This window comes from Streptomyces globisporus C-1027 (assembly GCF_000261345.2).
GTDB lineage: Bacteria > Actinomycetota > Actinomycetes > Streptomycetales > Streptomycetaceae > Streptomyces > Streptomyces pakalii.
In genome coordinates, this window is sequence record NZ_CP013738.1 from 288,358 (window position 1) to 346,028 (window position 57,671).

The window sequence follows — 57,671 nt, forward strand, 5'->3', positions numbered from 1 at the left end:
TGTCCTCGTCCGGCCGGTCAGCGGCTCTGCAGCCGCAGCCGGACCTCCTGCTCCTGGTCCCCGGCGGCCGTGCCGACCACGCTCACCGCGAAGGCGCCGGTGAGATGGGTACGCAGCCGGTCGACGGCCCAGTAGCCGCCCTGGGCGTCCACCGTGACCGGTGCGCCGAGGTGGGCGGGGGTGGCGTCGGCCTTCGGTTCGGACACGTCGACGGTGGTGACCCAGACGGTCGGACGGGGGCCGGAGGTCTGCTCGGGGGTCTCGCCCATCGGGTGGTCGGAGGCGAAGCCGGTGGCGAGCACGTCGAACACGGTCCGGGCGTCCTCGGTGTCGCAGCGGCTGAGCGAGACCACCACCTCCCGGCCTGCCGGGTGCTCCTCGCCGCTCTGCTCGGGAGTGCTGTTCACCGTGGTTCCTTCCGAGGTGCCTGAATTTTCGGAGTGCGGGCAGGAGGGGTGTCCTGACCCGCGGTGGTGAAACCGGTTTCCCCTGAGATACCCATAAAACATGAATTGCTGTGAATAGCTGACTGATGCCCTTCTCTCGGGGTATGCCGATGACATGGATGTTCTGATGGCAGTCAATGCGGCCGATGGGCCCGACGGGATCACGCTCGCGGACGGCACGGGGGCTCTGGGGATTTTCATGGGCGTCGTGGCACTGGCCGTCGTGGCCCTGCTGATCGGCGGCTTCCTCCTCAGCAAGCGCAAGCACGACGCCGAGCCGCCGCCGCCCCAGCCCCATGAGCAGCCGGAGAAGCCCGAGCGGCGTACGCACATCGAGCAGACCGACCCGCATTCCTCCGACCGCTTCCCCGAGGACGGCCACGCCCTGTCGCCGTACGAGCTGAAGGACCACGGCAACCACCCGATGCCGCCCGACGAAGAACAGCCTCGCAACTGACCCGCCCGTCCCCCAGGGGGGGCGCGTCACGCCGGCCCCTCTGTCCAGGAGGTCCGATGAATCCCCCGAGGGCTACACGGCGGGGCTGATCGTCCTCGGTGTCGCCTTCGTCGCCGAGGCCACCTCCCTCACGCGGGCCCTGCACCAGGCGCGCGGTGAGAAGCGCGGCTCGCTGGACCCGGCGCTGCGTACCGTCATCGCCGAGGACAGCACGGCGGTGCTCGGCGTGACCCTCGCGATGGCGGGCATGTCCCTGCGTCTCGCCACCGGAAGTGTGGTGTGGGAGGCGGCCGCCTCGCTGGGGATCGGACTGCTGCTCGTCTACGTGGCCTTCCGGCTCGGACGGGACGCCCGCGACCAGCTGATCGGCGAGGCCGTCGATCCGGAGCTGCGCCGCGATCTGGTGGGCTTCCTGATGCGCCAGAGCGAGATCGACAACGTCGCCGAGCTGCTCACGATGCGCCTCGGCATGGACTCGGTCCTGGTGGCCGCCCGTATCGACCTCGCCCCGGGTATCGACAGCGAGCGCATCGAGGAGGTGTCGATGCGCATCCGCGAGGCGATGGCCGACCGGTGGCCGCAGGCCGACCAGGTCTTCCTCGACGTCACGAACGCCCCGCCGCGCGCCGGACTGTGACCGGGTCCGGCGTACGGCCCGCGTTGCGGGACCGGGCGGGCCGGTCGAGGCTGGTTCCTGGACCGCAGCGGCCGGGCAGGACGCCGCTCCCCGACGAAGGCAGTGGACCATGACCGGAAGCGATGCCCGTACGGCCTCCTCGGCAGCGCCCCTGACGGGGCCGGCCGCACCGTGCTGGGTCACCCTCATGACGCGGCACCGGGAGACCGCCGAGCGGTTCTACTCCCAGGTGCTGGGCTGGTCGTTCCGCCCCGGGCGGCTCGGGTCCGACTTCTCGGTCGCCTACCGCGGTCAGGTCCCGGTGGCCGGCCTCTTCGCCGTCTCCTCGGCGTTCCAGGTCGCGGTGGCCTGGACGCCGTACTTCTCGGTCGAGGACGCGAACGTGGCCGCCGCCCGGATCCGCGAGCGCAGCGGGACGGTCGCGGTGGGCCCGCTGACGCTCGGCAAGGGGCGCGGGGTGCTGGCCTCGGACCGGGACGGGGCGTCCTTCGGCCTGTGGCAGCGCACCGAACCCTCCACGTCGCCGCCGGCCCCCGCCGATCACGCCCACTCCTGGCTGCGGCTGCGGACCCGGAACGCCTTCGACGCGGCGATCTTCTACGGCGAGGTGCTCGACTGGGCGAGCGGGCGGCCGGGGGGCTGCGATGTCGCGTACGAGGGCGAGGAGGTGATCGTGCGGTGCGAGGGCCATCCGCTGGCCCGGATCAGCTCCGGGGCCGTGGAGGCCGCGGCCGACCCGCTGGTGCGCCCGCACTGGCAGGTCCAGTTCCCGGTGGCGGACCTCGCGGAGACGGTCGCCGCGGCCGAGCGGCACGGCGGCACCCTCGTCGAGGACCGCACCGGTTTCGAGGGCACCGAGGTCACGCTGCGCGATCCGGACGGCGCTCTGTTCGCGGTGACCGATGTGCGCAGCCCCGCCTGACCGGCCCTCAGGCCTGGTCGCTCCCCCGGTCGGACGGGTCGCCCACGCGCGGGCCGGAGCGCCCCTTGGCGACGGCCCACAGCGGGAAGCCGAACCAGCAGAGCAGGAACCACAGCGCCATCCCGCCGACCAGCCAGAGGGCCAGTTGGTTGTGCAGGGCGACGCGCATGATCAGCAGCAGCGTCGAGCACATGGTGCAGAACAGCAGGACCAGGCCGAGAACGGTCATGCGCGAGGCCCAGATCACCGTCTGGGGCTTCATCCGGCGGCCCGTGAGGAGCCGGTGGTACGAGACGGGGCCGATGAGCGTCGCCGCGGTCGCCGCACCCAGCATCACGGTCACCACATAGATGTTCCGGTCGACGTCCGCCAGGTCCTCGAACCGCTCCTGGAAGACCACCGCGAGCATGAAGCCGAAGAGGATCTGCACCCCGGTCTGCGCGACGCGCAGTTCCTGGAGGAGTTCGGACCACTGCCGGTCCGCCCGCTCCTCCTGGGTCTCCTCGCGGCCTCTGCCATGGGTCTCCGTCATCGGTGTTCTCCTCGTCTCGACCCGACCGGGGCGCTTAGACAGACGTTCGATTCGGGACTACAGGTGCCCCGGCGGCGCGGGGCCATTCCCGAACGCGCTCGACCTGACTGTGCGGCGCGTCTAAGATCGCCGCAGGGCATCGCGCGTCGGTCACCGGCAGGGTGAGGCGTGGAGGTAGCCCGTGAGATGCCCGTTGGAGGCATTCCACCGTGTCAGTCGAGTTGAACCACACCATCGTCCACTGCAAGGACAACCGCGAGTCCGCCGAATTCTTCGCCGATCTGCTGGATCTGACGGTCGGCGAGGAGTGGGGTCCGTTCATTCCGGTCGTTCTCGCGAACAGCGTCACGCTGGATTTCGCGACGGTTCCCGCCGCTTCGATCACCCCGCAGCACTACGCGTTCCTCATTTCGGAGGCGGAGTTCGACTCCGCGTTCGCGAAGATCCAGGCGCTGGGAATCGAGTTCTACGCCGATCCCCACCGGAAGCACCCCGGCGAGATCAACCGCAATGACGGCGGGCGGGGCGTGTACTTCCCCGATCCCGGCGGTCATTGGCTGGAGCTGATCACCCGACCGTACGGCGGCTGACCGGCACCGGGGGAAGTGACGTCCCGGACCGGGGGCCTCAGCCGGTCCTGAGCAGGAGTTCGGGGCGGTCCCACATCACCGCCGGCGGGCGCGCCGGGACCGTGCCGACCGGTTCGGCGCCGATGCTCCGGTAGAAGCCCTCGGCGGGCGGGTGGGAGACGATCCGGACGCCCGTGAGGCCGGCGCCACTGGCCTCCTCGCGCAGATGGTCGGTGAGCAGCCGGCCGATGCCGAGCCCCTGGGCGGCGTCGGCGACGAACATCAGGTCCAGTTCGGGCGGGTCGAGGAGCAGCGCATAGAAGCCGAGCACCTGGCCCGTGGCACCGTCCGCGGCGACGAAGACCCTGTGCACCTCGATGTAGTCCGGTCCGACCCGGTAGCCCGCGACCATCGGGGCGTACGGGCCCTCGTAGGCGCGTGAGGTGCGGACCAGCCGGGTCAGCCGGGCAGCGTCGCGCGCCACGGCCCGGCGGATCACCACGTCGGCACGCCGTGGGGCGCGCCCGCGTCGTCGTCCTGCACCGCCCGGTTCCATACGTCGATTATCAGGCACCGCCCGATGGCGGCGGCACTCAGGCCGGGCGGTGCTCCTCGCGCCAGCGGTGGACGTTCGCCTCGACGTCGAAGGGCTTGAGGTGCAGCGGCGGGCCCTCGGGGGGCATCGTGAAGGCGCGCTCGATCTTCTCGTTCACCTCGGTCAGGATGCGCCGCACCTCGGACTCGGTGCGGGCCGCGGCCACCGCGGCGGGGACGTCCTCCGCTTCTTTGCGCAGGGCCAGCGCGGGCGGCAGCATCGACACGCCCTCCTGCTGCATCTTCTGCTTGATCCACCAGGCCTCGTCGTACGGGCGTTCCAGGCCGGCGATCGGTTTGCCGAAGCCCGGGAGCCGGGAGAAGTCGCCGCGCTCCTGCGCCTCGTGGATCTGCCGGTCGACCCAGGACTCGAAACTGACCCCCGGTGGTTTGCGCTCCGTCATCGCGTGCCCCTCCGACCTGCCGTCGATCCGACGTTTTCACCCTACACAGGGACTCGCGCGAAGCCTTCCGTCGCAGACGGCTGCCTCGAACGGAAATCCGGGGGTACACGAACTCCAGCACGCCGTCCGGCGATTGCCGCCGGGCCCGGACCGAGAGGGGTTGACCACTGTGCGACAGCAGAGCTATGTACCGGGCGATGAACGGTGGGGGCGGTAGCCGTGACGACAGCCATCATCATCATCGCCGTGGTCGCCGTGGTGGCCGTCGCCGCGTTCTTCCTGCTCCGTGGGCGCCTCGCCGGCGGCGGCCGGGGTCTGCGCAGCCGCTTCGGGCCGGAGTACGACCGGGTGGTCGCGCGGCACGGCGGCGACACCGAGGCGGCCGAGCGGGAGCTCGACGACCGGGTGAAGCGACACGGGGCGATCGAGGAGCACCCGCTGACCGAGGAGGCCCGCGCGCGCTACGCCGCCCGCTGGGCCGGCGCCCAGGAACTGTTCGTCGAATCGCCGAAGCGCTCCCTCACCGAGGCCGACGCGCTGCTGGCCGATCTGTCCCGCGAGCGTGGTTTCCCGGACGGCGAGAACTTCGAGGACCGCACGGACGCCATCTCCGTGCACCACGCCGCGCATGTCGACGGATACCGCCGGGTGCACACCGCCCGAAACGGAGATGCGAGCACCGAGGACAGGCGCGAGGCCCTCATCGAGGCCCGCAAGCTCTTCGACGCCCTGCTCGCGGGCGGCGCCTCCGGGCGTGAACACAGCAACCGGAATCTGGTGAAGGGACGGGGTACGTCATGACGCGCACACCGAACGACGGGACGGACGCCACCGCCGGGACCGGGCTCCCCAAGGGCGCCGGGCCCATCGACACGGGTACGCCTGTCAGGCGCCCGGGCACGCCCGACCCGGCCACGAGGACGGTCACGGGCAAGGAGACCGAACCGGTCCGGCCGCCCACGCAGGCCCCGGGCTCCGCAGGGCACGCCGAGGGGGCCCAGGAGACCTCCGTCGGCGGCACCCCGGACCCCACGGCCGTCAGGCCCCCGGATCCGCGCACGGCGCCCGGCGAAACGGGCCACGAGGCCGGTTCCGACTCCGTGGCGCGGCCCTCCGAGGACGCCCCCGGACTGGGCAAGCCCTTGTTCGCCCCCGCCGAGCAGGAGGCCTTCTCCGCCCGGATCCAGCAGGCGGTGACCGGATTCGTGGAGGACCCGCACCGGGCGGTGCGGGACGCCGACGCCACGTTCGAGGAGGTCGTCGCGGACCTCGGAGCCGCCCTGGCGGAACGCGGGCGGCGGCTGCGGTCCGGGAAGGACGGGAGCGGCGCGGACTTTGGGGCGGACACCGAGGATCTGCGGATCGCCCTGCAGCACTACCGCGATCTGACGGAGCGCCTCGTACGCCTGTGACGGGGTTCGTACGACCGTGTGAAGGGGCCGGTCCGGCCGAGAGAGCTCTCTCGGCCGGACCGGCCCCTTCACCTGTGGCGACGCCTCGGCCGTCCGCTTCAGCCGCGGACCACCAGGCCCTCGCGCAGCCGTTCCAGTACGGCGTCGGGCACGCGCAGGCCGTTGCGGACGTAGCCGTCGAGGCCGCCCCACCGCTCGTCCATGGCGTCGAGCGCCACGTCGAGGTAGCGGGGGCGGACCTCGATGATCGCCGCGGCGACGGCGGGGTCGCCGCCGCCGTCGAGGAACTTCGTCACCTGGGGGGCGAAGGCGGCCCGTACGGCGGGGTTGACCGCGAGGAAGTCGGAGCGCACGGTCGCGCGGGGCGCTCCCAGGATCATCAGCAGGACGGCCGCCGCCCAGCCGGTACGGTCCTTGCCCGCCGTGCAGTGGAAGAGCACCGGGCGCGCGGCAGGGTCGGCCGCCGTCTCCAGGAAGGCCCGGTAGGCGGCCGCGGCGCCCGGTGAGAGGACCATCTTGCGGTAGGTCTCGGCGAAGAGTTCCTCGGCCCGGCCGCCCCCGAGTGTCCGCTCGGCCTCGGCCGGGTCGGCGAGCAGGGAGCGCAGCCGGGCGGGCGCCACGCCCGGGTGGTCGCCCAGCACGTCGGCGACGAAGAGCCGGGCCCGGTCCGGCAGCCGGTCCGGGGCCCACTGGCGCTCGTCGGCGGTGCGCAGGTCCACGACGGTGCGGATGCCGAGCGCGGCCACCGCGCGGTCGCGTGCCGGGTCGAGTTCGCTCAGCTGACCCGAGCGGAACAGGACGCCCTGCCGAACCCGGCGGTCACGCCCGAGGGCGATGCCTCCCAGGTCGCGCAGATTGACGACGGTGGCGGCCGGAACGGTCCGGGCGGTCTGCACGATGAACTGCCTCTTTCCCCGATGAGTTCCAGGAATTCCCCATACCAGGATCAACGTCGTACGCGTCAGGACGTACGCGTCAGTCCGACAGAAGCCTGGTCTTCTGCTCCACGAACTCGGCGTCGGTGAGGATCTCGCGCTTCCACAGTTCGGCGAGCCGCTCCAGCCGGTTGATGATGTCGTCGCCCGCGCTCTCGTCCGTCCCGGTCCCGTCGGCGCCGAGGCGCTCGTGCGCGACGAAGGTGCCGCCCGCCTCACGGGCCGTCCGGGCGAGCTCGGTGGTCCACAGGTCCTCCCGGACGACGATCGCGACGACATCGCCCGCCGGTACGCCCTGGTCGAGCCGGTCGATGTCCTGCGCGCTCAGCACCGCCGCCGCCCCGCCCTCCGCGGTATCGGCGGGAACGACTCCCTCGGGGTCCAGCTCCCGCAGGTCCACGGGGGCCGGCGCACCGCCTTCGGTCCGCCGGAGGAAGGCCAGGTCACCGGCGCGTACGGCGCCGGACGACACGGCGTCGGCGAGGGCGGGGGCGACCGCCCCGGTGAAGCGACTGCCGGGGAAGGCGATGACGAGGTATTCCACAGGTCCGACGGCCACGGTCGCGTCCTCTCCGTGTCCCGGCGGCCGCAACGGGCACCGGGGTGGATACGGCATTCCAGGGATGACATAAGAAATCAGAAACTTCGCACATAATATGCATCAGTGTCCCGATTCATCCCGATGTCGAGGATCGTCGTGTTGCCCCGAACATCCGTCCGCCGTGCCGGTTACGTGACCGTATGTAAAGGATCAAGTGCATACCCGAGAGGGCAAGGTCACAGCACGTGCCCCTGCTGCTCGTTCCGCGCGCTGGCCTAGCATCTGACCATGACGGTCCAGCCTGCTGACGGGCTCTCTCCAACCGCCGCGTTCCCCGACCCTTCCCATGACCAGTGGCAGAGCCTCGTCGAAGGCGTACTGCGCAAGTCGGGCAAGGAAGTCACGGGATCGGCCGCCGAGGAAGCGCTGTCCACCACACTGGAGGACGGGCTCACCACCCGCCCCCTCTACACCGCGAACGACGAGTCGCCGGACACCGGCTTCCCCGGCTTCGCCCCCTTCACCCGGGGCAGCAGGGCCGAGGGGAACGCGGCGGGCGGCTGGGACGTGCGCCAGCGCCACGCCCTGACCGATCCCGCCCGGCTCAACGAGGCGCTGCTCGGCGATCTGGAGAACGGGGTCACCTCGCTCTGGCTCACGGTGGGCGGCCCGGCGGGCGTCCCCGTCGAGGGGCTCGCGCGGGCACTGGAGGGTGTGTACCTCGATCTCGCGCCCGTCGCCCTCGACGCCCCGGCCGACCTGGACGCCGCCGCGACGGAGCTGCTGCGCCTGTACGAGGAGCGCGGCGTCGCCAGGAGCGAGGCACGCGGCACGCTGGGCGCCGATCCGCTCGGCCATGAGGCGCGGACGGGCGTCGAGGCGGATCTCGCCCCCGCCGTGCGCTGGGCCCGGCGGTGCGACGCGGAGTACCCGGGGCTGCGCGCGATCGTGGTGGACGGGTTGCCGTACCACGAGGCGGGCGGTTCGGCCGGCGAGGAACTGGGGCTCTCCCTGGCCACCGGCGTCGCCTATCTGCGGGCCCTGACCGCTGCCGGGATGAGCGTGGAGGCGGCCTGCGGGCAGCTGGAGTTCCGGTACGCGGCCACCGCCGACCAGTTCCTGACCATCGCCAAGCTGCGCGCGGCACGCCGGCTGTGGGCGCGGGTCGCCGAGGCGTCGGGGGCTCCCGCCGCCGGGCCGCAGCGGCAGCACGCCGTCACCTCGCCGGTGATGATGACGCGCCGCGACCCGTGGGTGAACATGCTGCGCACGACGCTCGCCACGCTGGGCGCGGGGGTGGGCGGCGCGGACTCCGTGACGGTGCTGCCGTTCGATCACGCGCTGGGCCTGCCCGACGCGTTCGCGCGGCGGATCGCCCGCAACACCTCGACGATCCTGATGGAGGAGTCGCATCTGGCGCGGGTCATCGACCCGGCGGGCGGCTCCTGGTACGTGGAGCGGCTGACCGACGAACTCGCCGCGGCCGCCTGGGCGTTCTTCCAGGAGACCGAGCGGGCGGGCGGTCTGCCCGCGGCCCTGCGTTCGGGGACGGTCGCGGAGCGGCTGGCCGCGACCTGGGCGGCGCGGAGTGCGAAGCTGGCGCGTCGCAAGGAGCCGATCACCGGGGTCAGCGAGTTCCCGATGCCCGGTGAGCGCCCGGTGGAGCGCGAGCCCGCACCCGACCCGTACGCCGGTGCTCCGGGCGGTCTGCCCCGGGTCCGGCGCGACGAGGCGTTCGAGGCGCTGCGCGCCCGGTCGGACGCGCACCTCGCGGCGACCGGAAGCCGCCCGAAGGTGTTCGTCGCGGCGCTCGGCCCGGCCGCAGCGCACACGGCACGGGCCTCCTTCGCCGTCAACCTCTTCGGGGCGGGCGGGATCGAGGCGGTGCACGACCCGGTCTCCGTGGACGCGGACACCGCCGCCGGTGCGCTGGCCGCCTCTGGGGCGTCGGTCGCCGTGCTGTGCTCGTCGGACGCGCTCTACGCCGAGCACGCGGAGCAGGTGGCCGGTGCGCTGAAGTCGGCGGGTGCGGCGCAGGTGTTCCTCGCGGGGCGCCCCGGCGAGTACGCCGATGTCGACGCCTATGTCTTCGCGGGCTGCGACGCGGTCTCCGCTCTCACCTCCGTTCTCGACCGCATGGGAGTGGCGTGATGCCGACCTCGCCCACGGACCGTAAAGCCTCCGTTCCCGACTTCTCCGAGGTGCCGCTCACGCCTCCCGCGTCCGCCGGCTCCCCCGCTTCCGCCGCTTCGGCCGGGGAGTGGCAGGCGGCTGTGACCAAGGCCGCCGGCGGCGCCGAGGCCCCGCTCTGGGAGACGCCCGAGGGAATCACGGTCAAGCCGCTCTACACCGGTGAGGACCTGGAGGGCCTGGACGCGCTGCACAGCTACCCGGGCATCGCCCCGTATCTGCGCGGCCCCTACCCGACGATGTACGTCAACCAGCCCTGGACGATCCGGCAGTACGCCGGGTTCTCCACGGCCGAGGAGTCCAACGCCTTCTACCGGCGTAACCTCGCGGCCGGGCAGAAGGGTCTGTCGGTCGCCTTCGACCTGCCGACCCACCGGGGTTACGACAGCGACCATCCCCGGGTGACGGGTGACGTCGGCATGGCCGGGGTGGCGATCGACTCCATCTACGACATGCGCCAGTTGTTCGACGGCATTCCGCTGGACCGGATGTCGGTGTCGATGACGATGAACGGCGCGGTGCTTCCCGTGCTGGCGCTGTACATCGTGGCCGCCGAGGAACAGGGCGTACCGCCCGAGAAGCTGACCGGGACCATTCAGAACGACATTCTGAAGGAGTTCATGGTCCGCAACACCTACATCTATCCGCCGTCGCCCTCGATGCGGATCATCTCCGACATCTTCGCGTTCACCTCGCAGAAGATGCCGCGCTACAACTCCATCTCGATCTCCGGCTATCACATCCAGGAGGCCGGAGCGACGGCCGATCTGGAGCTGGCGTACACGCTCGCCGACGGCGTGGAGTATCTGCGCGCCGGACAGGAAGCGGGCCTGGACGTCGACGCGTTCGCGCCGCGCCTGTCGTTCTTCTGGGCGATCGGGATGAATTTCTTCATGGAGGTCGCCAAGTTGCGGGCGGCCCGGCTCCTGTGGGCCCGTCTGGTCAAGCAGTTCGACCCGAAGAACCCCAAGTCGCTTTCGCTGCGCACCCATTCGCAGACCTCGGGGTGGTCGCTCACCGCGCAGGACGTGTTCAACAATGTGACACGTACGTGCGTGGAGGCGATGGCCGCGACGCAGGGGCACACCCAGTCGCTGCACACCAACGCGCTCGACGAGGCGCTGGCACTGCCCACCGACTTCTCGGCGCGGATCGCCCGTAACACCCAGCTCCTGCTCCAGCAGGAGTCCGGCACCTGCCGGGTCATCGACCCGTGGGGCGGCAGCGCGTACGTGGAGAAGCTGACGCGGGACCTCGCGGAGCGGGCCTGGCAGCACATCGAGGAGGTCGAGGCGGCCGGCGGGATGGCGAAGGCCATAGACGCGGGCATCCCCAAACTCCGGGTGGAGGAGGCGGCCGCGCGGACGCAGGCGCGGATCGACTCCGGGCGGCAGCCGGTGATCGGCGTGAACAAGTACCGGGTGGAGACCGACGAGCAGATCGACGTGCTCAAGGTCGACAACTCCTCGGTGCGCACCCAGCAGATCGAGAAGCTGCGCCGGCTGCGCGAGGAGCGCGACGAGGTGGAGTGCCAGGAGGCGCTGCGGGCCCTGACGGCCGCCGCCGAGAGCGACCCCGGTCCGGGTCTCGAGGGCAATCTGCTGGCGCTGGCGGTCGACGCGGCGCGCGCGATGGCCACGGTCGGCGAGATCTCGGACGCGCTGGAGAAGGTGTACGGCAGGCACGCCGGGCAGATCCGTACGATCTCCGGTGTGTACCGCAAAGAGGCAGGAGAGTCCCCTTCCGTGGACCGGACCCGTGCGCTGGTCGACGCGTTCGAGTTGGCGGAGGGCCGCAGGCCGCGCATCCTGGTCGCCAAGATGGGCCAGGACGGCCACGACCGGGGCCAGAAGGTGATCGCCACCGCCTTCGCCGACCTGGGCTTCGACGTGGACGTCGGCCCGCTCTTCCAGACGCCGGGCGAGGTGGCGCGGCAGGCCGTCGAGGCCGACGTGCACATCGTCGGCGTCTCCTCGCTGGCGGCGGGACACCTGACGCTGGTGCCCGCACTGCGCGAGGAGCTGGCCGCCGAGGGCCGCGAGGACATCATGATCGTGGTGGGCGGGGTCATTCCGCCGCAGGACATCGAGGCCCTGCACGAGGCGGGCGCGGCCTCGGTCTTCCCGCCGGGGACGGTGATCCCGGACGCGGCCCACGACCTGGTGACGCGGCTCGGCGCCGCGCTCGGCCACGAGCTGTGAGCCGCTGACCGGATGGCTGCGAAGATCGACATCGACGGTTATGTGCAGGGAGTGCTCGACGGCAAGCGCGCGTTCGTGGCGCGCGCGATCACGCTCGTCGAGTCGACACGGGCCGAACACCGGGTGCTGGCCCAGCAGTTGCTGAGCCGGCTGCTGCCGCACGCTGGGGCGGCCCGGCGGATCGGGATCAGCGGGGTGCCGGGCGTGGGCAAGTCCACGTTCATCGACGCGCTCGGCACGATGCTCACCGGGCTCGGCCATCGGGTGGCGGTGCTGGCGGTCGACCCGTCCTCCAGCCGTACGGGCGGTTCCATCCTGGGTGACAAGACCCGGATGGAGCGCCTGGCGGTGGACCCGGCCGCGTTCGTGCGCCCCTCCCCCACGGCGGGCACGCTGGGCGGGGTGGCCAAGGCGACCCGGGAGTCCATCGTGGTGATGGAGGCGGCGGGTTACGACGTGGTGCTGGTGGAGACGGTGGGGGTCGGGCAGTCGGAGACGGCGGTGGCCAACATGGTCGACACGTTCCTGCTGCTGACCCTGGCCCGTACCGGCGACCAGCTGCAGGGCATCAAGAAGGGCGTCCTGGAGCTGGCGGACGCCATCGCGGTGAACAAGGCGGACGGCCCGCACGAGCGCGACGCCCGCTCGGCGGCGCGCGAACTGGCGGGCGCGCTCCGGCTGATGCATCCGGCGGACGCGGCCTGGACTCCCCCGGTGCTCACGTGCAGCGCCCGCGAGTCGACCGGGCTCGACACGCTGTGGGACCGGCTGGAGCAGCACCGTAGGGTCCTGGAGTCCACCGGCCGGCTGGCGGCCAAGCGTCGCGACCAGCAGGTGGACTGGACCTGGGCCATGGTCCGGGACGAGCTGCTGGACAGCCTGTACAGCCATCCGTCGGTGCGGAAGCTCGTGCCGGAGCTGGAACAGCGGGTCCGGGAGGGCACGTTGACGGCGACGCTGGCGGCGGAGGAGATCCTCGGGGCGTTCCACGGCGGCGGGCCGTCGCCTCGCGAGGGCGGCACGGGAACGTCCGCCTGAGCGCGTCGGCGCAGGACGCGGACACAGACCGAGGGGCCCCCGGACGGAGGGGCCCCTCGGTGTTTTCGGGTGCCCGTGAGGAGCGCGGGGCCGGCGTCAGACGCCGGCCGTGGGCACGCTCACCCTGGGTACGACGACGGGCGCCCCGTCGGAGGCCGCGGTGAGGATCTCCGCCTCGATGCCGTAGAGCTCCTTCACGAGCGCGGCGTCCACGGTCTCGCGGGGCGGCCCCGAGGCGACGATCCTGCCGTCGCGCATGGCGACCAGGGTGTCGGCGTAGCGCGCGGCCGCGGCCAGGTCGTGGACTACCATGACGATGGTGCGGCCCTCGGCGGCGACTTCGCGGACCAGATCCAGGACCTCCACGGCGTGCCCGATGTCGAGGGCGCTGGTGGGCTCGTCGAGCAGGACGACGGGGGTCTCCTGGGCGAGGGCCATGGCGAGCCAGCAGCGCTGGCGCTGGCCGCCGGAGAGCTGGTCGAGGCGGCGTCCGGCCAGGGCGGCGGTGCCGGTGGCCTCCAGGGCGCGGGTGACGGCCTCCTCGTCCTGTTGCGACCACTGGCGGAACAGCCCCTGGTGCGGATGGCGTCCGTACCGTACGAGTCCGGCGACGGTGACCGCTTCGGGAGCCTGCGGGGCCTGGGGCAGCAGGGCGATGCGGTGGGCGGCGTCGCGCTGGCGCAGCTTCCAGACGTCGGCGTCGCCGACGAACACCGTGCCGGTGCGGGGCTGGTGGAGTCGGGCCATGGAGCGCAGGAGGGTCGATTTGCCGCAGCCGTTGGGCCCGACGATCGCCACGACCTGACCGGAGGGAACCGTCAGGTCGACCTGATCCACGGCGGTATGACCGGCGTATCCAGCGGTGAGCTGTTCGACACGGATTTCCACGGAGACCGGCCTTTCCGAAGGACTTGGACAGCATTTTGCCCGATGGGGCTAAAGTAAGGCTAACCTTAGCTCGCTCACGAGCCGACGGCCGCACACGCGTGACCGTACGGCCGTCGACGCTTCATGTCCCGTTGAACCCGGAGCCCTTGATGAACCTGCACAGCCGTCCCGCCCGCACCGCCGTCCGAAGAGCGGCGCAAGCCGTCGCCGCGCTCGGCGCCGCCACCCTCCTCCTGACGGCCTGCGGGACGGACTCCGACTCGGGCAAGTCCTCCGGGGACAAGGCCGGCAAGGCGGACACCGCCTCCTCCGCGACCCGTACGGTCAAGGACGCCACGGGCAAGGCCGTGGAGATACCGGCGGAGCCCAAGCGCATCGTCACGCTGACCCAGGAGGACCTGGACGCGGTGCTGGCGCTGGACATCAAGCCGGTCGGCATCACCAACGGGCAGGGTCTGGACAAGCCGCCGGCCTACCTGGCGGACAAGGTCGAGGGCATCAACGTCGTCGGCAACCTCCTCCAGCCGGTCATGGACAAGGTCGTCGCCGCGAAGCCCGACCTGATCCTCGCCGGCGACATGCAGGACGAGCAGGTGCTCAAGCAGCTCCGCGAGATCACTCCGGCCACGCTGGTGACGATGGCGCCGACCGACGACTGGAAGCTGTTCTTCCGGGGTGTCGGCAACGCCGTCAACAAGCTCGACGCGGCCAACAAGTTCATCACCGACCACGAGGCCGCCGCCAAGACCGCCGGGGAGAATCTCGGAAAGAACAAGGGCGCCGAGGTCTCCATCGTCCGCTGGAACCCGGACGGCCCCAGCTGGATGGAGAACAAGCAGTTCGCCAGTGGCGTCGCCCTGGAGATGGGGCTGAAGCGGCCCAAGTCCCAGGACAAGGACGGCAACGCGCACACACCGTCGCTGAGCCTGGAGAAGATCAACGAGATCGACGGCGACTGGCTGTTCCTCTCGACGCTGACCTCGGACGGCGAGAAGGCGCTCAAGGACGTCCAGTCCAAGCCCGCCTACAAGGAGCTGGGCGCGGTGAAGAACGGCCAGGCCGTGACCGTCGACGGCTCCGTGTGGTCCACGCGCGGCGGCCCGCTCGCGGCGGACGTCGTCCTGGGTGACTACGTCAAGGCGCTCTCCGCCAAGTGACCTCCGGGTGACGGCGACGCCGTGCGGCCCGTACCGGGAGCTCCCGGTACGGGCCGCACGGCGTCGGCCCTGGGCTCAGATCCTGGCGGCGGCGAAGTCGGCCGCCGTCCACGCCATGCCCACCGCCCCGTCCAGCAGGGCCTGTTCGGCAGCCGGGGAGACGGCCGCCTCGGCGAACGCGGCCTCGTGCGGGCCACAGGCTCCCCCGCTGATGTCGAGCACCGGGTGGATGGACGGCACCGCGTGCGAGACGTTGCCCATGTCGGTGCAGGCGAACGGCGGGCGCTCGACCGGTTCGGCCCGGCCCAGCTCCCGGGCGTTGGCGGTCCAGAGGCGGATCAGCTCCGGGTCACCCCGGAAGTCCAGGTAGTCGGGCTCGGGGCACTCCAGGGTCACTTCGCAGCCGGTGGCGAGCGCCCCGGCGCGGAAGCAGTCCTCGACCCGCTGCCGCAGCTCCCGCAGGTCCTCGGCGGCCAGCGCCCGTATCTCGTAGGTGGCGGTGGCCCGGTCGGGTATGGCGTTGGGCGCGGTCCCGGCGGCGGTGGTGATGCCGTGCACCCGCCACTGCGGGGGAAGTTGCTGGCGCAGAAGGCCCAGGGCGACCTGGGCGACGGTCAGGGCGTCGGCGGCGTTGCGGCCCTCGTGCGGGTTGAGACTGGGGTGCGCGGCGCGGCCGGTGTAGGTGACGTCGAGGGTGCCGAGCGCGAAGGAGCGGAAGTCGGCCATCTCGAAGGGGCAGGGGTGCACCATCATCGCGGCGTCGACCCCGTCGAACGCCCCGGCGTCCAGCAGCAGCGCCTTGCCGGCTCCGCGCTCCTCGGCGGGGGTGCCGATGACCCGTACGGTCAGGCCGAGTTCGTCCGCGTGGGGGGCGAGGCCGAGGGCCGCGCCGACTCCGGCGGCGGCGATGAGGTTGTGCCCGCAGGCGTGGCCGAGGCCGGGCAGGGCGTCGTACTCGCAGGCGATGGCCACGGTGACCGGTCCGGAGCCGATCGTGGCGCGGAACGCCGTGTCCAGGCCGTGGGCGGGTGCGGTGACCTCGAAGCCGTGCGCGGCGAGGAGTTCGGCGCAGAGCGCGGCGGACCTGTGCTCCTCGAAGGCGGTCTCGGGCTCGGCGTGCAGGCGCCTGCTGAGGTCGATCAGGGCCGGGGCGTGCTCGCCGACCGCCTCCCGCACGGCGGCCCTGAGAGCGCGGGCCCGCTCGTCGAGCCCCTGGTCGGCCCTCTCGTCGGCCCGTATATCGGGGCGTGGGGCTGCGGGGACGGTCATGGGCTCTCCTGGCGTTCCGGACCGCCCCGGGGCGGTCGCCTGCACTGTCGGAAATAGGTTAACTTAGCCTTACCTAAGTATGCGCCGTGTGCCCGTTGGCCCGGTGTCCGTTGTCTTCAGGGGAGTCGTCACCCACATGCATGAGCGTCCGAACCGCCCGACCAGCACTTCGGCAGCGCACTCCGGCGGCGCACCCTCCCCCGGACTCCCCCTTCTGACAGCCCAGTCGGGTATCTACTACGCGCACCAGCTGGCGCCCCTCGGCACCGAGTTCAACACGGCGGACTGCGTGGAGATCGACGGCCCGCTGGAACCCGATCTGTTCGTGGCGGCGCTGAGACAGGCGGTGGGCGAGGCCGAGACGCTCGCCCTGCGTGTGACGGAGACCGACGGGCTGCCGGTGCAGCGGATCGTGCCCGCCGCCGAACCCGCGGTGCACCGGCTGGAGATGACCGAGGCCGAAGCCGAGGCGTGGATGCGGGAGGACCTGGACCGGCCGGTGGACCTCGCCGCCGACGGTTCGCTGATGACGCAGGCGTTGATCCGGATCGGCGAGGGGCGCCACCGGTGGTACCAGCGGGTGCACCACATAGCCGTCGACGCCTACGCCCTCTCCCTCATCGGGCAGCGCGTCGCCGAGCTCTACCGGGCGCTGGTGGCCGAAGAGCCGCTGCACGAAAGCCGGTTCGCCCCGCTGAGCGAGCTGACCGAGCAGGAGGGCTCCTATCTGGCCGGTGAGGAGTACGCGGCGGACCGGGCGTTCTGGTCGGCGCGCATGGCGGGCTCCGCCGTGGCGGTGCCCCGCCGCTCCCCTGCCGCCGCAATCGCCGGGGAGGCGGCGGACGGTGGTGGCCCGCACCGCACCACCGATCTTTCCGCCGAGGCCCTGGAGCGGCTGTCCTCGGCGGCGCAAGCGGCGAAGGCGACCTGGGCGGAGCTGGTGGTGGCCGCGACCGCGGGCCACCTGCACCGGCTCACGGGCGCCGAGGACGTGGTGCTGGGCCTGCCGCTGAGCAACCGGCGGGGGCCCTCGGCCCTGCGCACCCCGGCCATGACCGTGAACGTGCTGCCGCTGCGGATCACCCTGCGCCCGGGCGACACCGGGGCCGAGCTGCTGCGCCGGGTGGTGCTGGAGATCCGTGAGGTCCGCCGCCACCAGCGCTATCCGCAGGCGGACCTGCGCCGCGATCTCGCCCTGGAGTCGGCCGAGACCCCGCTGACCGGCCCGCTGGTCAACGTCAAGCCGTTCGACGTCGCCCTGGACTTCGCCGGGGCCACCGGCACCGTGCGCAATCTCGCCGCCGGGCCCGTGGAAGGGCTCGCGGTCGGCGCGGCCCCCGGCCCGGACGGAGGCCTGCGGCTCACCCTGGACGCCGACCCCGCCGCGTACGGGCCCGAGGACCTCGCCGCCCACGAGGCCACCTGGCTGCACTATCTGGACGGGCTGGCCGAGCTGCTGCTCACCGACCCGGCGCGGCCGATCGGCTCCCTGGACCTGCTCACCGGCGACCAGGTGCGGGAAGCCACGTCCGGCCGCACCGAACCCGCCGCCGCGCTCCCCCTGCCGCAGTCGTTCAGCGCGCAGGCGGCCCGGACGCCCGACGCCGTGGCGGTGCGATCGACGGTGGCAGGCACGTTCCGGGGGACCAGCGCGGAGGCGGCCTCGACGGCGGATGCCGGAGCAGGCGCGCCTACCAGACCGGGAGCGGGTGCCACGGAAGCCGCCGCGCCCGGGGCCCGGCTCACCTTCGCCGAACTGGACGCCTCCTCCGACCGCCTGGCCCACCTGCTCACCGGACTCGGCGCCTCCGGTCGGACGGGAACCGCCGAAGGCGCGGGCGGCACGGTCGCACTGGCGCTGCCCCGGACCGCCGACATGGTCGTCGCGCTGCTGGCCGTGCTCAAGGCGGGCCTGGTCTGCCAGCCGCTCGACCTCGGCCACCCCGCCGCCCGCACGCTGGCCGTTCTGGAGGACGCGCGCCCGCTGTGTGTGATCGGCACGGCGGAGACGCTCGCCGCGCTGCCCCGCCACGGGCTGCCGAAGGTCGCGCTCGACGCACCCGCCACGGCGGACGCCCTGGCCGCCTGCCCCGACGGGCCGCCGCCCGCCGGGCCCGCGCTCGGTGACCCCGCCTATCTCATCCACACCTCCGGTTCCACGGGCCGTCCCAAGGGCGTCCTCGTCAGCCACGCCTCGCTCGCCAACCTCTGCGCCGGGCACGGCACGGACCACATCGCCCCGGCCGTGGCACGGACCGGCCGGGAGCGTCTGCGGGTCGCGCACAGCGCCTCGTTCGCCTTCGACGCGTCGTGGGACCCGCTGCTGTGGATGGTCCACGGGCACGAACTGCATCTGCTGGACGACGCCGCCTACCGGGACCCGGCGGCCCTCACCGCGTACGTCGACGCGCACCTGGTCGACTATCTCGATGTCACCCCCTCCTACGCCGAAGCGCTGCTCGCCGAAGGCCTGCTGGACGAGGGCCGCCACCACCCGGCCCGCATCGTGGTCGGCGGGGAGACCGTCCCCCCGGCCCTGTGGGAGCGGCTGACCGAGGCGGCGGCCGTCCACCCGGTCAACCTCTACGGGCCGACCGAGACGACGGTCGACGCCTACTACTGGGTGCCGGGCGAGACCGCCGCCCGACCCGACGGCCGCCCCGTACGCGGCTCACGCGTCTATGTCCTGGACTCCTCACTCCGTCCCGTGCCCGCCGGGGTGACGGGTGAGTTGTATGTCGCGGGTGCCTGCCTGGCCCTCGGCTATCTGGGCCGCCCCGACCTGAGCGCCGAGCGCTTCGTCGCGGACCCGTTCGGCGCGCTGCACGGCGAGCCCGGGGGGCGCATGTACCGCACGGGCGACCTGGTGCGCCGCCGCGCCGACCACACGCTGGAGTTCCTGGGCCGCAGCGACGACCAGGTGAAGATCCGCGGCTTCCGCATCGAACTCGGTGAGATCCAGGCCCGGCTGGCCGCCCACCCCCAGGTCGCGGCAGCCGCCGTCATCGCCCGCGACACCGGCCACGGCAAGCGGCTGCTGGCCTACGCCGTACCGACGAAGGACGCCGCCACGCCGCCCGCACCGGGCGAGCTGCGCGACCACCTGGCAGCCGCACTGCCCGAGCACATGGTCCCCGCGACCGTGACGCTGCTGGAGGCGCTCCCCCGTACCGCCAACGACAAGCTGGACCACCGGGCGCTGCCCGACCCCGAACCCCTCTCCCCCGCCGCCGGGGCGGAGGCCGCCGGCGAGAGCAACCCGCACACCGAGATCGTGCGAGGCCTCTACGCCGACGTGCTCGGTATCGCGGAGCCCCCGGCCGCCGATGCGGGCTTCCTGGACCTCGGCGGGCACTCCCTGTTCGCCGCCCGGCTCGCCGCCCGCGTCCGCGAGCACTTCGCCGTCCCGTTCTCCATCGCCGACGTCTTCCGCCACTCCAGTCCGGCGGCGCTCGCCGCGCAGGTCCGCGCCCGCAGCGGAGCGGCCATCGCTGCCGTACCGCTCTCCCCCGTGCCCCGCACCGGTCCCCTCCCGCTCTCTCCGGCCCAGCAGCGGCTGTGGTTCCTCCACCGCCTCGAAGGCCCCAGCCCGACCTACAACATCCCGCTCGTGCTCAGCGTCAACGGCCCCCTGGACCGGGACGCGCTCCAGCTCGCCCTGCGCGATCTGGTGGACCGTCACGAGACACTGAGAACGGTATATCCGCCCACTGACAACGGGCCCGGAGCCGACGGGGAAGGCACCCCTCACCAGCTGATTCTTCCTCCGGGCCAGGAGGCGGCCCGGCCGGTGCTGCATCTCGCGGAGCCGGGCAGCGATCTCACCGAGGCCGTCCGCCACTGCTTCGACCTCGCCACCGAGCCGCCGCTGCGCACGGTCCTCTTCAGCGACGGGCCCGACCACCACACCCTGCTCCTGCTGCTCCACCACATCGCGGGCGACGGAGCCTCCACCACTCCCCTGGCCCGCGACCTGGCCACCGCCTACACCGCGCGCCTGGCGGACCGCGCCCCGGAGTTCGCGCCCCTGGCCGGCCAGTACGTGGACCACGCGGCCCGGCTCCAGCTGCTCCTGGGCTCCCCTGCCGAGCCGACCGCGCTCGCCGAGGCCCAGCTCGCCCACTGGCGCGAGGCGCTCGCCGGGCTGCCGGACCAGCTGGAGCTGCCCTCCGACCGGCCCCGGCCCCCGGTGGCAACCTCGGCGGGCGACACCGTGCCCTTCGCCCTGGACGCCACGGCGCACGAGGCACTGCGCCGGCTCGCGCGGGCGCACGGGGCGACCGTGTTCATGACCGTGCAGGCGGGGCTCGCCGCTCTGCTGACCCGGCACGGCTGCGGCAGCGACATCCCCCTCGGCACCCCCGTGGCGGGCCGCGACGACGACGCATCGGCCGGGCTCGTCGGCTTCTTCACCAACACCGTGGTCCTGCGCACCGACACCTCCGGCGACCCGGCCTTCGGTGACCTCCTGGACCGGGTGCGGGCGACCACGCTCGCCGCGTACGAGCACGACGCGCTGCCGTTCGACCACCTCGTCGAGGCGCTGAACCCGCCGCGCTCGCTGTCCCGGCACCCGCTGTTCCAGGTGATGCTGGCCTGGCAGTCGATCGCGGACGGGCCCGTCGCCCTCGGCCCGGACGCCACCGCGCGGCTGACCGCCGTGCCGTCGGGCACCGCGAAGTTCGACCTGACCCTGAACGCGGGCGAGCTGCCCGGCGGCGGGATCGGCGGTTTCCTGGAGTTCCGCACCGACCTCTTCGACCGGTCGACCGCCCAGGCCCTGGCGGACCGGCTGGCCCGGCTGCTGACGGCGGCCGCCGAGCGGCCGGAGACGCCGGTCGGTCTGCTGCCCGTGCTCGGTGAGGACGAGATGCACCGCGCCCTCGTCGAGGCCAACGGCGTACCGTCCGGCGACCGGCCCGCTCCGCTCACCCTCGCCGAGGTGTACGGGGCCGCCGCGCGTCGCCACCCGGAACGGGTCGCGGTCAGCTGCGAGGGCGACTCGCTGACGTACGCCGAACTGTCGTCCCGGGCCCAGTCGCTGGCCCGGCTGCTGGCGGACCGGAACATCGGCCCCGGCTCCATCGTGGCGCTGGCGCTGCCGCGCTCCCTGGACCTGGTGGCCGGGCTGCTCGCGGTGTCGCTGGCGGGGGCCGCGTATCTGCCGATGGACCCGGACTACCCGGCGGACCGGCTCGCCTACATGCTGGACGACGCCCGACCGGCAGCGCTGATCACGGACCCGGCGGCGGCCGAGCGGCTGCCCGCCCACGATCTCCCGCTGATCACGGTGGACGAGGCGGCCGGGTTCCCGGACGGGCCGATCGGCCAGGCGGACCGTACCCGGCCGCTGACCCCGCAGGATCCGGCGTACGTCATCTACACCTCGGGTTCCACCGGCCGCCCGAAGGGCGTCGTGGTCACCCAGCACAATGTGACGCGGCTGCTGACGGCGACCGAGCACTGGTTCTCGTTCGGGCCGGACGACGTGTGGACGCTGTTCCACTCCTACGCGTTCGACTTCTCGGTGTGGGAGCTGTGGGGCGCGCTGCTGTACGGCGGCCGGGTCGTCGTCGTGCCGCATGTGACCAGCCGTGACCCGCACGCCTTCCTCCGGCTGCTGGCCGACGAGCGGGTGACCGTCCTCAACCAGACGCCGTCCGCCTTCTACCAGCTGGCCGCCGCCGACCGGGAGGCCCCGGGCCACGAACTGGCCCTGCGCTACGTGGTGTTCGGCGGGGAGGCGCTGGAGCTGGGGCGGCTCGCCGACTGGTACACCCGCCACCGGGAGAACGCGCCGACGCTGGTCAACATGTACGGCATCACCGAGACGACCGTCCATGTCTCGTATCTGGCGCTGGACCGGGCGACCGCCGCCTCCGGGATCTCCAGCACCATCGGCGTGAACATCCCCGACCTGCGCGTCTACGTCCTGGACGACCGGCTCCAGCCGGTGCCTCCCGGGGTGACCGGCGAGATGTACGTCGCCGGTGAGGGCGTGGCCCTAGGCTATCTGGGCCGCCCGGACCTGACGTCGGGGCGTTTCGTCGCCGACCCGTTCGCGCATCTCTTCGGGGAGAGCGGGCGCCGGATGTACCGCTCGGGCGACCTCGCCCGGCGGCGCGCCGACGGCACGCTGGAGTACTTCGGCCGGGGTGACCAGCAGGTCAAGATCCGCGGGTTCCGTATCGAACTCGGCGAGATCGAAGCGGTGCTGGCCGGACACCCGGAGGTCGCCGATGTGGCGGTCGTGGTGCGCGAGGACCAGCCCGGCGACAAGCGGCTGGTCGGCTATGTCGTCGCCGCCCCCGGTACGGCCCCGGCCCCGGCGGCGCTGCGCGAGCACGCCGCCGCCACGCTGCCGGTGCACATGGTGCCCTCGGCGGTGGTGGTGCTGGACCGGCTGCCGCTGACGGGCAACGGCAAGCTGGACCGCAAGGCGCTGCCCGCGCCGGGCGTGCCGGTGAACGCCGCCGGTCGTGCGCCGCGCACGGTCCGCGAGGAGCAGCTCTGCTCGATCTTCGCGGAGGTGCTGGGGCTGCCGTCCGCCGGGGTGGAGGACAACTTCTTCGATCTGGGCGGGCATTCGCTGCTCGCGGTGCGCCTGGCCGGGCGGATCAGGTCGGCGTTCGGCATCGAGGTGTCGATCGGGACGGTGTTCCAGGCGCCGACGCCCGCCGCGCTGGACACGGCGCTGGACGTCTCGCGCGAGGAGGACCCGCTGGATGTGCTGCTGCCGCTGCGGCCGGCCCGTCCCGGCGACCGCGCCCCCGTCCACTGCGTGCATCCGGCGGGGGGGCTGAGCTGGTGCTACGCCGGCCTGATCCGCAACCTGCCCGCCGATGTGCCGATCTACGGGCTTCAGGCCCAGGGCGTCGGCGAGGCGACGGCGGACGAGCCGCTGCCGACCACGCTGGAGGAGCTCGCCGCGCACTACGCGTCCCGGATCCGGGAGGTCCAGCCCGAGGGCCCCTACCGGCTGCTCGGCTGGTCCACCGGCGGCATCATCGCGCACGCGATCGCGGCCGTGCTCCAGGAGACGGGCCAGGAGGTCGAGTTGCTGGCGATCCTGGACGCGTACCCCGCCGAGGGGTTCCGCGACCTGCCGGTGCCCGATCAGGCCGAAGCCCTCGAATCGCTGCTCACCATGGGTGGTTACGGCCCCGAGAGCCTCGGCGACAAGGAGCTGAACACCGCGAACGTGGTGGAGGTGCTGCGTCGCGAGGGCTCCCCGCTGGCCGCGCTGTCCGCCGCGAAGATCGAGGCGCTCGGCGAGGTGTACCTCAACACCAACGACCTCGTACGCGCCTACGACCACCGGGTGTTCCAGGGCGATGTGCTGTTCTTCCGGGCCACGGTGGACACGATCGACGACACCCTGACGCCCGAGACCTGGACCCCGTACGTGAGCGGGCGCATCGACAACACGAATGTCGCCTGCTCGCACAAGGACATGACCCTGCCCGAGCCGATCGCGCACATCGCGCGCGTGGTCGCCGACCGACTGACCGAGCTGGAGAAGTGACACCGATGAGCGACGCATCCGCCAACCCCTTCGACGCGGACGGGGAGTTCCTCGTGCTGACCAACGCGGAGGGCCAGCACTCGCTGTGGCCGCTGTTCGCCGCGGTGCCCGAGGGCTGGTCGACGGCTCATGGCCCGTGCGCCCGGCAGGACGCGCTGGACTGGATCACCGCGCACGGGGACGGCCCCGTCGCCGCCGCCGCGCGGTGAGCGGGCTGCTGATCCGGCCCCGGATACGTCCCCGGGTCGCCGTCGTCCTCGTCTACACGGCCGCGATGTGCATGAACGGCCTGGACTCGACGATCGTGAACCCGGCGCTCTACACGATCGCGGGCGACTTCGGCCGCCCGCTGTCGGCCGCCAACACGGTGGAGACGGCCTTCCTGGTCGCGCTCGCGGTGGGGCTGCCGGTGGCGGGGTGGCTGGGCGACCGGTTCGGGACGAAGCGGGTGTTCCTCGGCGCGCTGACGGCGTTCACGATCGCCTCGGCGGTCTGCGGTCTGGCCCCGGACCTCACGACGCTCGTGGTGGCCCGGGCCGTACAGGGCCTGGCGGGCGGGTTGTTGACGCCGGTCGGGATGACGCTGCTGTTCCGGGCGTTCCCGCCGCACGAGCGGATGAAGCTGGCGAAGGTGCTGATCGTGCCGACGGCGCTGATGCCCGCGCTCGGCCCGCCGCTGGGCGGTCTGCTCACCGAACACCTCTCCTGGCACTGGCTGTTCTTCGTGAACGTGCCGATCGGGGTGGCGGCCGTCCTGCTCGGCGTCTTCGGTCTGCGTGAGCATGTCGAGGGCCCGGAGGGGAAGTTCGACACGGTCGGTTTCTGGCTGGCGACCCCGGCGCTGGGGTTGCTGACGTACGCGCTGGGCTTCGGCCCCTCGCACGGCTGGACGGAGCCCGCCGTCGCCGTAAGCGCGGTGCTGGGGTCCGTCCTGCTGGTGGCGGCGGTCGTGCACCAGACGCGGGCGAAGACGCCGTTGCTGAAGCTGCGGCTGCTCGCCGACCGGGTGTACGGGTCGGCCTCGGCGCTCGCCGGGGTGACCGCGGCCGGGCTGATGGGGGTCCTGTTCGTCTTCCCGCTGCTCTACCAGGCGAGCCTGGGCGCTTCGGCGCTGGACGCCGGGCTGAGCGTCTTCCCGGAGGCGGTGGGGCTGATGCTGGCCTCCCAGGTGGTGGACCGGCTGCTGCCGCGGCTCGGCCCCCGGCTGCTGACCGTGCCGGCACTGCTCGTCGCGGCGGCGGTCTTCGGCGCACTGGCCGTGCCCGGAGTGGCGGAGAACGCGTGGAGCGTGCGCGGGCTGATGTTCCTGATCGGCCTGGTGCTGGGGACGGCGGTGCTGACCGTGCAGATCTCCGGCTTCGAGTCGATCGCTCCCCCGGACATGGGGCAGGCGATGGGACTGTTCCAGATCGTCCGCACGCTGGGCGGCGCGTTGGGCATCGCCGCCTGTGCGGCGGTGATCGGCGGCGGCCACGTGACGGAGGCCTCCGCCGACCCGGGCCCGTACCGTACGGCGGTCTGGGTGACGGCGGGACTCGTCGCGGTGGGCGCGCTGATCGCGCTGCGGCTGCCGCGCGAGGCCCCGCAGCCGCCGCCGTTCGACGACGAGGACGCTCCTGAGCCGCCCGGTGAGGGCCTGGCGGCTCAGGAGGCCCCGGTCGCGAAGGGCTGAGCGGGCATACGCGTGAGGGGCGGGCGGCATCCGGAGGGGGATGCCGCCCGCCCCTCACGCGTGGTCGGGATGCGGAGTCACGCGCTCGCCTCAGCCTTCGCCGAGCAGGGCGGCCAGCCCGTCCGCGAGGCCGCCGCGCCAGCAGGCGTAGTCGTGGCCGCCGTTGAACTCCCGGTAGCGGACGTCGTATCCGCGGGCGCGCAGCACATTGCGGAGCCTGCGGTTCTCCTGGAGGAGCATCCACTCCTGGAGGCCGACCTCCAGATGGAGGGTCACCGGTCGGCGGTCGGCCCAGGCGTACTGTCCGGTGAGCCATTCGCTGCCGCGTTCGTCGTCGGGCCACCAGAAGGAACCCGACTGGGAGAGGGCGAGACCGAAGCGGTCGGGGCGCTGGAAGGCGGCGAACGCGGCGGTGAGGCCGCCTGCGCTCTGTCCGGCGACGACGGTCCGTGCGGCGTCCGCCCCGGCCCCGTACTCCCGGCCGGCCCACGGCAGCAGGGTGTCGGCGAGCCAGTCGACGAACGGGGCGCTGCACGCGAGGTCTTCCATGCGCCGGCCCATGGTGTCGACCAGGACCGCCACGGTGGGCGGCAGATCCCCATCCGCGTGCAGGTTGTCGAGGATGTCGCCGACGCCGAGGACCGGCCCCCACATCTCGCCGTCGAGGAGCACGGCGAGCGCGTACGGGCCGCCGTCCGGGCGGTGGCCGGGCGGCAGGTGGACGGTGATCCGGCGGCCGTCGACCTCGGCATCGAGCGTACGGCCCCGGTCCACGTCGTCGCGCCGCCGGATGCGTGACTGCGGCGGGGCATCGGGGAGTTCGAGGACGGAGGCGGGGTTGCGGCCGTCCCGGGAGGGCAGCGGGGCGGAGTCGTTGAGCGGGTCGGGTTCGGCGTGGTCGAGGACCCCGAGCCAGGAGGAACGGTCAGCGCGCAGGGCGTCCTCGCGTGTGCCCCCGGTGGCGTGGAACTGGTACGAGGCACGGTGGTCGGCGCGCAGCCGGTGGCTGATCGCCCATACGCCGGTGCCGTCGATCCGGTCCATCAGGTGTGGGGCGAGATCACCCGCGTGCCGGTCCTTGTCGGTGACCGTGTGGACGAGGGCCAGGACATGGGTGGCGGGGCGCGCGGTGTCCTCGCGGCGGACGAAGGTGACAAGCCGGTGGTCCGGGTCGCCCTCCGGGTCGGGTTCGACGAGGGGGGTGCCGGTGGCGGCGGCGTACCGCCAGAACGCCTCCTCGGCGTCGGGCTTGCCGGCGCGGACGTCCGCGAGGAGCGTACGCAACAGGGGGCTTCGCACGGCGGTGGCCTCGGATTCGGTCGGCCCGGCGGATATCGGCCCCGTGGATGCCGGTCCCTTGGACACGGGCGGGGGCGGCGGGTTCCTGCGCGGCGGGTAGGTCATGGGTCTCTCGTACTTCCTGTACGTGGGCTTCTTGTACGCGGGTGGCGGTCCGCTACACGCGGGTGGCGGCCGAGCGGCCGAGCAGCACCCAGAGCAGGAAGGGGCCGCCGAGGACGGTGGTGACGATGCCGACGGGGAGTTCGGCACCGTCGAGGACGATGCGGCCGAGGGTGTCGGCGGCGACGACGAGGACCGCTCCGGTGAGCATCGAGCCGACGAGCGGCACGCGCAGGGGTCCGGCGAGCCGGGAGGCGATGACCGGGGAGGCGAGTGCGACGAAGCCGACGGGCCCGCAGATCCCCACCGCGAGGCCCGCGAGGGCGACGGCGAGGAGCAGGGCGAGGGCGCGGACCCGGCCGGGGGCGGAGCCGAGCGAGGAGGCGGTCGCGTCGTCGAAGCGCAGGACACCCAGATGGCGGGCGACGGCGAGGCTGACCGGGACGAGTACCGCGAGGCCGATGAGGACGGGGACGGCGACGGAGTAGCTGCGCCCGTTGAGGCTGCCCGAGGTCCACACGTACAGCGAACTGGCGGAGGAGAGCGACCGGCGGGAGAGGACGACCTGGGTGATGGCGGAGGCCAGGGCGGACATGGCGAGGCCGACGACGAGGACGCGGTAGCCGCGCTGGCCGAGGCCGCCGGAGACGGTGGTGACGACGATGACGGCGACCAGTGCGCCGATCGGCCCGGCCCACCAGGCGCCGAAGGATCCGGTGGCGCTGAGGGTGACGGAGAGGAGGACGGCGGCGGTGGCCCCGTCGTTGACGCCGAGGAGTTCGGGGGTGGCCAGGCGGTTGCGGGCCAGGGTCTGGGTGAGGCAGCCGGCCAGGCCGAGGGCCGCTCCGGCGGTGAGTCCGGCGACGATGCGGCCGAGCCGGAACTTCTGGACGAGCAGCACGTCGAAGCGGTCGCCCTGGCCGAACACCGCGCGGAAGGTACGGGCGACGCCCATGTCGCTCTGGCCCGCGTAGGCGGAGAGGACGACGGCGAGCAGGAGGACCCCCGCGAGGACGAGGGCGGCCAGGGCGGCGCGCCGGGTGACGAGGAGGGACAGCGGGCCGCGGCGCAGGACGAGGGTGTCGGCCGGGCGGACCCGCAGGGTCTTGGCCTTCGGGATGCGGCGGGCCGGGCGGGGCAGGGTGATCCGGAAGCGGCGGGGGCGGTCGGGGGCGCGTTCCTCGGTGGCCGGTTCCGTCATGCCCATCGAGGCCAGCTGCTTGGAGCGGACGATGGCGATGAGGACGGGGGCGCCGATGAGGGCGACGATGACGGAGACGGGCGCCTCGAAGGGCCGGGAGACCACGCGGGCGGCGATGTCGGAGACCGTCAGGACGCAGGCGCCGATGAGCCCGGCGAGCAGGATGCGGGCGGCGAGCCGGGTGCCGGCGAGGGCGCGGGCGAGGAAGCCGGCGAGCAGGCCGAGGAAGGAGATCGGCCCGGCGAGCGCGACGGCGGCCGCGGTCAGCAGGGTGACGCCGATGGCGACGACCGTACGGATCACGGGGGGCCGGTGGCCGAGGCTGCGGGCCAGGTCGTCGCCGAGGGCGAGGGCGGAGAGCGGGCGGGCGACGAGGAGGGCGACGACGAAGCCGAGGGCGAGGACCGGGGCGAGGCGGCCGAGTTCGCCGAAGCCCTCGACTCCGGCGAGAGAGCCGAGGACCCAGAAACGGAATCTGTCGTAGGTTTCCGCGGAGTTGACGACGATGACGCTGGTGAGCCCGCCGAAGGTCGCCCCGAGCGCCGCGCCGGCGAGGACCAGCCGCATGGGAGAGCCGCCGCCGCGTCTTCCGGATATGAGCAGGACGAGACCACTGGCGACCACCGCACCGACGAACGCGCAGACGAGATAAGCGTAACCGGAATCGAAGCCGAGCAGCGCGATGCCGGCGACGACGCCGAGCGATGCGCCCGCGTTGACGCCGAGGAGTCCGGTCTCGGCCAGCGGGTTACGGGTGACCGCCTGGAGGAGGCACCCGGCGACGCCGAGGGCGGCCCCGACGAGCAGCGCGGTGAAGGTGCGCGGCAGGCGCAGATCGCCAACGACGAGGGAGAGCCTGGCGTTGCCGCGCGCGCCGTCCCGGCCGAGAAGGTAGTCCAGGACGCCGCCGGGGCCGACCTCGCCCGCGCCGATCGAGAGGGAGAGGGCCGTCAACAGCAGGACGGCGAAGGCCAGTCCGGCGACGGCCACCCCCACGGTGCGCCGCCGCGGGTCGGCCGTGGCGCGGGAGCCGTCGGCCTGGGCGGCGGCGTCGGGAACGGGCCGGGGCCCCGGGGGCTGTCCGGTTTCCGGCGTTGTTCCCTTTTCGGCTCCCGGAGATGCTTCCCCGTGTCCGGCGGAGGCGGCCTCCATGGTCCGGTCGACTTCGCCTCCGCCCAACTGAACGGTCGAGGAGTCATGTTCGGGAGCCGAGGCCGTGGTCCCCGTGCGCGGCGTTTGCATAAGGTGAGGCTAGCCTAAGTAGGCATCGACGGCTCGACCACTTCTGGGCGGTCGGTTCAATTTAGGTTACCCTTACCTAACACCTGGAGGAGGTTGCTCATGCCTGAGCACATACCGGGCAGAAGCGGCGACTTCATCGGCCGCACCGCTCTGGTCACCGGTGCCGCCCAAGGCATCGGCGCGGCAGTCGCCGACCTGCTCGCCACCCTCGGCGCCCGCGTGGCCGCCACCGATCGCGCCCTGCCCGGCATCGAGGCGACAGCCGCCGAGTGGACCAGGACGCAGGAGAAACTGCCCGACGACGAGCGTTCGGCAGGCCGTCTGGACCCGTATCTGATGGACGTCACCGACCGCGGCTCGGTGGAGAGCACCGTGGCCCGCGTCGAGCGCCAACTCGGCCCGGTCGACGTCCTGGTCAACGTGGCGGGCGTCCTGCGCACCGGCCCGGCGGCCGTGCTCTCCGCGCAGGACTGGGCGGACACCTTCGCGGTGAACGCCACCGGCGTCTTCCATGTCTCCCAGGCCGTCGCCCCGCTCATGGCGGCCCGCGGATCCGGTGCGGTCGTCACCGTCGGCTCCAACGCCGCCGGGATCCCACGCACCGGCATGGCCGCCTACGCCGCCTCCAAGGCGGCCGCCGCCATGTTCACCAAGTGTCTGGGGCTCGAACTCGCCGGCAGCGGCGTCCGCTGCAACGTCGTCGCGCCCGGCTCCACCGACACACCGATGCAACGCGCGCTGTGGACCGACCCGGGCGCCGAACAGCGCGTCATCGACGGGGACCCCGCCACGTACCGCACCGGCATTCCGCTGGGCCGGATCGCCGACCCCGAGGACATCGCGGAGACGGTGGCGTTCCTCGCCTCGGACCGCGCCCGCCACATCACCATGCAGGAGCTGTACGTCGACGGCGGCGCGACCCTGCGCTGACCGCCCGGCCGCCCCTCCTTCCTTGCCTTCACCTGCCTTCACCTCCCATCCAGCCCCCCGCACCCGCTGACGGGACCATCGAGAATGGAGTTCCCGTGTCGACGGCATCCCAGGTCGCCACGCACACCGCCCCGGCCGATCCGGCCCACCCGGCCGTAGGAGCGGCCACCTCGCTTCTGGACGCCTACGCACCGGGCGACCACTTTCTCGCCACTCCCGGACGCACGCTGCTCGCACGGGGACCGGGACGCCATGTCCCGCACGACGAGAGACCGTTGACCGCGCGGGTGGACGCCACACTCGCCGCGGCGGCCGCCGCCGGCCAGGAATCACCGGTGGTCATCGGCGCCATCCCCTTCGACCACACCGCCCCGGCCGCCCTGAGCGTCCCGGAGTCGGTGCGCACCGCGCCCGCGCTCGCCTCCGACCCGCTCATCGCCCTGCCGGCCACCGCGCCCACCGCCGGGACCTGGGAGATACGCCAGGTGCCCGAACCGGAGATCTACGGCAAGGGCGTCGCCGCCGCCGTGGGACGCATGTGGCGCGGCGAGTTCAGCAAGGTCGTCCTGGCCCGTACCCTCGAACTCACCTCCGACGCCCCGGTCGACCTGCCCGCGATGCTCCAGCGCCTCGCCCGCCGCGACCCCTCCGGTTACACGTTCGCCCTGCCGACCGCCCCCGGGCGGACCCTCATCGGCGCCAGCCCCGAGCTGCTCGTCTCCCGCCACGGGAAGCAGGTCGTCGCCAACCCGCTGGCCGGCTCGACCCCGCGCAGCGCCGACCTGGCCGAGGACGTGCGCCGGGCGGCGACGCTGCTGGAGTCCGTCAAGGATCTCCACGAACACGCCGTCGTCGTCGACGCCGTCCACCAGGCGCTCGCGGCGCACTGCACGGAACTGACCGTCCCGGCCCGGCCGACGCTCATCCGCACCGCCACCATGTGGCACCTGTCCACCACGGTCACCGGCACCCTGCGCTCCCCCGACACCTCGGCGCTGGAGCTGGCGCTCGCGCTGCACCCGACGCCCGCCGTGTGCGGCACGCCGACGCAGACGGCCCGTCAGGTCATCGCGGAGACCGAACCGTTCGACCGGGACTTCTTCACCGGCGTGATCGGCTGGGGCAACGCCGAGGGCGACGGCGACTGGGTCGTCACCATCCGCTGCGCCGAGGCGGAGGAGCGCACCCTGCGCCTGTACGCCGGAGCGGGCGTCGTCGCCGCCTCCGAGCCCAAGGCGGAGACCGCCGAGACCGCGGCCAAGTTCCGCACCTTCCTGAGCGCCGTGGGAGCCGAGCTGTGAGTACGGAAGCGGCGCCCACCTGGCCCGCCGAGTTCGCCGAGAGGTACCGGGCGGCCGGCTGGTGGCGCGGGGAGACCTTCGGGGAGATGCTGCGGCAGCGCGCCGAGGAGCATCCGGACCGGGTCGCGATCGTCGACCCGGTGGCGGGCAGCCGGTGGACGTACGCCGATCTCGACCGGCGCGCCGACCGGCTGGCGGCGGGCTTGCTCTCCCGGGGCATCGTCAAGGGCGACAAGGTGGTGGTGCAACTCCCCAACATCGCCGAGTTCTTCGAGGTGATCTTCGCGCTGTTCCGGATCGGCGCGCTGCCGGTCTTCGCGCTGCCCGCGCACCGCGAGAGCGAGATCACCTACTTCTGCGAGTTCACCGAGGCGGTGGCGTACGTCATCGCGGCCGAGCACGGCGGCTACGACTACCGTGAGCTGGCGTCGAAGACCCACGCCAATGTGGGCACGCTGCGCCATGTGTTCGTCGCCCAGGGGGACCCCGGCGAGTTCGAGGCGCTGTCCGAGGTCGCCGAGGAGCCGGTCGGCTACGGCGGGCCCCGCCCGGACGACCTGGCCTTCCTCCAGCTCTCCGGCGGCAGCACCGGCATCCCGAAGCTGATCCCGCGCACCCACGACGACTACATCTACTCGCTGTGGGGTTCCAACGAGATCTGCGCGGTCGACGAGAACAGCGTCTACCTGTGCGTGCTGCCCGCGGCGCACAACTTCCCTCTCTCCTCCCCCGGTTCGCTCGGCACGCTGTACGCCGGCGGCCGTGTGGTGCTGTGCCCCGGGCCTTCGCCCGAGGTGGCGTTCCCGCTGATCGAGCGCGAGGGCGTCACCATCACCGGGCTCGTGCCGCCGCTGGCCCTGCTCTGGACCGAGGCCGCGCCCGGCACCGCGCACGATCTCAGCAGCCTGGACGTGCTGCTCGTGGGCGGGGCCAAGTTCAGCGAGGAGGCGGCCCGCCGGGTGCGGCCCGCGCTGGGCTGCACGCTCCAGCAGGTGTTCGGCATGGCCGAGGGGCTGGTCAACTACACCCGTCTCGACGACCCGGTCGAGACGATCGTCACCACCCAGGGCCGGCCCATCTCGCCCGACGACGAGATCCTCGTCGTCGACGACGAGGACCAGGAGGTGGCACCGGGCGAGACGGGCCACCTGCTGACCCGGGGCCCGTACACCATCCGGGGCTACTGGAACGCCCCCGAGCACAACGCCCGTTCCTTCACCGAGGACGGCTTCTACCGCACCGGTGACATCGTGCGGGTCACCGGGAGCGGGCACATCGTCGTCGAGGGGCGCGCCAAGGACCAGATCAACCGGGGCGGCGAGAAGATCGCCGCCGAGGAGGTCGAGAACCACATCCTGGCCCACCCGGCCGTGCACGACGCCAACGTGGTGGCCGAGCCGGACCCGTATCTGGGCGAACGCACCTGCGCGTACGTGATCCTGCGCTCGGGCGCGGGCCCGCTGAAGGCGGTGGCCGTCAAGAGGTTCGTCCGCGAACGGGGCCTGGCCGCCTACAAGGTGCCGGACCGGGTCGAGTTCGTCGACGCGTTCCCGCAGACCGGCGTGGGCAAGGTCTCCAAGAAGGATCTGCGCAACGCCGCCGCCCGCACGGCCCCGTCGTCCTCGCCCTCATAACCGTCCCCGCCCCCTCCCCGTCCCACTGAACGACTCCCCGAACGGAACCCTCTCCACCATGGCTCTGCCCGCCATCGTCCCCTACCCCATGCCGTCCGCCGACGCGTTGCCCGCCAACCGGGTCGACTGGACCGTCGACCCGGCGCGCGCGGTGCTCCTCGTCCACGATCTGCAGAACTACTTCCTCACGGCGTACGACCGCGAGGCCGCGCCCATCCCTGAACTCCTCTCCCACGTCGCCGAGTTGAAGAAAGACGCGGCACGGCTCGGGGTCCCGGTGCTCTACACCGCGCAGCCCGGCGGCCAGCGTGCGGAGGAACGCGGTCTCCAGCAGGACTTCTGGGGCCCCGGCCTGCCGGCCGACGAGCATCTGGCGGCCATCGCGGACGAGGTCGCGCCCGACGCGGACGACACGGTCCTCACCAAGTGGAAGTACAGCGGCTTCGTCCGCACGGATCTGCTGGAGCGCCTGCGCGAACAGGGCCGCGACCAGATCGTCATCACCGGTGTCTACGCCCACATCGGTGTGCTGATGACCGCGTGCGACGCCTGGATGCAGGACATCCAGGCGTTCGTGGTGGCCGACGCGGTGGCGGACTTCTCCGCCGAGGACCATGCGATGGCGCTGCGGTGGGCCGCGGGCAAGTGTGCCGTCGTCACCACCGCCCGGACCGTCTTCGAAGGGAAGTGACCGCCGTGGCGCTCACGCTCGACCAGCTCCGTGCCGATGTCGCCGACATCCTCGGCGAGGACCCCGAGGAGATCCCCGTGGACGAGAACCTCGTCGACTACGGTCTCGACTCCGTCCGCCTGATGTCGCTGGCCGCCGCCTGGCGTCGCGACCACGGCATCGAGGTGGCCTTCGCCGACCTCGCCGAGAAGCCGGCGCTGGAGGCCTGGGCACCGCTGCTGGGTGTGACCGGCTGACGCTGGCGTACCTGTACGTCCGACGCGTATGCCCTGGAGTCGCCGAGCACCGGAAGGAGCGGTGCCGGCGGCCCGGGCGCCGTAGTCGTGGGGCCCGGGCCGCCGGCCCTGTCCGATGGGAAAGACTGGGGCCATGAGAGACATCGTTTTCACGCGCGCGAGCGGCTGGATCCCGAACGTGATCCGCGAGGACGGCGAGCTGAAGCTGATGCTCGGTGCCGGGGCGGACGCCAACCACTCGCCCCGTGAGTTCACGTTCCCGATCCGGGAAGCCCATCTCTCGGTGATCCGGGAGGACCTGGGCAGGCACCTGCTGCTGTGGAGTGCGGTCCTTCCGCTGTGCGATGCCGCCGGAACCCGGGGCCGGCTCGACGAGGACGCCGCCGTCGCGCTCCTCGATCCGGTTCTCCTCGCCGCGCCCGCCGACGTCGACGCGCTCTTCGGGCGCGTCCCGTGGGACCGGGGCCGGCTCATCGCCCATGGGGCCGACATCGATCTGCTGGAGCGCGGTCAGGTCTGCGCGGCGATGCGCGCGGCGACGGAGACGTCCGACGGAAAGCGGGCTCAGGAGCATCACGCGAACCGCCGTCGCGCCGAGCGCGGCGTGGTCCTGGGCCCGCTCGATACGGCACTTCTGAAGTACACGGGCCAGTACGTTCACGGCGCGACGATTCCGAAGCGGATGCCGGACGCGGTCGACCCCGCGCTGCTGCCCGAGGTCGTGCGGGTGCTCGCCACCGCTGAGCAGGCGTGCGCCGGAATGCGGATCGGCCGCGACCCGCGGCGGGGCAAGCGCGCCACGGACAAGCGCGACTGGAGCCGGATGGAGACGGCGGTGGACGCCGCCGTGCGCCGGGCGCACCCGGATCTCGCCGCCGACGCCGTGCGCACCATGAGCTTCCTGATGTGCTCGGAAGCCGCCGCTCGCTCCAGGAACGCGCCTCTGGAGGATGACGAGGAGACCGCCGGCGGCCCCGGCGAGGACGCGGGGAAGAGGAAGACCGTCCTGTCCTTCACCGACGACAAGGGCGTCGAGAAGAAGTGGCGCGCGGGCGGCGGCCGCACCGCCTCTGCGGAGTTCTGGGAGTTCGTCGGTGATCGCTCCGCCGGCGACAACGAGGTGTTCACCGTCGAGGACGAGGAGCTGGATGAGGGGATCCAGCTGCACTTCTACGCCGACACCGCCGCCCGGGTCATGACGGTGCGCAAGGGCCTCGGCGGGTCGGATCCGGAGTACCGGGTCGAGTACACGCTCATCGACGGGATGAGCGGGTACCGGGCCCTGGTGAGCGCCTACGTCCGCGGTGGCTGGGCCGGACTCGACGGACACGGCTCCTGGCTGCCGGACGCCGCCGAGCTGGAACGCGCCCGGCGGCGACGCGACGGCCGGCCCGACGCCTAGGCGCCGCCCAGCGCTTCGGACACCAGCGCCCGGGCCTCCTCCTGGACCTGGGCGAGATGGCCGGGACCCTGGAAGCTCTCCGCGTACACCTTGTAGACGTCCTCGGTACCCGAGGGGCGGGCGGCGAACCAGGCGCTGTCGGTGCAGACCTTGAGGCCGCCGATCGGGGCGCTGTTGCCGGGGGCCTCGGTGAGGACGGCGGTGACGGGCTCGCCGGCCAGGGTGTCGGCCTTGACCTGCTGCGGGGAGAGCTTCGCCAGGACGGCCTTCTCCTCGCGGGTGGCGGGGGCGTCGATCCGGGCGTACGCCGGGTCGCCGAAGCGGTCGGTCAGGCGGGCGTAGTGCTCGGAGGGGGTGGAACCGGTGACGGCGGTGATCTCGGAGGCGAGGAGGGCCAGCAGGATGCCGTCCTTGTCCGTCGTCCAGACCCGGCCGTCGCGGCGCAGGAAGGAGGCCCCGGCGGACTCCTCGCCGCCGAAGCCGAGGCTGCCGTCGTAGAGGCCGTCGACGAACCACTTGAAGCCGACCGGGACCTCCACCAGGGTCCGGCCGAGGTCCTGGGCGACCCGGTCGATCATGGACGAGGAGACCAGGGTCTTGCCGATGCCGGTCCCGGCGGCCCAGGCGTCACGGTGGGTGTAGAGGTAGTCGATGGCGACGGCCAGGTAGTGGTTGGGGTTCATCAGCCCGCCGTCGGGGGTGACGATGCCGTGCCGGTCGGCGTCCGCGTCGTTGCCGGTGGAGATGGCGTACGCGTCGCGCTGCTCGATGAGCGAGGCCATGGCGTGCGGCGACGAGCAGTCCATGCGGATCTTGCCGTCCCAGTCGAGCGTCATGAACCGCCAGGTGGGATCGGCCAGCGGGTTCACCACCGTGAGGTCGATCCGGTGGCGCTCGGCGATCCGCCCCCAGTAGGCGACGGACGCGCCGCCGAGCGGGTCGGCTCCGATGCGGATCCCCGCGTCCCGTACGGCGTCGAGGTCGAGGACGGACGGCAGGTCGTCGACGTACGCGGTCAGGAAGTCGTGGCGGCGGGTGGTGTCGGCGGCCAGGGCGCGGGCGTACGGGATCCGGCGGACCTCCCCGAGTCCGGCCTCGATGAGGGCGTTCGCCCGGTCCTGGATCCAGGAGGTGGCGTCGGAGGCGGCCGGTCCCCCGTTCGGCGGGTTGTACTTGAAGCCGCCGTCGGCGGGCGGGTTGTGCGACGGGGTGACCACGATGCCGTCGGCCAGGTGCTCGGTGCGCCCCTGGTTGTACGTGAGGATGGCGTGCGAGACGGCCGGGGTCGGGGTGTAGCCGTCGTCGCTGTCGATGAGGACGGTGGCCCCGTTGGCGGCGAGCACCTCCAGGGCGGTGACCCGGGCGGGCTCGGAGAGCGCGTGGGTGTCCGCGCCGAGGAACAGGGGCCCGTCGGCGCCCTGGCGGGCGCGGTAGTCGCAGATCGCCTGGGTGGTGGCGGCGATGTGGTCCTCGTTGAACGCGGCGGCGAAGGCGGAGCCCCGGTGGCCTGAGGTGCCGAAGGCGACGCGCTGGGCGGGGTCGGCCGGGTCGGGGTGGAGGGCGTAATAGGCCGTCACCAGCCGTGCCACGTCGACCAGGTCTGCGGACTGTGCCGGGTGACCGGCCCGTTCGTGCACCATCGGGTCTCCTCGTACGTCTTCGTCTTCGTCTTCGGCCGGCCCGTGGGGAGACGGGCCCGTCGCACCGGGAAGCGATCACCCGGGTCCGTACCCGATTCTGCTCTCTCGACCGCTCCGGCGTGCGACCGGTTCACGCCTTCCTCGTGTCGCCTCCCGGCCGGAGCGGCGCCGCGCCCCCGGTCATCGGCGGACCGGGGGCGCGGAAACCGTACGGGCGGGGGGTCAACGGCCCTGGAGGGCCTTCACGTTGTCGCCGAAGGTCCAGCCCTTCGAGCCGTCCCAGTTCAGCGACCAGGTCATCAGCCCCTTCAGCGAACCGTTGTAGCGGTTCCAGGCCTGCGCGACGAGTCCGGTGGACATGTGGCCGCCACCGGCGCCGGGCTGCGCGGGCAGACCGGGGACCTGCTTGTCGTAGGGCACCTTGATGGTGGTGCCCTGGATGACGAGCCCCTTGTTCAGGCAGTCGGTCTGGGCGGTGAAGCCCGCGACGGTGCCGGCGGAGTAGGAGTCGCCGGAGCAGCCGTACATGCTGCCGTTGTAGTACTGCATGTTCAGCCACCACAGGCGGCCGTTGTCGGCGTATTTCTTGATGACCGGGAGGTACGCGCCCCAGATCGAGCCGTAGACGACGCTGCCGCCGGTGACGTACGCCGTCTCGGGGGCCATGGTGAGGCCGAAGTTCGAGGGCATGGCGGCGAGGACGCCGTCGATGATGCGGATGAGGTTGGTCTGCGAGGGGGACAGCTGGTTGATGTTGCCGCTGCCGACGAGACCGGTCTCGATGTCGATGTCGATGCCGTCGAAGTTGTACTTCTTCAGGATCGGGACGATCGTCGCGACGAACCGGTCGGCCACCGCGCTGGAGCTGAGGTCGATCCCGGCCGTCGCTCCGCCGATCGACATGAGGACGGTCAGGCCGGCGGCCTTGGCCTGGCACATCTCGGCGGGGGTGGCGACCTTGACGGTGCTGTCCATGCCGTCCTCCCAGAGGACGGTGCCGTCGGAGCGGATGACCGGGAAGGCCGCGTTGACGACGTTGTAGCCGTGCTGGGTGATGCGGGAATCGGTGATCGGGATCCAGCCGAGCGGCGGGTGCACGCCGTTGGCCGCGCCGTCCCAGTTCTCCCAGTACCCCTGGAGCACCTTGCCCGTGGGCTTCGACTTGACCGCACAGGTCTCGGCGGCCGCACCGGCTCTCTCCGCGGGCTTCGGCGGTGCGGCTGCGACCAGCATCGGTACGACGAGCGCCGCGGCCAGGCCGAGGCCCAGCAGTCGTGATGTACGCCCCATGATCCGGATGTCCTTCCTGCCCGGGTCAGCCGCCGCCGGTGCGAAAGGTTCGCCCCGACCCGCCCTATGTCGTGACCCCGTCAAAAGCTAGAATGGTCCAGACCTTCGGTCAAGAGGTCTGGACCAGAACGCCGGTCGGGAGCCGTCCGCCCGGAACAGTGCGGCGGACACCGCGGCGGGGTGGGCAGCGGCACAGTCAACCGCTTCCCACCCCGTCCGGTCAGGGGTCGCGGCCCCTCAGCCGCGACCTGGAACCCGGGCCCCTCAGCCCCGGTCGTGGATGTGGAACCCGCGCCCGGTCTTCCGGCCGAGCAGCCCCGCCTCCACCATCCGCTGGAGCAGCGGCGGCGGGGCGTAGAGGGGTTCCTTGAACTCGTCGTACAGCGACGCGGCGATGGAGGCCACCGTGTCGAGGCCGATCAGGTCGGCGAGCTTGAGCGGGCCCATCGGGTGGGCGCAGCCCAGCTCCATTCCGGCGTCCACGTCGGCGGCGGTGGCGAACCCGGACTCGGCCATCCGGATCGCGGAGAGCAGATACGGGATCAGGAGCGCGTTGACGACGAAGCCGGCCCGGTCCTGGGAGCGGACCACCGTCTTGCCGAGGGCCGTGGTGGCGAACTCCTCGGCGGCGGTCAGCGTCTCGGCGGAGGTGTGCAGCGAGGTCACCACCTCGACGAGCGGGAGGACCGGCACGGGGTTGAAGAAGTGCAGTCCGAGCACGCGGTCGGCGCGCTGGGTGGCCATGCCGAGGCGCATGACGGGGATGGCGGAGGTGTTGGTCGCCAGGATCGCCTCCGGGTCCTCGACGATTTTGTCGAGGGCGGTGAAGATCTCCGTCTTGGCGGCGGCGTCCTCGACGACGGCCTCGATCACGAGCCGGCGGTCGGCCAGGTCGTCGAGGCTGCCGGTGAAGGTCAGCCGGCCGAGGGCGTCCTCCGCGCTCAGGCGGTCGAGCTTGCCGCGCTGGACGGCCCGCTCCAGGGAGACCGCCACGCGCTCGCGGGCCCGGTCGGCGGCGGCGCGGTCGGCCTCGCAGACGATCGTGTCCAGCCCGGCGCGGGCGCAGACCTCGGCGATCCCGGCCCCCATCTGGCCGCCGCCGACGACGCCCACCCGGGCGATGGCGGCGCTCATGCCAGCACCGCCGGACGGCCGACGAGGTGGCGGGCGTACGCCTCCGTGGTGAAGAAGGCGGGCAGCTCCTTGCCGAGCGCGGTGCGTTCGAACAGGTCGCGGACCTGGTCGAGCTGGGCCCAGGGGTACGTGGCGCCGAGCGTGGCCAGCTCCTCGTCGAGCAGCGCGAGGACCGTCTCGCGGTCGACCGCCCGGTGCTTGAGCCACTGCCAGATCTGGACCCGGGCGATCTCGGCGGTGGCCGCGTCCTCCATCAGCCCGTTGAGGGCGACGGCCCCCTGTCCGCGCAGCCAGGCGTCGTAGTAGCGCAGGGCGACGGCGATGTTGTCGCGGACGCCTTCCGGGGTCGGGCGCCCCGCCGTGCGGCGGACGGCGACAAGATGCTCGGCGGTGATGTGCACGTCGTCGCGGGTGCGCTCCAGCTGGTGCGGCCGGTCGCCGAGCACCTCGTCGAAGACGGTCCGGCAGATCTGGACGAGCCCGGGGTGGGCCACCCAGGATCCGTCGAAGCCGTCCTCCGCCTCCCGCTCCTTGTCGAGCCGGACCTTCGCCAGGGCGGCTTCCCGGGCGGCCGGTTCGCCGCCCGGGATCTGGGCGGCCATGCCGCCGATGGCGTACGCGCCGCGCTTGTGGCAGGTGCGGACCAGGAGTTCGGTGTACGCCCGCATGAACGGGGCGGTCATGGTGACGGTCGCCCGGTCGGGGAGGACGAAGTCGGGGCGGTGCGCGAAGTTCTTGATCAGGCTGAAGAGGTAGTCCCAGCGGCCCGCGTTGAGTCCGGCGCTGTGCTCGCGCAGTTCGTAGAGGATCTCCTCCATCTCGAACGCGGCGGTGATCGTCTCGATGAGGACGGTGGCCCTGATCGTCCCCCGGGGGATGTCCAGCAGGTCCTGGGCGAGGAGGAAGACGTCGTTCCAGAGCCGGGCCTCGTACCGGTTCTCCAGCTTGGGGAGGTAGAAGTACGGTCCGCTGCCCGCGTCGATCTGGCGCCGGGCGCAGTGGAAGAAGTAGAGGCCGAAGTCGACGAGTGCGGCGGGCACGGGACGGTCGTCGATGACGAGGTGCTTCTCGGTGAGGTGCCAGCCGCGCGGCCGGACCATGATGGTGGCGGGCCGGTCGGAGAGCCGGTACTCCTTGCCGCTCGTGGTCGTGAAGTCGATGCGGCGGTCGATGGCGTCGATCAGGGTCAGCTGGCCCCGGACGATGTTCTCCCAGGTGGGCGAGGTGGCGTCCTCGAAGTCGGCCATCCACACCTGGGCGCCGGAGTTGAGCGCGTTGACCGCCATGGAGCGCTCGGGCGGGCCGGTGATCTCCACCCGGCGGTCGGTCAGACCGGGGGCGGGGCGGGCGCCCCGCCAGTCGGGGTCGTCGCGGATCGGCTTGGTGGCCCGGGAGAAGTCGAGCGGGGTGCCGCCGCGCAGCAGGGCGGAGCGGCGGCGGCGCTCGGTCAGCAGGTCGAAGCGGCGGGCGGCGAAGGCCGCGTCGAGGCGGCCGATGAAGTCGAGGGCCTCCGGGGTGAGGACCTCCTCGTGCCGGTCCCCCGGGACGCCGAGGACCTGGACGCGGCCGGTCGTGGCAAGGGTGGTCATGCGGTTCTCCTCAGCGGGGTGCGAGCGGGGGCGGCGGCCCCGGTCGCGGGGGCTCGGCGCCCCCGCGACCGGACGGGACTTCTAGGGCCTGTCGTAGCATTCCCGTCGTCGCCCGGCAGGCGGGAATGTGACGATGGGCCTAGTGGAACTGCTCTTCCTCCGTGGAGCCGGTGAGGGCCGTGGTGGAGGAGGCGGGGTTGATGGCGGTGGAGACCTGGTCGAAGTAGCCGGTGCCGACCTCGCGCTGGTGCTTGACCGCGGTGAAGCCCTGCGCCTGGGCGGCGAACTCCCGCTCCTGGAGGTCGACGTAGGCGGTCATGCCCAGCTCGGCGTAGCCGCGCGCCAGGTCGAACATGGCGTGGTTGAGGGAGTGGAAGCCGGCCAGGGTGATGAACTGGAAGCGGTAGCCCATCGCGCCCAGCTCCCGCTGGAACCTGGCGATCTGGCCGTCGTCCAGCGCGGCCCGCCAGTTGAAGGACGGCGAGCAGTTGTACGCGAGCATCTGGTCCGGGTGCTCGGCGTGGATCGCCTCGGCGAACTCACGGGCCTGCGCCAGGTCCGGGGTGCCGGTCTCGACCCAGATGAGGTCGGCGTACGGGGCGTAGGCGAGGCCGCGCGAGATGACCGGGGCCATGCCGTTCTGGACGCGGTAGAAGCCTTCGGCGGTCCGGTCGCCCGTGATGAACTGCGCGTCGCGCTCGTCCACGTCGCTGGTGATGAGGTTGGCGGCGAGTGCGTCGGTGCGGGCCACGATCAGGGTCGGGACGTCCGCGATGTCGGCGGCGAGGCGGGCCGCGTTGAGGGTGCGCACGTGCTGGGCGGTGGGGACGAGGACCTTGCCGCCGAGGTGGCCGCACTTCTTCTCGGAGGCGAGCTGGTCCTCGTAGTGGATGCCGGCCGCGCCCGCCTCGATCATCGCCTTGGTGAGCTCGAAGGCGTTGAGCGGTCCGCCGAATCCGGCCTCCGCGTCGGCGACGATCGGCGCCAGGTAGTCGGTGGTGTCGCCCGCGTCCTCGGCGGTGGCGATCTGGTCGGCGCGCAGCAGGGCGTTGTTGATCCTGCGGACCACGCTCGGGACCGAGTTGGCCGGGTAGAGGCTCTGGTCGGGGTAGGTGTGGCCGGCCAGGTTGGCGTCGGCGGCGACCTGCCAGCCGGAGAGGTAGATGGCCTGGAGGCCGGCCTTGACCTGCTGGACGGCCTGGCCGCCGGTCAGTGCGCCGAGCGCGTGGATGTAGTCCTGCTCGTGCAGCTGACGCCACAGCCGCTCGGCGCCGCGCCGGGCGAGGGTGTGCTCCTCGCGGACGCTGCCGGAGAGCCGGACCACGTCCTCGGCGGTGTAGGTGCGCTCGATGCCCTTCCAGCGGGGGTCGTTCGCCCACCGCCGCGCCAGCTCTTCCGCCGTCGTCCTTGCCTGCGCCATGGCGTGTCTCCCGAAGTCGTGGGGGTCGATCGTGTGAAGGGTGCGAAGCCTCCGTCACCGAGTGACGGGACTTGCTGGTGCGGCCCACCCGACCTCCGAGGTGGAACGGTAAGCAATGCGCCCGGCGGATCGGTCCGAGATCCCGAGGAGAACGACGTCAGGGCATGAAATCGTGCTCGGGGCCTCGGTCCGGAGCCGGTGTCCGGTGGGCCGCACCGAGAACTCTGACAGTGGCACTGAGTGCCATCAACGGGGTACGTCTGCCAAGTTCTGCACATCTTTCGGCGCGCTTTGCCAAGATTGCGAAGGGTCCTGGAGGTGTCGCGGCGGATAAGGTTGCCGACATGTCGACGACGGCGGGAAAGACCCCGAAGTGAGCAAGACCTACGCGGGAGCGCGACTGCGCCGGCTCCGTGAGGAGCGCGGGCTGAGCCAGGCGGAGCTGGCCCGGATGCTGGCGATCTCGCCGAGCTATCTCAACCAGATGGAGCACGACTCGCGCCCGCTGACGGTGCCGGTGCTGCTCCGGCTGACCGAGACCTTCGGGGTGGATCCGGGCTTCTTCTCGGAGCGGGACACCGCACGGGTGCTGGCGGATCTGCGGGAAGCGCTGGCGGACGAGGTCGGCGCGGCGCGGGTCTCGGCCGCCGAGCTGTCCGAGCTGGCCTCCCGGCTGCCGGGGGTGGCGAACGTGCTGCTCGATCTCGGGCGGCGCAACCAGGCGCTGGCAGGGCGGCTCGCGGAGGCCGCCGAGCTGCGGGGCGGCGGCGGGCCGGATCTGCCGCGCTCCCCGCACGAGGAGATCCGCGAGTTCTTCTACCGCCGCCAGAACTATCTGCACGAGGCGGACCTGGCGGCCGAGGAGCTGGCGGCGGACATCGGCGTGCGGCCCGGCGAGGTCGTCCGGGCGCTCTCGGCGCGCCTCACGGAACGGCACGGCATCCGGCTGTCGACCGCCTCGGAACGGCCGGGCGGGCCAGGAGCCGGCGCGCACCGGGGGCGACCGGACCGGCGGCAGGAGGGAGAAGGCCGTGCGGCGGGCACCGGGCGGCTGCACCACTACGACCGGGACGCCCGGGTGCTGTATCTGTCCGGCCGTCTCCGGCCCGGGCAGCAGGCGTTCCGAATGGCGACGCAGCTGGCCCTGCTCGAATACGGCCCGGAGATCGACCGGCTGGCGTCGGAGGACTACGACGAGGGCTCGGCGACCTGGCCGCTGGCCCGGATCGGGGTCGCGAACTACTTCGCGGGCGCGCTGATCCTCCCCTACCGGGCCTTCCAGACGGCGGCCGAGGAGGTGCGGTACGACATCGAGCGCCTCACCGACCGGTTCGGGCTCGGCTACGAGACGGTCTGCCACCGGCTGTCCACGCTCCAACGGCCCCGGCTGCGCGGGGTGCCGTTCTCCTTCGTCCGGGTCGACCGGGCCGGGAACATGTCGAAGCGGCAGTCCGCGACCGGGTTCCACTTCTCCCGCGCGGGCGGCACCTGCCCCCTGTGGAACGTGTACGAGGCGTTCGCCGCGCCCGGCAAAATCCACGTCCAGATCGCGGCCATGCCCGACGGGCAGCGCTACCTCTGGACCGCACGGGCGGTGACCCGGCACCGGGGCGGCTGGGGCGAGCCGGGCAAGACGTTCGCGATCGGTCTGGGCTGCGAGATCCGGCACGCGGGGCGGCTGGTCTACTCCGACGGCCTCGACCTGGACAACGCCTCGGCCGCGACCCCGATCGGGATGGGCTGCCGGATCTGCGAACGCCTGGACTGCCCGCAGCGGGCGGTGCCGCCGCTGGGGCAGCCGCTGGCGATCGACGAGAACAGCAGCACGTTCGTGCCGTACCCGGTGAAGGGGACGCCCGTCTAGGAGCCCCCTTCACCGGTGTGCATCACGGGTCAGGAGTAACGCAGGGCGATCGTGTCGCCGACCCCGATCACCTTGTTGCGGGCGGCCCCGGCGAACGCCGAGCCGTCGACGGACACCTTCCAGGTCGCCGACCCGGCGTTGGCCTTGCCGTTGACGGAGGTGATCGTTCCGGTGCCGGAGGCGGGAACGACCGAGGTGACGCAGCCCGCCGGGGTGGCGGCGCTCGTCGCGGCGGCCAGGACGGCGCCGAGGGTGGTGGTCGTGCCGGTCGGGGTGAAGGCGGCCGAGCAGACCTTCAAGGCGCCGGTGCCGTCGTCCACGGTGAGCGCCAGCTTCGTCGCCGTACCGGCCGTGAAGCCGCCCGCCGCGACCCACTTGGGCGCGCCCGGGGTCACCGGGGTGGGCGGGGCGGCGGTGAATCCGCCGCCCGCGACGGCGCGCAGGGCGTCGAGGGAGGAGTAGGCGGACGGGGAGGTGTCGGACGGCTGGTACTTGAAACCGCCGCCCGGGTTGTACTGCTGGGCGATCAGGAAGTCGATCGGGGTCTTGCCGGCCGGGGTGAGGAAGTCGCCGGTCTGCGGATTGATGCCGCAGGCGTTGAGCCCGGAGACGGCCCAGCCGTTGGAGCTGGTGTTGATGCCGTACATGGCGTTGAACGCGCCGGAGGTGTTGATCAGCTTGCTCTTGAGGAACGCCTTGGCCTGGAGGATGTCGGGGTCGGTGTTGGGGACGCCGGAGGCGCAGAGCGCGGCCATGGACGCTCCGGTCATGTCGACGTCGCCCGGCTTGGCCAGCTCGGTGGCGTTGCCCTCGGCCTTGGCGTAGGTCCAGCCGCCGTCGTTGTGCTGGTTGGCCCGGAGGCGGGTGACGATCTTGTCGACGAGCGCCTGCGGGACCCGCTGGCCGCCCGCCTGGGTTCTCGCGCCGCCCAGGGCGAGGGCGGCGAAGACGGTGCCGTTGTAGTTGGCGGAGGGGCCGAAGTAGCCGGCCTCCGCGTTCTGCCAGTAGCCGTAGATGTCGGCGATCAGGTTGCGTGAGGCGGAGACCCGGGCGGGGTCGATCCCGGCGGCGTACGCGTTGAGCGTGCCGCGCTGGTAGTCGGTGACGACGGGGGTGGCGGAGGGCCAGCCGGGGGTGGCCAGGAGGTTGCGGTAGACGGTACGGGCGTTCTTGGTGGCGTCGCCGCCCGGAGTGACGTCCACGGCAGCCGTTCCGGCGGCGGCGAACGCGCTGAACGCCCACTCGTTGGAGAGCCCGGAACCGGCGTACGAACCGTCCGCCGCCTGGAGGGACTTGACGTACGCCACACCGTTGGTCTTCGAGGTGGCGATCTGGGCGGGCGTGGACGTCGCGGCGGCGGGCAGCGCCGTGAGGGCGAACGCCCCGAGGACGGCGGGCGCCACGAGGGCGAAGCGGCGCGGCGTACGGGAGGTGCGGGAGGGGACAGAACGCGGCATGTGCCTGCTCCTGAGGTGAGGGGCGCACGGCACCGCGCCGCCTCCCGGGCCGCGCGCGGCGGGTCGGGGCAGGCTGGGGGTGGCCGACGCCCGGACGCGTGGGTACGGCTTTCCTGGGACAACCACCGTCTGGGCATTCGGGCTCGGGAACGGCCCCCTGCCGTCCCACACCGCTGCGCGTCAGCCCCGGATTCGCACCGGGTTCCCCCCTACGGCAGGCCAGGACGCTACCCCAGGGGGCACCGGCGCGCCAGGGACGGCCGGGCGTACGCCGGAGCGTCGGCGAAGGAGACACAGGCCACCTTGACGGCCTCTTCGAGAGCGTGTTCCAATCCGCCTGATACGCACTCATCCCCAGGGGAAGCCGGTCGAATTCCGGCGCTGACCCGCAACCGTAGGCCCGCATCGCGCGGGCGAGCCGGACTGCCTGGGACCAGGAATCACAGCGAGAAGCGCCGTCGCGGACTACGGCGTGGTTCGAACAGCCCCCTGCGGGCGGCCCCTCTGCGGCCGCCCCTCGCCGGGTGCTCTCTGCCACGCACGACCCGCCCGGACGACACGAGGGGCCGTGGTGGGGACCGCACAGCAACAGGACCGGCACGTCGGGAAGAAGAGACTTCTGTCGCTGCTCACGGCGGCCGCCGTGACGTTCGCCGCGAGCGTGGCGTTCGTCACCGGCGCGGGCCCGGCGGCGGCCGACCCGGTCGCGGAGTGCACGGCCACGAAGGGCGCGATCGTCGCGGTGGACTTCGGACCGTTCGGCGGCGATGTGGTGCGCGGCTGCGACACCACGCCGACCACCGGCTACGAACTCCTCCACGAGGGCGGGTTCACCACCGAGGGCACCCAGCACGACGGCGACGGCTTCATCTGCCGGATCGGTAATGGTTCCTTCAACTCGGGTACGCAGTACCCGACTCCGGCCACCGAGGACTGCGTGCTGACCCCGCAGGCCACCGCCTACTGGTCGTACTGGATCGCCTCGCCCGGCCAGGACACCTGGTCCTACAGCCCGCTCGGCGCGATGAGCCGCAAGCCGCAGGCGGGCGACGTGGACGCCTGGGTGTTCGGCGGCACCGACGTCGGGGGCTCCACCGGCCGCCCCGCCTTCACCCCCGACGAGGTACGCGCCGGCGGGGGCGCGACGCCCGGCCCCACCGAGGACCCGACCGGCGGGCCGACCGTGCCGGCCGGGGAGATCGACGTAACGGCAGCCGCCCGCTGGGTGAGCGGCCAACTGCGCGAGGGCACCCACGTGGTGGACGAAGGAGCCGAGACACCCAACGACTTCCTGACCACGGAGGCCGCGTACGCGCTCGCAGCGGCGAACGGCAAGGGTGCGGCCCTGGACAAGGTCGTGACCCACCTGGCCGGCCGCACGGACGCCTACGCCTACCCGGCAGGTGCGGACGAGCCGCCCGCCGCCCCGGCGGCGGCCCGGCTGGCGCTGCTCGCGGAGATCACCGAGGGCGACCCGCGCGACTTCGGCGGGCACGACCTGCTCGGCGACCTGGCGGAGAACGTCTGCCCGGCAGGACCCGAGTCCGGCAGCCCCACGCCCGGCTGCACGGCCAAGGGCGACTTCCACGGCGCGACGTACGCCGACGGCCAGGCGCTGGCCGTGCTGGCGCTCCTGCGTGGCCGGGTCGAGCGGCCCGCCGGGACCGAGGAGCGGCTGACCCAGCTGGTCTGCCAGGACGGCTCGGTGACCGGCATCCTGCTGAGCCCCGGTGAGTACTGCGACGGCGATCCGGCGACCACCGGGCTGGTGGCGCTGGTGCTGGACGAGGCGGGCGGGCATGAGGCCGCCGTCGCCAAGATGCGTACGTATCTGGAAAAGGCCCAGCTGTCGTCGGGCGCGTTCCCCGCCTACAACGGGTCGCCCACCGGCTCCGTCGCGGCCACCGCCTACGCGGCGCAGGCACTGCGCGCACTCGGTGACGGCGGCGCGGCGGACGCGGCGGTCGCCTGGCTGTCGCGGGAGCAACTGGACGGCGGCGGCTTCGGGTTGGACGAGGGCGCCACCGATGCCGGGCTGTATGCGACGGCCCCCGCCGTGCTGGCGGGGTCGGGCACGGACCTGGTGAGGCTGGTCGCGAAGGCCTCCGAGCCGACCGTCCCGCCGACCACTCCCCCGACGACCGGCGGCCCCACGACGAAGCCGACGATGCGCCCGCCGGGTGGGGGCCCGGACCTCAAGAAGGGTGTCGGCTTCCTCACGCACCCCGCGAACCTGCTGCAGGGCCGCTACTACGACGACGGGGCCGGGCAGGGCCAGGCCGAGTTCGGCATGACCATCGACGGGGCGTTCGCCCTGGCCGCGACCGGGCACGACAACAACGCGCTGCGCACGGTCGTGGACTTCCTCTCCGGCGGCGGCAAGGACCGCACGGGCCGGACGCTGGTGGACTGGTCCGGGATCGGCGGCAAGTACGCGCAGGGCGGCAGGATCGGCAAGGCGGCCCTGCTCGCGCAGGCCGTCGAGCGCGACCCGCGGGACTTCGGCGGCCGGGACCTGATCGCCGCGGTGACCGACGCCGTCTGCGAGAAGCCGAGCACCGCCCCGGACCGCAGCTGCCCCGCCAAGGGCGCCTACACCTACTCACCGTCCGTCTTCGCCCAGTCCCTCGGGATCATCGCGCAGGTGCGCGCGGGCGAGGAGAAGGCGGCCGAGGCCCCGATCGCGTATCTGGCGAGCCTTCAGCACGCCTCCTCGGGTGCCTGGCCGAGTCTGATCCCCTCCACGGGGGACTCGGACGTCGACTCGACCGCCATGGCCGCGATGACCCTGGACCTGGTCCCGGGTGACGCGCACGCGGCCGCCGTCGACAAGTCGCTGGCCTGGATCGCCGCGCGGCAGTTGCCGGACGGCGGCTTCCCCGGCGCGTCCGGCAACTCGGTCAACTCGGCGGCGCTGGCCGTGCAGGGCCTGTCCCTGGACGCGGAGAAGTACGACAAGCAGATCACGAAGGCGCTGAAGTTCCTCGCCTCGCAGCAGAACAAGGACGGCGGGTTCAACGTCGCGAAGGAGGGGCAGCCGGGCTCCGACATCCGCGCCTCGGCGCAGGCCGTCGGCGGCGCCACCGGCATCTCCTTCGGCACCCTGGTCCGCAGCCTGGAGGGCACCACGCCGAACCCGGTGCCGTCCTCCTCCACCCCGGTGATCGTCACCCCCGGGGACAGCACGGGCGGCGGGGGCATCGTGAACGCCGACGGTCCGGGCGGCGGGGGCGGCCTCGCGTCGACCGGTGCGCAGGCGCTCGGCCTCGCGGCGGCCGCCGCGGTGCTGGTCCTGGCGGGCTGGCGTACGGTCGTGACCGCCCGTAACCGGCGTGGCGCGGCGGCGGGCGGTGAGCGGTGAACCCGTGCCTGCTCCGTACCGTCGGCCGGGCCCTGGCCGTCCTCGGCCTGACCGGCGCTGCGGCCCTCGCTCCCGCAGGCCAGGCCTCGGCGGCCCCGCAGCCGATCGGCCGGTGCACCATCTCCTCGGGCGTGGTGCTGGCGGTCGACTTCAGCCACTGGGGCGGTCCCGTCTACCGCTCCTGCGGTACGACGCCGACGACCGGCTACGAGCTGCTCAACCAGGGCGGCTGGCGGACCACCGGCACCGGGCACGACGGCCCGGCGTTCATCTGCCGGATCGGCTACAGCGGACACCAGGGCGGCAAGCAGTACCCCACCTCCCAGCAGGAGGACTGCGTGCTGACCCCGCCCGCCTCCGCCTACTGGTCGTACTGGCACGCCGACCCCGGCGAGAACACCTGGGAGTACAGCCAGCTCGGCGCGATGAGCTACCGGCCCCGGCCGGGCAGCGTGGACCTGTGGATCTTCGGCGGGACGAACATCGAGGGCACGAAGGGCCGCCCCACCGCCACCCCCGACCAGCTGCGCGCCCACAACTCCCGTCCTGTGGGAGGCGATCCGGCGCCGAGGCCCGAGCCGAAGCCCGACCCCGTACGGACCGCGCAGCGGCCGGCGGACGGCGACCAGGCTCCGCCGCCGCCCTCCGAGAAGCCGTCCGAGAGGCCTTCGGAGAAGCCCTCGAAGTCGGCGTCGCCGTCCGCTTCCGCCACCGCCTCCCCCAGCCCGTCCGCTTCGGTGACGACAGAGGCGGCGGTGGCCGCGCCGGAGAAGGGGGCCAAGGTGGTGGACGCCGCCCCGGCGGCCGACGCGGAGCACGACTCCGGGTCGATCGTGCCGGTGGCGGCGACGGCCGGTCTCGTGGTGGTCATCGGCGGCGCGGCCGTGTTCGCCGCGAAGCGCCGCCGCCGTGAGCAGTAGTCCGTACGCGGCCCGCACGGCCGGGGGGCGCACCGCCGCCACGCCGGACACCGGCGGGCGGCGGCTACCGCGCACCCTGCACCCGGTCGCCTGGTGGATCTGGGCGCTCGCCCTGGCCACGGCGGTGAGCCGGACCAACAACCCGCTGCTGCTCTTCCTGGTTCTCGCGGTGCTCGGCTACGTCATCACCGTGCGGCGGACCGAGGCGCCGTGGGCCCGCGGATTCAAGTACTACCTGTATCTGGCGCTGACGGTCGTCGCGATCCGGGTGGTGTTCCGGGCCGTGTTCGCCACCGGGATGACCCCCGACGACCACTACCTCTTCTCGCTCCCGCACATCCCGACACCGGACTGGTACGCGGGCATCCAACTGGGCGGCCCGGTCTCGCTGGAGGCGCTGCTGTCGGCCGCGACGGACGGTCTGCGGCTCGCCTGCATGCTGTGCTGCATCGGCGCGGCGAACACCCTCGCCAACCCGAAGCGGGCGCTGCGTGTGCTGCCCGGCGCGCTGTACGAACTCGGCGTCGCCGTCACCGTGTCGATCAGCGTCGCTCCCCAACTGGTGCAGAGCGTGCAGCGGGTGGCCCGGGCCCGGCGGCTGCGGGCGGGGCGCAACAAGGGGCTGAAGGCGCTGCGGGGCATCGTGGTGCCCGTGCTGGAGGACGCGCTGGAGCGGTCGCTGCGGCTGGCGGCGGCGATGGACTCGCGGGGGTACGGGCGAGCCGGTTCGGCGACGCCGCGCTCGCGCCGGCTGACGGGGGCGCTGATGCTGCTGGGCATGTGCGGACTGTGCGCCGGGGCGTACGGGCTCCTCGACCCGTCGGCGCCCAAGCTGCTGGGGCTGCCCGCGCTGGCGGCCGGTTCGGTGCTGTGCCTGGCCGGGCTGCGGCTCGGCGGGCGGCGGGTGACGCGGACGACGTACCGGCCGGATCCGTGGCGGTTCACGGAGTGGGCGGTGGCGTCCTGCGGGGTGCTCTCAGCGGTGCTGCTGTTCGTCAACGTCGGTTACGACCCGGCGGAGTTGAACCCGTCCATCTATCCGCTGAGCTGGCCGACGCTGCCACTCGTCCCGGCCGCCGCGATCCTGCTGGCGGGAGCGGCCGGGTTCCTGGCGCCGCCGCCGAGCCCACCGGCCCCTTCCGCTCCGCCCATCCCGCACATCACCGCACCGCGCACCGAGGAAACCGCATGATCACCTTCGACCGGGTGTCCGTCGTGTACGACGGCGCCGACGAGCCGGTCCTGCGGGACGTGAACCTCTCGGTCGACGAGGGGGAACTGTGCCTCGTGGTGGGCCACACGGGGGTCGGCAAGTCGACCCTGCTGGGCGCGGTCAACGGGCTCGTCCCGCACTTCACCGGCGGCACGCTGTACGGCACGGTCACGGTCGACGGCCGCGACACCGCCGACCATCCGCCGCGTGAACTCGCCGATGTCGTGGGCGTGGTGGGCCAGGACCCGCTGGACGGCTTCGTCACGGACACGGTCGAGGAAGAACTCGCCTACGCGATGGAGCAGTTGGCGATCTCGCCGACGGTGATGCGCAAGCGGGTCGAGGAGACACTCGACCTGCTGGGGCTCGCGGATCTGCGCCATCGGGCGCTGCACGAGCTGTCCGGCGGTCAGCAGCAGCGGGTCGCGATCGGTTCCGTGCTCACCGCCCACCCGCGGGTCCTGGTGCTGGACGAGCCGACGTCCGCGCTCGACCCGACGGCGGCCGAGGAGGTGCTGGCCGCGGTGACCCGGCTGGTCCACGACCTGGGGGTGACGGTGCTGCTGGCCGAACACCGGCTGGAGCGGGTGGTGCAGTACGCCGACCGGGTCATCCATCTGCCGGGCAACGGCCGGGTGGTGTCGGGGGCGCCGTCGGAGATCTTCACGGCGTCGTCGATCGCCCCGCCCATCGTGGAGCTGGGCCGGGCGGCGGGCTGGTCGCCCCTGCCCCTGTCCGTACGCGACGCCCGCAGGGCCGCCCGTCCGCTGCGTACGGCACTGGAGGGCGCGGCTCCCCCGCCGGTGCGCGCGGTACCGGACGCACCGGGTGCGACCCTGCTCAGGGCCCGGGGGATCACGGTCGCCTACCGGGGTGTCCCGGCGGTGCGCGAGGTCGACCTCGATCTGCGGGCCGGGGAGATCACGGCGCTGATGGGGCGCAACGGCTCGGGCAAGTCGTCCCTGCTGTGGGCGCTCCAGGGTTCGGGGCCCCGCACGGCCGGGACGGTCCGGGTGGGCCTGGACGAGTCCGGGGCGCCGGGCGCGGCGAAGGGCGGCGACCCGAAGAAGCTGTCGGCGGCCGAGGCCCGGCGGCTGGTCGGGCTGGTTCCGCAGACCCCGACCGACCTGCTCTATCTGGAGAGCGTCGAGCAGGAGCTCGACCAGGCCGACACCGAGTCCGGGACCGCGACCGGGGCTAAGGCCGCGACCCGCGCCACGGGGCCGTCCGCCCGGGCGATCCTCGACCGGCTGGCTCCGGGCATCGACGGGGCCACACACCCCCGCGACCTCTCCGAGGGGCAGAAGCTGGCGCTGGTCCTCGCGATCCAACTGGCGGCGGCCCCCCGGGTGCTGCTGCTGGACGAACCGACGCGCGGTCTCGACTACCGGGCGAAGACCCAGCTGATCGCGATGGTCGACGAACTGGCCGCCGAGGGGCGGTCGGTGGTGGTCTCCACCCATGACGTCGAGTTCGCCGCGCGCGCCGCGGACCGGGTCGTCGTGCTGGCCGAGGGCGACATCGTGGCGGACGGACCGACCACCGAAGTGATCGTCGCCTCGCCGGTCTTCGCCCCGCAGGTGGCGAAGATCCTCGCACCCCTGCCGTACTTGACGGTCGGCCAGGTGACCGCGGTGCTGCCGGGCGGAGAGGCGGACGCATGAAGAACCTCGGCGGTCCCAAGGACGTCCACGACCTCACCGAGCGATCCGCCGGCGCCATCCGTATCGCCCCGCGCGCCGGAATCGTGATCGCCATGGCGGCCTTCCTCGGTCTCGTCGCCTTCTTCTGGCCCTTCGTCGTCGCCCCCGGCAAGCTGGGCGCGGCCTACGCGCCGCCGCTGATCTTCGGTGTGCTGCTCGTCCTCGTCCTGTGCGTCGTGATCTCCGAGATCGCCGAGGGCGGCATCAACTCCAAGGCACTGGCGATGCTCGGGGTGCTGTCCGCCGTGAACGCGGCGCTGCGCCCGCTCGGGGCGGGGACCGCGGGGATCGAGACGGTGTTCTTCCTCCTCGTCCTGGCGGGCCGGGTCTACGGCCCCGGCTTCGGCTTCACCCTGGGCTGCACATCCCTCTTCGCGTCCGCGCTGATCACCGGCGGGGTCGGCCCGTGGATGCCGTACCAGATGTTCGGCTGCGCGTTCGTCGGCATGCTCGCGGGTCTGCTGCCCCGGGCCACGGGGCGCCGCGAGGTCCTGATGCTCGCCGTCTACGGATCGCTCTCCGGCTATCTCTTCGGCTTTCTGCTGAACCTGTCGTTCTGGCCGTTCTCGGTGGACCCGAACAGCTCGATCGCCTACCTTCCGGGGCTGCCCTTCACCGAACAGTGGCAGCGCTACCTGGCGTTCGACGTGGCCACGTCGTTGGGCTGGGACACCGGACGTGCCGTCACGAACTTCGTCTGCGTGATGCTGGCGGGCCCCGCCGTCCTCACCACGTTCCGCCGGGCCGCGCGCAAGGCGCGCTTCCGTGCACCCGTACGGTTCGCCGCCCGAAAACCGGGTGGCGAGGGTCCGGCGGGGATAGATTCGGGAACGCGGACACCGTGATCGCCTCCGAGGGGAACAGCAGTGGACTGGGGCACGCTCATCGCCACCGTGAGCGGCGGATTCATCGCGATATCGGGCACCGTACTGGCGGACCGGCTGCGCCAGCGCCATGAGAGGGACCGGGAAGCGAAGGAGCGGCGGCGTTCGGTGTACATCGAGTTCATCGCCGCCGTGGGGAAATGCCACACCCGGCTGCGTGGCGTAGCCCAGGCGCAGGATCCACGACGCCTACCACCCCTACCTCGACCTGGCCTGGGCCTACCGGGTGTCGGTGCGCGGGGCGCTGAAGGACCGCGCGTTCTCGCCCGAGTCCTTCGGGTGGGAGGCCTGGGACGGCAGGGAACGGTGTCCGGTGTGCCGCGACCGTCCGGGCCGGGCACGGCCTCCCGCGCGACCGGGCGCACCGGACACGTGATGGTGGATGATGGACGAGGGACCGCGACACGACGACGTTCCGCAGATGTCGCCGGCCGGCGCCCCGGAAGGGCGGTCGTCATGTCCGCAGCCGGAGTGAAGAACCGGGCCGCAGCGCTGTTCGCCGTGCTCGTGCTGGCCGTGACCGCCGCGTGCTCGGGCGGCGACGGCTCGTCGGCCTCCTCCACCAGCCCGTCCCCCCGTACGGGCGGGGCCACCGACGTACTAGCCGTGAAGATCGACAATGTGGCGCCCGCACGCCCCCACACCGGGCTGGAGCGGGCCGACATCGTCTACGTCGAGCAGGTGGAGGCGGGCCTGAGCCGGATCCTCGCCGTGTACTCCTCCGACCTGCCGCCGGTCATCGGCCCCGTACGCAGCGCGCGGGAGACCGATCTGGAGCTGCTGCGGCAGTTCGACCGGCCGACGCTGGCCTTCTCGGGGGCCCAGAGCAGGCTGCTGCCGGTCATCGACCGCGCGCCGCTGGACCCCGTACCGCCTTCGAAGGCGCCCCAGGCGTACTTCCGGGGCCCGGACCGGCCCGCGCCGCACAACCTGTATCTGCGGCCGGAAAGGATCCCGTTCACGGCCTCCGGTGTGGATGCCGTGGCGGAACTCGGGCTCAAGGTCGGAGCGCCGCCGCCCGGCGGGGAGCCGGAGGACAGCCGTTCGGTCCGCTATCCGTCCGCGTCGGTGACGTTCACCTGGTCCGCCGAGGGCGAGCGGTGGCTCGTCTCGCTGGACGGCTCCCCCGCCCGTACGGTCGAGGGCGAGCGGATCGGGGCCGGCACGGTCGTCGTCCAGGACGTGGACGTACGGGAGTCGGACTTCCGGGACCGGTCGGGGAACAACACGCCGTTCACCGAGACCGTGGGGTCGGGGGACGCGGTCGTCCTGCGGGACGGCCGGGCGTACGACGCCCGGTGGTCCCGGAGCTCCGCCGACGCGGACACGGTGTTCAGCACTCCCGACGGGCGCCGCGTCGATCTCGCCGAGGGACCGTTGTGGATCCTGTACGCGCCGCGCGGCTGAAGCCCGGAAAGGGTGTCCGGACGGTGCGGGGAACACACCGTCCGGACGCCCGCGACCTGCGGGTTTCCTACTGCCAGACCTTGATGTAGTCGATGCTCATCTTCTGCGGGAAGCGGGTGGTGGCGTCGGGCGGGCCGGGCCAGTCACCGCCGACCGCGTTGTTGAGGATGAGGAAGAAGTCGTGGTCGAACACCCAGGGTCCGCGGGTGCTCTCCAGCTCCTCCTTGTCGACCGTGTGGGTGACGTTGCCGTCGACCCGGAAGGTCATGCCCTTGCTGTTCCAGTCCACCGCGAAGGTGTGGAAGTCGTCGGCGAAGTTCGCCCCGCCCGGCAGGGAGTACGGGGCTCCGTAGCCGGCCGCACCGTTGTACGCGGGTGCGTGCAGGGTGGAGTACGTGGTGTTCGGCTCCTTGCCGACGTGCTCCATGATGTCGATCTCACCGGTGTAGGGCCACGGACGCCCCTGGTCGAAGTAGTCCGCGCCCAGCATCCAGAACGCGGGCCAGAGCCCCTGCGTACCGGAGACCTTGATGCGGGCCTCGACCCGGCCGTAGGTGAACTGGAACTTCCCGTAGGTGTTGAGCCGCGCCGAGGTGTACTGGCACGTGGTGCTGCCGCTCAGCGGGTCGGGCGGGCAGGCGGAACCGGGGGTCGCCTCGCGGCGGGCCTCCAGGACGAGACTGCCGTTGCCGTCCTGGGCGGCGTTCTTGTTGTTCGTGTAGTACTCCAGCTCGTTGTTGGGGCCGGTGCCGGTCTCCGGGACCCACTTGGCCGGGTCGGGCGCCGCGCCGGCGGGGCCGTTGAACTCGTCGCTGAACACCAGCCGGTCGTAGGCGGGGTCCGCGGGCAGCGGCGGTGCGGGGATCGGCGCTCCGCCGGTGCCCCAGACCTGGAACTCCCAGAGCGAGTAGCCGTATTCACCGCTGCGCTGCGTGGCGTACAGGCGCACGTGCCGGCCGGTGCCGCTGACGTCCAGCGTCTCCTTGAAGCCGGTGCCGGTGGTGGTGGAGTGGATCGTCGTCCAGTCGCTCCCGTTGTCGGAGACCTCGATGCGGTAGGCCCTGGCGTACGCCGGGTCCCACTGGAGGACCACCCGGCTGATCTCCGCGCGGGCGCCGAGATCGACGGCGATCCAGCCCGGGTCGGTCCAGCCGCCCTCGGGGCTGGTGGCCCAGCGGCTGGCGGGGTCGCGGTCGAACGCCTTGTCCGGGGAGCACTCCCAGCAGGTGCCGTCATGCTGGGACGTCGAGGCGGAACCGGTCCTGCCGTAGGACAGCAGGACGTCGTCGCCGGGGGCCGTGCCGCCGGTGGCGGAGTAGACCTGGAACTCGTGGAGGGAGTAGCCCCAGGGGGTGGCGCGCTCGGTGCCGTGCATCCGGATGTAGCGGCCGGTCCCGGAGACCGTCACGGTCTCGACGCCTCCGGAGCCGGTGGTGGTGGAGTGGATGGTCCGCCAGTCGGCCCCGTTGTCGGAGACCTCCAGGCGGTAGCCCTTGGCGTACGCGGCCTCCCAGGTGAGGACGACCTGTCCGATCGAGGTGCTCGCGCCGAGGTCGATACGGATCCACTCGTCGTCGGTGAAGCCGCTGGACCAGCGGGTGGAGGTGTCGCCGTCGACGGCGGACGGGGCCGTGAAGGGCGCTTCGGTGCTGGAGGCGGTGGCCGGCTTTCCCTGGGAGACGAGAACGGCCGCGGCGGCGGCGCGTTCGGGGGCGACGGCCACCGAGAGGGTGAACAGGAGGGCCACGGCGGCCATGACCGCCAGGGCACCGCGCAACCGTGGTGTTCCACGGGCTTCCATGCGAACTCCTTGCTCTGTGAGGGGATGAGGCCGAGAGAGCGCTCCCCCGCAGAGGGGAGCGTGGCCGGAGCGGAGTGAACCGTCAAGGGTTACGGCCGAGTTGATTCCAGGTGCCACAGCGACGGCGTCCGACTTGTCACGCTGATGTCCAGTCAGCTACCGCCGAGCTTTCAGGAGATGAAACATCGACTCCGCCGGAGGAGCCGAGGCGCCAATCCTGTGCACAACTCTTGACGCGACGGAAACACGGGAGAATCATTCGGCTACCGAGAGAGCGCTCTCTCCCCTCTGTGGAGGCGCGCCCGCAGCTGAACCACCCCCGCCCACCTGACCGTTCAGGAGATCAGACATGTCCGTTGCCCTCGTCAGACCCTCGCGGCCTCCCCTGGCCGCACCCCGCCGACGGCGCACGCCGGCCCTCGCGGTCATCACCGCCCTGGTCGCGACCCTGCTCGCGGCCGTGCAGGCGGCTCCGGCACAGGCCGCACCCGTCCTGCTCTCCCAGGGCAGCACGGTGACCGCCTCCAGCCAGGAGAACGGCGGCACCGCGGCGGGCAACGC

43 protein-coding genes, 1 pseudogene and 1 riboswitch (1 of these 45 running past the window's edge) are annotated in these 57,671 nt (G+C 72.6%); of the genes and pseudogenes, 27 read left to right on the forward strand and 17 right to left on the reverse strand.

Going from position 1 to position 57,671, the window contains the following annotated elements; translation table 11 throughout:
* Positions 1-17: 17 nt before the first annotated feature.
* Entirely contained in the window at positions 18-407 is a 390-nt protein-coding gene (locus WQO_RS01230) for a hypothetical protein (RefSeq protein WP_010060781.1), read from the reverse strand.
* A 154-nt stretch (positions 408-561) separates the two neighbouring features.
* Here WQO_RS01230 and WQO_RS01235 point away from each other — a divergent pair, with 154 nt between their 5' ends.
* The 3 genes and pseudogenes from WQO_RS01235 to WQO_RS01245 all read left to right on the forward strand — a co-directional run bounded on the left by WQO_RS01235 (position 562) and on the right by WQO_RS01245 (position 2,462).
* The gene (locus tag WQO_RS01235; protein ID WP_029182308.1) at positions 562-903 is read left to right on the forward strand and encodes a DUF6479 family protein; all 342 of its coding nucleotides are present in this window, start codon (positions 562-564) and stop codon (positions 901-903) included.
* 40 nt (positions 904-943) lie between these two features.
* Positions 944-1,540 (forward strand): annotated as a pseudogene (locus tag WQO_RS01240) (cation diffusion facilitator family transporter); the annotation flags it as partial.
* A 109-nt stretch (positions 1,541-1,649) separates the two neighbouring features.
* Complete coding sequence (locus WQO_RS01245; protein WP_010060786.1) at positions 1,650-2,462, forward strand: VOC family protein; 813 nt, start codon at positions 1,650-1,652, stop codon at positions 2,460-2,462.
* Positions 2,463-2,469: 7 nt separating this feature from the next.
* On the opposite strand, the gene WQO_RS01250 is transcribed toward WQO_RS01245, so the two are convergent.
* The gene (locus tag WQO_RS01250; protein ID WP_010060788.1) at positions 2,470-2,994 is read right to left on the reverse strand and encodes a DUF6328 family protein; all 525 of its coding nucleotides are present in this window, start codon (positions 2,992-2,994) and stop codon (positions 2,470-2,472) included.
* Between the two features lie 209 nt (positions 2,995-3,203).
* Here WQO_RS01250 and WQO_RS01255 point away from each other — a divergent pair, with 209 nt between their 5' ends.
* Positions 3,204-3,584, forward strand: coding sequence for a VOC family protein (locus tag WQO_RS01255; protein ID WP_029182309.1), 381 nt, complete (start codon positions 3,204-3,206; stop codon positions 3,582-3,584).
* Between the two features lie 37 nt (positions 3,585-3,621).
* Here the strand turns inward: WQO_RS01255 and WQO_RS01260 are convergent, their stop codons facing one another.
* On the reverse strand, positions 3,622-4,119 hold the full coding sequence (locus WQO_RS01260; RefSeq protein ID WP_029182310.1) for a GNAT family N-acetyltransferase: 498 nt from the start codon (positions 4,117-4,119) through the stop codon (positions 3,622-3,624).
* Between the two features lie 37 nt (positions 4,120-4,156).
* Entirely contained in the window at positions 4,157-4,561 is a 405-nt protein-coding gene (locus WQO_RS01265) for a DnaJ family domain-containing protein (protein WP_010060792.1), read from the reverse strand.
* Between the two features lie 219 nt (positions 4,562-4,780).
* Between WQO_RS01265 and WQO_RS01270 the strand changes: the two genes are divergently transcribed.
* Complete coding sequence (locus tag WQO_RS01270) at positions 4,781-5,362, forward strand: hypothetical protein (RefSeq protein WP_010060793.1); 582 nt, start codon at positions 4,781-4,783, stop codon at positions 5,360-5,362.
* On the forward strand, positions 5,359-5,973 hold the full coding sequence (locus WQO_RS01275) for a hypothetical protein (protein ID WP_010060794.1): 615 nt from the start codon (positions 5,359-5,361) through the stop codon (positions 5,971-5,973). The genes WQO_RS01270 and WQO_RS01275 overlap by 4 nt, the downstream gene beginning before the upstream one ends.
* Before the next feature lie 98 nt (positions 5,974-6,071).
* Here the strand turns inward: WQO_RS01275 and WQO_RS01280 are convergent, their stop codons facing one another.
* Together WQO_RS01280 and WQO_RS01285 are read right to left on the reverse strand one after the other, a co-directional pair.
* On the reverse strand, positions 6,072-6,869 hold the full coding sequence (locus WQO_RS01280; RefSeq protein ID WP_010060795.1) for a tyrosine-protein phosphatase: 798 nt from the start codon (positions 6,867-6,869) through the stop codon (positions 6,072-6,074).
* A 79-nt stretch (positions 6,870-6,948) separates the two neighbouring features.
* The gene (locus tag WQO_RS01285) at positions 6,949-7,467 is read right to left on the reverse strand and encodes a DUF6325 family protein (protein ID WP_010060796.1); all 519 of its coding nucleotides are present in this window, start codon (positions 7,465-7,467) and stop codon (positions 6,949-6,951) included.
* Between the two features lie 270 nt (positions 7,468-7,737).
* Here WQO_RS01285 and WQO_RS01290 point away from each other — a divergent pair, with 270 nt between their 5' ends.
* Genes WQO_RS01290 through meaB form a run of 3 tightly spaced genes read left to right on the forward strand, consistent with a single transcriptional unit; the run spans position 7,738 to position 12,878 of the window.
* Positions 7,738-9,600: a methylmalonyl-CoA mutase family protein gene (locus WQO_RS01290; RefSeq protein ID WP_010060799.1), complete on the forward strand. Its 1,863-nt coding sequence runs from the start codon at positions 7,738-7,740 to the stop codon at positions 9,598-9,600.
* Positions 9,600-11,840, forward strand: coding sequence for a methylmalonyl-CoA mutase (scpA, locus tag WQO_RS01295; RefSeq protein ID WP_010060801.1), 2,241 nt, complete (start codon positions 9,600-9,602; stop codon positions 11,838-11,840). The genes WQO_RS01290 and scpA overlap by 1 nt, the downstream gene beginning before the upstream one ends.
* A 12-nt stretch (positions 11,841-11,852) precedes the next feature.
* Positions 11,853-12,878: a methylmalonyl Co-A mutase-associated GTPase MeaB gene (gene meaB, locus WQO_RS01300; RefSeq protein WP_010060803.1), complete on the forward strand. Its 1,026-nt coding sequence runs from the start codon at positions 11,853-11,855 to the stop codon at positions 12,876-12,878.
* 96 nt (positions 12,879-12,974) lie between these two features.
* On the opposite strand, the gene WQO_RS01305 is transcribed toward meaB, so the two are convergent.
* Entirely contained in the window at positions 12,975-13,766 is a 792-nt protein-coding gene (locus WQO_RS01305; RefSeq protein WP_010060804.1) for an ABC transporter ATP-binding protein, read from the reverse strand.
* 149 nt (positions 13,767-13,915) lie between these two features.
* Here WQO_RS01305 and WQO_RS01310 point away from each other — a divergent pair, with 149 nt between their 5' ends.
* Entirely contained in the window at positions 13,916-14,923 is a 1,008-nt protein-coding gene (locus WQO_RS01310; RefSeq protein WP_010060806.1) for an ABC transporter substrate-binding protein, read from the forward strand.
* A 75-nt stretch (positions 14,924-14,998) separates the two neighbouring features.
* Here WQO_RS01310 and WQO_RS01315 read toward each other — a convergent pair whose 3' ends face one another.
* Entirely contained in the window at positions 14,999-16,192 is a 1,194-nt protein-coding gene (locus tag WQO_RS01315) for a M20 family metallopeptidase (RefSeq protein WP_010060808.1), read from the reverse strand.
* Positions 16,193-16,328: 136 nt separating this feature from the next.
* Here WQO_RS01315 and WQO_RS01320 point away from each other — a divergent pair, with 136 nt between their 5' ends.
* Genes WQO_RS01320 through WQO_RS01330 form a run of 3 tightly spaced genes read left to right on the forward strand, consistent with a single transcriptional unit; the run spans position 16,329 to position 25,389 of the window.
* A complete protein-coding gene (locus tag WQO_RS01320; RefSeq protein WP_079055502.1) occupies positions 16,329-23,717 on the forward strand; it encodes an amino acid adenylation domain-containing protein in 7,389 nt (2,462 codons plus the stop codon).
* A 5-nt stretch (positions 23,718-23,722) separates the two neighbouring features.
* Positions 23,723-23,926 (forward strand): MbtH family protein, encoded by a 204-nt coding sequence (locus tag WQO_RS01325; protein WP_010060812.1) that lies wholly within the window; start codon positions 23,723-23,725, stop codon positions 23,924-23,926.
* Positions 23,923-25,389, forward strand: coding sequence for a DHA2 family efflux MFS transporter permease subunit (locus WQO_RS01330; RefSeq protein ID WP_010060813.1), 1,467 nt, complete (start codon positions 23,923-23,925; stop codon positions 25,387-25,389). The genes WQO_RS01325 and WQO_RS01330 overlap by 4 nt, the downstream gene beginning before the upstream one ends.
* 90 nt (positions 25,390-25,479) lie before the next feature.
* On the opposite strand, the gene fes is transcribed toward WQO_RS01330, so the two are convergent.
* Entirely contained in the window at positions 25,480-26,793 is a 1,314-nt protein-coding gene (gene fes, locus WQO_RS01335; protein WP_010060814.1) for an enterochelin esterase, read from the reverse strand.
* A 52-nt stretch (positions 26,794-26,845) separates the two neighbouring features.
* On the reverse strand, positions 26,846-29,233 hold the full coding sequence (gene fhuB / locus WQO_RS01340) for a Fe(3+)-hydroxamate ABC transporter permease FhuB (RefSeq protein ID WP_029182311.1): 2,388 nt from the start codon (positions 29,231-29,233) through the stop codon (positions 26,846-26,848).
* A 99-nt stretch (positions 29,234-29,332) separates the two neighbouring features.
* Between fhuB and WQO_RS01345 the strand changes: the two genes are divergently transcribed.
* The 6 genes from WQO_RS01345 to WQO_RS01370 all read left to right on the forward strand — a co-directional run bounded on the left by WQO_RS01345 (position 29,333) and on the right by WQO_RS01370 (position 35,427).
* The gene (locus WQO_RS01345; RefSeq protein ID WP_010060816.1) at positions 29,333-30,163 is read left to right on the forward strand and encodes a 2,3-dihydro-2,3-dihydroxybenzoate dehydrogenase; all 831 of its coding nucleotides are present in this window, start codon (positions 29,333-29,335) and stop codon (positions 30,161-30,163) included.
* 95 nt (positions 30,164-30,258) lie between these two features.
* Entirely contained in the window at positions 30,259-31,464 is a 1,206-nt protein-coding gene (gene dhbC / locus WQO_RS01350; RefSeq protein WP_010060817.1) for an isochorismate synthase DhbC, read from the forward strand.
* On the forward strand, positions 31,461-33,098 hold the full coding sequence (locus WQO_RS01355) for a (2,3-dihydroxybenzoyl)adenylate synthase (RefSeq protein ID WP_010060820.1): 1,638 nt from the start codon (positions 31,461-31,463) through the stop codon (positions 33,096-33,098). The genes dhbC and WQO_RS01355 overlap by 4 nt, the downstream gene beginning before the upstream one ends.
* Positions 33,099-33,156: 58 nt before the next feature.
* Positions 33,157-33,789, forward strand: a complete 633-nt coding sequence (locus tag WQO_RS01360; protein ID WP_010060822.1) for an isochorismatase family protein — start codon at positions 33,157-33,159, stop codon at positions 33,787-33,789.
* A gap of 5 nt (positions 33,790-33,794) precedes the next feature.
* Entirely contained in the window at positions 33,795-34,025 is a 231-nt protein-coding gene (locus tag WQO_RS01365; protein WP_029182312.1) for a phosphopantetheine-binding protein, read from the forward strand.
* A 133-nt stretch (positions 34,026-34,158) separates the two neighbouring features.
* Positions 34,159-35,427 (forward strand): DUF6357 family protein, encoded by a 1,269-nt coding sequence (locus tag WQO_RS01370; RefSeq protein ID WP_010060827.1) that lies wholly within the window; start codon positions 34,159-34,161, stop codon positions 35,425-35,427.
* Here the strand turns inward: WQO_RS01370 and pgm are convergent.
* The 5 genes from pgm to aceA form a co-directional block, all read right to left on the reverse strand.
* The gene (pgm, locus tag WQO_RS01375) at positions 35,424-37,067 is read right to left on the reverse strand and encodes a phosphoglucomutase (alpha-D-glucose-1,6-bisphosphate-dependent) (protein WP_058953829.1); all 1,644 of its coding nucleotides are present in this window, start codon (positions 37,065-37,067) and stop codon (positions 35,424-35,426) included. The genes WQO_RS01370 and pgm overlap by 4 nt on opposite strands.
* 222 nt (positions 37,068-37,289) lie before the next feature.
* Positions 37,290-38,357 carry a chitinase gene (locus tag WQO_RS01380; RefSeq protein WP_010060829.1) on the reverse strand — a complete coding sequence of 356 codons (1,068 nt, stop codon included), beginning with the start codon at positions 38,355-38,357 and terminating at the stop codon, positions 37,290-37,292.
* 264 nt (positions 38,358-38,621) lie between these two features.
* Positions 38,622-39,491 (reverse strand): 3-hydroxybutyryl-CoA dehydrogenase, encoded by an 870-nt coding sequence (locus tag WQO_RS01385; protein WP_010060830.1) that lies wholly within the window; start codon positions 39,489-39,491, stop codon positions 38,622-38,624.
* Positions 39,488-41,080: a malate synthase A gene (gene aceB, locus WQO_RS01390; protein ID WP_058953830.1), complete on the reverse strand. Its 1,593-nt coding sequence runs from the start codon at positions 41,078-41,080 to the stop codon at positions 39,488-39,490. Before aceB ends, WQO_RS01385 begins: the two co-directional genes overlap by 4 nt.
* 139 nt (positions 41,081-41,219) lie before the next feature.
* Positions 41,220-42,500 carry an isocitrate lyase gene (gene aceA / locus WQO_RS01395; RefSeq protein ID WP_010060832.1) on the reverse strand — a complete coding sequence of 427 codons (1,281 nt, stop codon included), beginning with the start codon at positions 42,498-42,500 and terminating at the stop codon, positions 41,220-41,222.
* A 373-nt stretch (positions 42,501-42,873) separates the two neighbouring features.
* On the opposite strand from aceA, the gene WQO_RS01400 reads away from it, so the two are divergent.
* Positions 42,874-44,364, forward strand: a complete 1,491-nt coding sequence (locus WQO_RS01400) for a short-chain fatty acyl-CoA regulator family protein (protein ID WP_010060833.1) — start codon at positions 42,874-42,876, stop codon at positions 44,362-44,364.
* Between the two features lie 29 nt (positions 44,365-44,393).
* Here WQO_RS01400 and WQO_RS01405 read toward each other — a convergent pair whose 3' ends face one another.
* Positions 44,394-45,821: a prenyltransferase/squalene oxidase repeat-containing protein gene (locus tag WQO_RS01405; protein WP_010060835.1), complete on the reverse strand. Its 1,428-nt coding sequence runs from the start codon at positions 45,819-45,821 to the stop codon at positions 44,394-44,396.
* Positions 45,822-45,952: 131 nt separating this feature from the next.
* A riboswitch (cobalamin riboswitch) is annotated at positions 45,953-46,029 on the reverse strand.
* Between the two features lie 363 nt (positions 46,030-46,392).
* Here WQO_RS01405 and WQO_RS01410 point away from each other — a divergent pair.
* The 6 genes from WQO_RS01410 to WQO_RS01435 all read left to right on the forward strand — a co-directional run bounded on the left by WQO_RS01410 (position 46,393) and on the right by WQO_RS01435 (position 55,309).
* A complete protein-coding gene (locus tag WQO_RS01410; RefSeq protein ID WP_010060837.1) occupies positions 46,393-49,182 on the forward strand; it encodes a prenyltransferase/squalene oxidase repeat-containing protein in 2,790 nt (929 codons plus the stop codon).
* Entirely contained in the window at positions 49,179-50,102 is a 924-nt protein-coding gene (locus WQO_RS01415; protein WP_010060839.1) for a hypothetical protein, read from the forward strand. The genes WQO_RS01410 and WQO_RS01415 overlap by 4 nt, the downstream gene beginning before the upstream one ends.
* Positions 50,092-51,294 (forward strand): energy-coupling factor transporter transmembrane component T, encoded by a 1,203-nt coding sequence (locus WQO_RS01420; protein WP_058953831.1) that lies wholly within the window; start codon positions 50,092-50,094, stop codon positions 51,292-51,294. The genes WQO_RS01415 and WQO_RS01420 overlap by 11 nt, the downstream gene beginning before the upstream one ends.
* A complete protein-coding gene (locus WQO_RS01425; protein ID WP_010060841.1) occupies positions 51,291-52,979 on the forward strand; it encodes an ABC transporter ATP-binding protein in 1,689 nt (562 codons plus the stop codon). Before WQO_RS01420 ends, WQO_RS01425 begins: the two co-directional genes overlap by 4 nt.
* Positions 52,976-53,863: an ECF transporter S component gene (locus WQO_RS01430; protein ID WP_010060842.1), complete on the forward strand. Its 888-nt coding sequence runs from the start codon at positions 52,976-52,978 to the stop codon at positions 53,861-53,863. The genes WQO_RS01425 and WQO_RS01430 overlap by 4 nt, the downstream gene beginning before the upstream one ends.
* A 495-nt stretch (positions 53,864-54,358) precedes the next feature.
* Positions 54,359-55,309 (forward strand): DUF3048 domain-containing protein, encoded by a 951-nt coding sequence (locus tag WQO_RS01435; protein ID WP_010060843.1) that lies wholly within the window; start codon positions 54,359-54,361, stop codon positions 55,307-55,309.
* A gap of 67 nt (positions 55,310-55,376) precedes the next feature.
* On the opposite strand, the gene WQO_RS01440 is transcribed toward WQO_RS01435, so the two are convergent.
* Positions 55,377-57,110 carry a discoidin domain-containing protein gene (locus tag WQO_RS01440; RefSeq protein ID WP_058953832.1) on the reverse strand — a complete coding sequence of 578 codons (1,734 nt, stop codon included), beginning with the start codon at positions 57,108-57,110 and terminating at the stop codon, positions 55,377-55,379.
* Between the two features lie 349 nt (positions 57,111-57,459).
* On the opposite strand from WQO_RS01440, the gene WQO_RS01445 reads away from it, so the two are divergent.
* Positions 57,460-57,671, forward strand: partial view of a discoidin domain-containing protein gene (locus WQO_RS01445; protein WP_058953833.1) — the 5' portion only. The gene runs 1,981 nt beyond the window's last position; only the first 212 of its 2,193 coding nucleotides appear in the window; the start codon lies at positions 57,460-57,462; its stop codon lies beyond the right edge, outside the window.

Bases quoted from the DNA above. Each gene is read 5' to 3' on its own strand.
- WQO_RS01360 (WP_010060822.1), top strand. From the start codon at position 33,157: ATGGCTCTGCCCGCCATCGTCCCCTACCCCATGCCGTCCGCCGACGCG.
- meaB (WP_010060803.1), top strand. From the start codon at position 11,853: ATGGCTGCGAAGATCGACATCGACGGTTATGTGCAGGGAGTGCTCGAC.
- WQO_RS01290 (WP_010060799.1), top strand. From the start codon at position 7,738: ATGACGGTCCAGCCTGCTGACGGGCTCTCTCCAACCGCCGCGTTCCCC.
- scpA (WP_010060801.1), top strand. From the start codon at position 9,600: ATGCCGACCTCGCCCACGGACCGTAAAGCCTCCGTTCCCGACTTCTCC.
- WQO_RS01430 (WP_010060842.1), top strand. From the start codon at position 52,976: ATGAAGAACCTCGGCGGTCCCAAGGACGTCCACGACCTCACCGAGCGA.
- WQO_RS01425 (WP_010060841.1), top strand. From the start codon at position 51,291: ATGATCACCTTCGACCGGGTGTCCGTCGTGTACGACGGCGCCGACGAG.
- pgm (WP_058953829.1), bottom strand. From the start codon at position 37,067: ATGGTGCACGAACGGGCCGGTCACCCGGCACAGTCCGCAGACCTGGTC.
- WQO_RS01345 (WP_010060816.1), top strand. From the start codon at position 29,333: ATGCCTGAGCACATACCGGGCAGAAGCGGCGACTTCATCGGCCGCACC.
- WQO_RS01440 (WP_058953832.1), bottom strand. From the start codon at position 57,110: ATGGAAGCCCGTGGAACACCACGGTTGCGCGGTGCCCTGGCGGTCATG.
- WQO_RS01325 (WP_010060812.1), top strand. From the start codon at position 23,723: ATGAGCGACGCATCCGCCAACCCCTTCGACGCGGACGGGGAGTTCCTC.
- fhuB (WP_029182311.1), bottom strand. From the start codon at position 29,233: ATGCAAACGCCGCGCACGGGGACCACGGCCTCGGCTCCCGAACATGAC.
- aceA (WP_010060832.1), bottom strand. From the start codon at position 42,500: ATGGCGCAGGCAAGGACGACGGCGGAAGAGCTGGCGCGGCGGTGGGCG.
- WQO_RS01260 (WP_029182310.1), bottom strand. From the start codon at position 4,119: ATGGAACCGGGCGGTGCAGGACGACGACGCGGGCGCGCCCCACGGCGT.
- WQO_RS01245 (WP_010060786.1), top strand. From the start codon at position 1,650: ATGACCGGAAGCGATGCCCGTACGGCCTCCTCGGCAGCGCCCCTGACG.
- WQO_RS01275 (WP_010060794.1), top strand. From the start codon at position 5,359: ATGACGCGCACACCGAACGACGGGACGGACGCCACCGCCGGGACCGGG.
- WQO_RS01385 (WP_010060830.1), bottom strand. From the start codon at position 39,491: ATGAGCGCCGCCATCGCCCGGGTGGGCGTCGTCGGCGGCGGCCAGATG.
- fes (WP_010060814.1), bottom strand. From the start codon at position 26,793: ATGACCTACCCGCCGCGCAGGAACCCGCCGCCCCCGCCCGTGTCCAAG.
- WQO_RS01310 (WP_010060806.1), top strand. From the start codon at position 13,916: ATGAACCTGCACAGCCGTCCCGCCCGCACCGCCGTCCGAAGAGCGGCG.
- WQO_RS01380 (WP_010060829.1), bottom strand. From the start codon at position 38,357: ATGGGGCGTACATCACGACTGCTGGGCCTCGGCCTGGCCGCGGCGCTC.
- WQO_RS01370 (WP_010060827.1), top strand. From the start codon at position 34,159: ATGAGAGACATCGTTTTCACGCGCGCGAGCGGCTGGATCCCGAACGTG.
- WQO_RS01320 (WP_079055502.1), top strand. From the start codon at position 16,329: ATGCATGAGCGTCCGAACCGCCCGACCAGCACTTCGGCAGCGCACTCC.
- WQO_RS01250 (WP_010060788.1), bottom strand. From the start codon at position 2,994: ATGACGGAGACCCATGGCAGAGGCCGCGAGGAGACCCAGGAGGAGCGG.
- WQO_RS01315 (WP_010060808.1), bottom strand. From the start codon at position 16,192: ATGACCGTCCCCGCAGCCCCACGCCCCGATATACGGGCCGACGAGAGG.
- WQO_RS01405 (WP_010060835.1), bottom strand. From the start codon at position 45,821: ATGCCGCGTTCTGTCCCCTCCCGCACCTCCCGTACGCCGCGCCGCTTC.
- aceB (WP_058953830.1), bottom strand. From the start codon at position 41,080: ATGACCACCCTTGCCACGACCGGCCGCGTCCAGGTCCTCGGCGTCCCG.
- WQO_RS01235 (WP_029182308.1), top strand. From the start codon at position 562: ATGGATGTTCTGATGGCAGTCAATGCGGCCGATGGGCCCGACGGGATC.
- WQO_RS01435 (WP_010060843.1), top strand. From the start codon at position 54,359: ATGTCCGCAGCCGGAGTGAAGAACCGGGCCGCAGCGCTGTTCGCCGTG.
- WQO_RS01265 (WP_010060792.1), bottom strand. From the start codon at position 4,561: ATGACGGAGCGCAAACCACCGGGGGTCAGTTTCGAGTCCTGGGTCGAC.